The organism is Pseudomonas sp. HP_14 (genome assembly GCF_055283875.1).
The window spans coordinates 1-53882 of record NZ_JBTOQI010000021.1; the positions used below are offsets into that span (position 1 = coordinate 1).

Annotated in this window: 52 protein-coding genes; 26 read left to right on the plus strand and 26 right to left on the minus strand. The window is 56.6% G+C overall.

Translation table 11 applies throughout. From position 1 onward, the window contains the following. Window positions 1-142 precede the first annotated feature (142 nt). From ACYASS_RS14395 to ACYASS_RS14415, 5 genes are all read left to right on the plus strand, one after another. Entirely contained in the window at window positions 143-1054 is a 912-nt protein-coding gene (locus ACYASS_RS14395; RefSeq protein ID WP_243244737.1) for a LysR substrate-binding domain-containing protein, read from the plus strand. A 213-nt stretch (window positions 1055-1267) separates the two neighbouring features. Then, on the plus strand, window positions 1268-1759 hold the full coding sequence (gene purE, locus ACYASS_RS14400; protein WP_027902272.1) for a 5-(carboxyamino)imidazole ribonucleotide mutase: 492 nt from the start codon (window positions 1268-1270) through the stop codon (window positions 1757-1759). Window positions 1760-1768: 9 nt separating this feature from the next. Continuing rightward, window positions 1769-2851 (plus strand): 5-(carboxyamino)imidazole ribonucleotide synthase, encoded by a 1083-nt coding sequence (locus ACYASS_RS14405; protein ID WP_187520447.1) that lies wholly within the window; start codon window positions 1769-1771, stop codon window positions 2849-2851. 196 nt (window positions 2852-3047) lie between these two features. Next, window positions 3048-3296, plus strand: coding sequence for a GlsB/YeaQ/YmgE family stress response membrane protein (locus ACYASS_RS14410; protein ID WP_243244739.1), 249 nt, complete (start codon window positions 3048-3050; stop codon window positions 3294-3296). An 85-nt stretch (window positions 3297-3381) separates the two neighbouring features. After that, a complete protein-coding gene (locus ACYASS_RS14415; RefSeq protein ID WP_463586629.1) occupies window positions 3382-3915 on the plus strand; it encodes a DUF3299 domain-containing protein in 534 nt (177 codons plus the stop codon). A 119-nt stretch (window positions 3916-4034) separates the two neighbouring features. Here the strand turns inward: ACYASS_RS14415 and ACYASS_RS14420 are convergent, their stop codons facing one another. Both ACYASS_RS14420 and ACYASS_RS14425 read right to left on the minus strand, forming a co-directional pair. Then, the gene (locus tag ACYASS_RS14420; protein ID WP_243244741.1) at window positions 4035-4943 is read right to left on the minus strand and encodes a D-hexose-6-phosphate mutarotase; all 909 of its coding nucleotides are present in this window, start codon (window positions 4941-4943) and stop codon (window positions 4035-4037) included. A 192-nt stretch (window positions 4944-5135) separates the two neighbouring features. Next, entirely contained in the window at window positions 5136-5537 is a 402-nt protein-coding gene (locus ACYASS_RS14425) for an acyl-CoA thioesterase (RefSeq protein WP_027901946.1), read from the minus strand. A gap of 480 nt (window positions 5538-6017) precedes the next feature. On the opposite strand from ACYASS_RS14425, the gene ACYASS_RS14430 reads away from it, so the two are divergent. The 7 genes from ACYASS_RS14430 (at window position 6018) to ACYASS_RS14460 (ending at window position 15511) form a co-directional block, all read left to right on the plus strand. After that, the gene (locus ACYASS_RS14430; protein ID WP_122667127.1) at window positions 6018-7310 is read left to right on the plus strand and encodes an MFS transporter; all 1293 of its coding nucleotides are present in this window, start codon (window positions 6018-6020) and stop codon (window positions 7308-7310) included. Between the two features lie 171 nt (window positions 7311-7481). Beyond that, window positions 7482-8471, plus strand: coding sequence for a phosphate ABC transporter substrate-binding protein PstS family protein (locus ACYASS_RS14435; protein ID WP_463586630.1), 990 nt, complete (start codon window positions 7482-7484; stop codon window positions 8469-8471). Window positions 8472-8859: 388 nt separating this feature from the next. Then, window positions 8860-10893 carry an ABC transporter permease subunit gene (locus ACYASS_RS14440; protein ID WP_463586654.1) on the plus strand — a complete coding sequence of 678 codons (2034 nt, stop codon included), beginning with the start codon at window positions 8860-8862 and terminating at the stop codon, window positions 10891-10893. A gap of 69 nt (window positions 10894-10962) precedes the next feature. After that, window positions 10963-12579, plus strand: a complete 1617-nt coding sequence (pstA, locus tag ACYASS_RS14445; RefSeq protein WP_243244796.1) for a phosphate ABC transporter permease PstA — start codon at window positions 10963-10965, stop codon at window positions 12577-12579. Window positions 12580-12726: 147 nt separating this feature from the next. After that, window positions 12727-13560 carry a phosphate ABC transporter ATP-binding protein PstB gene (gene pstB / locus ACYASS_RS14450; protein WP_027901941.1) on the plus strand — a complete coding sequence of 278 codons (834 nt, stop codon included), beginning with the start codon at window positions 12727-12729 and terminating at the stop codon, window positions 13558-13560. A 67-nt stretch (window positions 13561-13627) separates the two neighbouring features. Beyond that, window positions 13628-14389 carry a phosphate signaling complex protein PhoU gene (gene phoU / locus ACYASS_RS14455; protein ID WP_463586631.1) on the plus strand — a complete coding sequence of 254 codons (762 nt, stop codon included), beginning with the start codon at window positions 13628-13630 and terminating at the stop codon, window positions 14387-14389. A gap of 207 nt (window positions 14390-14596) precedes the next feature. Next, a complete protein-coding gene (locus tag ACYASS_RS14460; protein ID WP_463586632.1) occupies window positions 14597-15511 on the plus strand; it encodes a response regulator in 915 nt (304 codons plus the stop codon). Between the two features lie 78 nt (window positions 15512-15589). On the opposite strand, the gene ACYASS_RS14465 is transcribed toward ACYASS_RS14460, so the two are convergent. Beyond that, complete coding sequence (locus ACYASS_RS14465) at window positions 15590-16768, minus strand: transporter substrate-binding domain-containing protein (protein ID WP_463586633.1); 1179 nt, start codon at window positions 16766-16768, stop codon at window positions 15590-15592. Between the two features lie 407 nt (window positions 16769-17175). On the opposite strand from ACYASS_RS14465, the gene ACYASS_RS14470 reads away from it, so the two are divergent. Then, window positions 17176-18072 (plus strand): peptidoglycan DD-metalloendopeptidase family protein, encoded by an 897-nt coding sequence (locus ACYASS_RS14470; RefSeq protein WP_463586634.1) that lies wholly within the window; start codon window positions 17176-17178, stop codon window positions 18070-18072. Window positions 18073-18227: 155 nt separating this feature from the next. On the opposite strand, the gene ACYASS_RS14475 is transcribed toward ACYASS_RS14470, so the two are convergent. The 5 genes from ACYASS_RS14475 to phoB form a co-directional block, all read right to left on the minus strand. Further along, window positions 18228-19496 (minus strand): type II toxin-antitoxin system HipA family toxin, encoded by a 1269-nt coding sequence (locus ACYASS_RS14475; protein ID WP_463586635.1) that lies wholly within the window; start codon window positions 19494-19496, stop codon window positions 18228-18230. 2 nt (window positions 19497-19498) lie between these two features. Then, complete coding sequence (locus tag ACYASS_RS14480; RefSeq protein ID WP_463586636.1) at window positions 19499-19972, minus strand: helix-turn-helix domain-containing protein; 474 nt, start codon at window positions 19970-19972, stop codon at window positions 19499-19501. A 128-nt stretch (window positions 19973-20100) separates the two neighbouring features. Further along, window positions 20101-21441 (minus strand): hemolysin family protein, encoded by a 1341-nt coding sequence (locus ACYASS_RS14485; protein ID WP_122667120.1) that lies wholly within the window; start codon window positions 21439-21441, stop codon window positions 20101-20103. A 120-nt stretch (window positions 21442-21561) separates the two neighbouring features. Then, entirely contained in the window at window positions 21562-22827 is a 1266-nt protein-coding gene (gene phoR, locus ACYASS_RS14490) for a phosphate regulon sensor histidine kinase PhoR (RefSeq protein ID WP_463586655.1), read from the minus strand. A 126-nt stretch (window positions 22828-22953) separates the two neighbouring features. Continuing rightward, window positions 22954-23643 (minus strand): phosphate regulon transcriptional regulator PhoB, encoded by a 690-nt coding sequence (gene phoB, locus ACYASS_RS14495; RefSeq protein WP_027901508.1) that lies wholly within the window; start codon window positions 23641-23643, stop codon window positions 22954-22956. 183 nt (window positions 23644-23826) lie between these two features. Here phoB and ACYASS_RS14500 point away from each other — a divergent pair, with 183 nt between their 5' ends. Then, window positions 23827-24183 carry a COG4315 family predicted lipoprotein gene (locus ACYASS_RS14500; protein WP_463586656.1) on the plus strand — a complete coding sequence of 119 codons (357 nt, stop codon included), beginning with the start codon at window positions 23827-23829 and terminating at the stop codon, window positions 24181-24183. A 97-nt stretch (window positions 24184-24280) separates the two neighbouring features. On the opposite strand, the gene ubiA is transcribed toward ACYASS_RS14500, so the two are convergent. Both ubiA and ACYASS_RS14510 read right to left on the minus strand, forming a co-directional pair. Next, the gene (gene ubiA / locus ACYASS_RS14505; protein WP_463586637.1) at window positions 24281-25171 is read right to left on the minus strand and encodes a 4-hydroxybenzoate octaprenyltransferase; all 891 of its coding nucleotides are present in this window, start codon (window positions 25169-25171) and stop codon (window positions 24281-24283) included. Next, window positions 25171-25731 carry a chorismate--pyruvate lyase family protein gene (locus ACYASS_RS14510; protein ID WP_463586657.1) on the minus strand — a complete coding sequence of 187 codons (561 nt, stop codon included), beginning with the start codon at window positions 25729-25731 and terminating at the stop codon, window positions 25171-25173. Before ACYASS_RS14510 ends, ubiA begins: the two co-directional genes overlap by 1 nt. 201 nt (window positions 25732-25932) lie before the next feature. Between ACYASS_RS14510 and ACYASS_RS14515 the strand changes: the two genes are divergently transcribed. The 3 genes from ACYASS_RS14515 to ACYASS_RS14525 all read left to right on the plus strand — a co-directional run bounded on the left by ACYASS_RS14515 (window position 25933) and on the right by ACYASS_RS14525 (window position 27747). Then, window positions 25933-26100 (plus strand): rubredoxin, encoded by a 168-nt coding sequence (locus tag ACYASS_RS14515; protein ID WP_002555879.1) that lies wholly within the window; start codon window positions 25933-25935, stop codon window positions 26098-26100. A 33-nt stretch (window positions 26101-26133) separates the two neighbouring features. Continuing rightward, window positions 26134-27282, plus strand: coding sequence for an NAD(P)/FAD-dependent oxidoreductase (locus tag ACYASS_RS14520; protein WP_243244750.1), 1149 nt, complete (start codon window positions 26134-26136; stop codon window positions 27280-27282). Between the two features lie 189 nt (window positions 27283-27471). Further along, a complete protein-coding gene (locus tag ACYASS_RS14525) occupies window positions 27472-27747 on the plus strand; it encodes an HU family DNA-binding protein (protein WP_003213368.1) in 276 nt (91 codons plus the stop codon). A 115-nt stretch (window positions 27748-27862) separates the two neighbouring features. Here ACYASS_RS14525 and ACYASS_RS14530 read toward each other — a convergent pair whose 3' ends face one another. Beyond that, complete coding sequence (locus ACYASS_RS14530) at window positions 27863-28558, minus strand: OmpW/AlkL family protein (protein WP_463586638.1); 696 nt, start codon at window positions 28556-28558, stop codon at window positions 27863-27865. Between the two features lie 233 nt (window positions 28559-28791). On the opposite strand from ACYASS_RS14530, the gene ACYASS_RS14535 reads away from it, so the two are divergent. Further along, a complete protein-coding gene (locus tag ACYASS_RS14535) occupies window positions 28792-29460 on the plus strand; it encodes a hypothetical protein (RefSeq protein ID WP_463586639.1) in 669 nt (222 codons plus the stop codon). A gap of 52 nt (window positions 29461-29512) precedes the next feature. Here ACYASS_RS14535 and ACYASS_RS14540 read toward each other — a convergent pair whose 3' ends face one another. After that, window positions 29513-31249: an ATP-dependent nuclease gene (locus tag ACYASS_RS14540; RefSeq protein ID WP_463586640.1), complete on the minus strand. Its 1737-nt coding sequence runs from the start codon at window positions 31247-31249 to the stop codon at window positions 29513-29515. A gap of 537 nt (window positions 31250-31786) precedes the next feature. Here ACYASS_RS14540 and ACYASS_RS14545 point away from each other — a divergent pair. The 3 genes from ACYASS_RS14545 to ACYASS_RS14555 all read left to right on the plus strand — a co-directional run bounded on the left by ACYASS_RS14545 (window position 31787) and on the right by ACYASS_RS14555 (window position 33905). Continuing rightward, window positions 31787-32137, plus strand: coding sequence for a DUF6124 family protein (locus ACYASS_RS14545; protein WP_463586641.1), 351 nt, complete (start codon window positions 31787-31789; stop codon window positions 32135-32137). Between the two features lie 426 nt (window positions 32138-32563). Continuing rightward, entirely contained in the window at window positions 32564-33190 is a 627-nt protein-coding gene (gene ycaC, locus ACYASS_RS14550; RefSeq protein WP_043304203.1) for an isochorismate family cysteine hydrolase YcaC, read from the plus strand. Between the two features lie 232 nt (window positions 33191-33422). Then, window positions 33423-33905: a hypothetical protein gene (locus ACYASS_RS14555; protein ID WP_463586642.1), complete on the plus strand. Its 483-nt coding sequence runs from the start codon at window positions 33423-33425 to the stop codon at window positions 33903-33905. A gap of 29 nt (window positions 33906-33934) precedes the next feature. On the opposite strand, the gene ACYASS_RS14560 is transcribed toward ACYASS_RS14555, so the two are convergent. Further along, on the minus strand, window positions 33935-35095 hold the full coding sequence (locus tag ACYASS_RS14560; protein ID WP_243249149.1) for an HPP family protein: 1161 nt from the start codon (window positions 35093-35095) through the stop codon (window positions 33935-33937). A gap of 151 nt (window positions 35096-35246) precedes the next feature. After that, window positions 35247-36350 carry an NADH:flavin oxidoreductase gene (locus ACYASS_RS14565; RefSeq protein WP_463586643.1) on the minus strand — a complete coding sequence of 368 codons (1104 nt, stop codon included), beginning with the start codon at window positions 36348-36350 and terminating at the stop codon, window positions 35247-35249. Window positions 36351-36473: 123 nt separating this feature from the next. On the opposite strand from ACYASS_RS14565, the gene ACYASS_RS14570 reads away from it, so the two are divergent. Beyond that, window positions 36474-37358, plus strand: coding sequence for a LysR family transcriptional regulator (locus ACYASS_RS14570; protein ID WP_463586644.1), 885 nt, complete (start codon window positions 36474-36476; stop codon window positions 37356-37358). 197 nt (window positions 37359-37555) lie between these two features. Here the strand turns inward: ACYASS_RS14570 and ACYASS_RS14575 are convergent, their stop codons facing one another. Continuing rightward, on the minus strand, window positions 37556-37867 hold the full coding sequence (locus ACYASS_RS14575; RefSeq protein WP_122664652.1) for a hypothetical protein: 312 nt from the start codon (window positions 37865-37867) through the stop codon (window positions 37556-37558). A gap of 390 nt (window positions 37868-38257) precedes the next feature. Between ACYASS_RS14575 and ACYASS_RS14580 the strand changes: the two genes are divergently transcribed. Further along, on the plus strand, window positions 38258-39076 hold the full coding sequence (locus tag ACYASS_RS14580) for a hypothetical protein (protein WP_463586645.1): 819 nt from the start codon (window positions 38258-38260) through the stop codon (window positions 39074-39076). Between the two features lie 337 nt (window positions 39077-39413). After that, on the plus strand, window positions 39414-39803 hold the full coding sequence (locus tag ACYASS_RS14585; protein WP_463586646.1) for an SCP2 sterol-binding domain-containing protein: 390 nt from the start codon (window positions 39414-39416) through the stop codon (window positions 39801-39803). Here ACYASS_RS14585 and ACYASS_RS14590 read toward each other — a convergent pair. From ACYASS_RS14590 to ACYASS_RS14640, 11 genes are all read right to left on the minus strand, one after another. Continuing rightward, entirely contained in the window at window positions 39800-41761 is a 1962-nt protein-coding gene (locus tag ACYASS_RS14590) for a DUF7844 domain-containing protein (RefSeq protein ID WP_463586647.1), read from the minus strand. The two genes, ACYASS_RS14585 and ACYASS_RS14590, sit on opposite strands and share 4 nt — an antisense overlap. Then, entirely contained in the window at window positions 41758-42078 is a 321-nt protein-coding gene (locus tag ACYASS_RS14595) for a DUF2388 domain-containing protein (RefSeq protein WP_095093259.1), read from the minus strand. Before ACYASS_RS14595 ends, ACYASS_RS14590 begins: the two co-directional genes overlap by 4 nt. Before the next feature lie 36 nt (window positions 42079-42114). Next, the gene (locus ACYASS_RS14600) at window positions 42115-42420 is read right to left on the minus strand and encodes a DUF2388 domain-containing protein (RefSeq protein ID WP_463586648.1); all 306 of its coding nucleotides are present in this window, start codon (window positions 42418-42420) and stop codon (window positions 42115-42117) included. Between the two features lie 105 nt (window positions 42421-42525). Further along, window positions 42526-42843, minus strand: a complete 318-nt coding sequence (locus tag ACYASS_RS14605; RefSeq protein ID WP_122664645.1) for a DUF2388 domain-containing protein — start codon at window positions 42841-42843, stop codon at window positions 42526-42528. Window positions 42844-42977: 134 nt separating this feature from the next. Beyond that, window positions 42978-44171 (minus strand): MFS transporter, encoded by a 1194-nt coding sequence (locus ACYASS_RS14610; protein WP_463586649.1) that lies wholly within the window; start codon window positions 44169-44171, stop codon window positions 42978-42980. Between the two features lie 522 nt (window positions 44172-44693). Continuing rightward, entirely contained in the window at window positions 44694-44909 is a 216-nt protein-coding gene (locus ACYASS_RS14615; protein ID WP_122664644.1) for a DUF1127 domain-containing protein, read from the minus strand. A gap of 318 nt (window positions 44910-45227) precedes the next feature. Beyond that, window positions 45228-46721, minus strand: coding sequence for an acetyl-CoA hydrolase/transferase family protein (locus ACYASS_RS14620; RefSeq protein ID WP_463586650.1), 1494 nt, complete (start codon window positions 46719-46721; stop codon window positions 45228-45230). Window positions 46722-46904: 183 nt separating this feature from the next. Beyond that, window positions 46905-48350, minus strand: coding sequence for an NAD(P)(+) transhydrogenase (Re/Si-specific) subunit beta (locus ACYASS_RS14625; protein ID WP_243249139.1), 1446 nt, complete (start codon window positions 48348-48350; stop codon window positions 46905-46907). Then, the gene (locus ACYASS_RS14630) at window positions 48350-48670 is read right to left on the minus strand and encodes an NAD(P) transhydrogenase subunit alpha part 2 (protein ID WP_122664641.1); all 321 of its coding nucleotides are present in this window, start codon (window positions 48668-48670) and stop codon (window positions 48350-48352) included. The genes ACYASS_RS14625 and ACYASS_RS14630 overlap by 1 nt, the downstream gene beginning before the upstream one ends. Window positions 48671-48680: 10 nt before the next feature. After that, entirely contained in the window at window positions 48681-49802 is a 1122-nt protein-coding gene (locus tag ACYASS_RS14635; RefSeq protein WP_243249138.1) for a Re/Si-specific NAD(P)(+) transhydrogenase subunit alpha, read from the minus strand. 421 nt (window positions 49803-50223) lie between these two features. Continuing rightward, the gene (locus tag ACYASS_RS14640) at window positions 50224-51141 is read right to left on the minus strand and encodes a LysR family transcriptional regulator (RefSeq protein WP_463586651.1); all 918 of its coding nucleotides are present in this window, start codon (window positions 51139-51141) and stop codon (window positions 50224-50226) included. Window positions 51142-51294: 153 nt separating this feature from the next. Here ACYASS_RS14640 and ACYASS_RS14645 point away from each other — a divergent pair, with 153 nt between their 5' ends. Together ACYASS_RS14645 and ACYASS_RS14650 are read left to right on the plus strand one after the other, a co-directional pair. Then, a complete protein-coding gene (locus ACYASS_RS14645; RefSeq protein WP_463586652.1) occupies window positions 51295-52476 on the plus strand; it encodes an acyl-CoA dehydrogenase in 1182 nt (393 codons plus the stop codon). Window positions 52477-52487: 11 nt separating this feature from the next. Further along, window positions 52488-53708, plus strand: a complete 1221-nt coding sequence (locus ACYASS_RS14650) for a CaiB/BaiF CoA transferase family protein (RefSeq protein ID WP_463586653.1) — start codon at window positions 52488-52490, stop codon at window positions 53706-53708. Window positions 53709-53882: the final 174 nt, after the last annotated feature.

Below are 53882 nucleotides of genomic sequence, written 5' to 3' on the forward strand. Positions count from 1 at the left end.
ATGGCGTCCTGTCTGATACATCGCCATCGCGGCCTCGCGGTGCTCGTGCGCTCCTACAGATCCAATGTCAGCTTCGCGACTGGGCAGTTCCTACAGAATTCACTCCAATTCAGATAAATAGGGTCGCAGACAAGAGGACAACATGAATCTGGAAAGCAAATGGCTGGAAGACTTCAGTGCGCTGGCCTCTACGCGTAGTTTTTCCCAGGCGGCAGAGAAGCGTTTTGTGACGCAACCGGCTTTCAGTCGGCGTATTCGCAGCCTTGAAGCGGCGCTGGGGCTGACACTGGTCAATCGTTCGCGCACGCCCATCGAACTGACGGCGGCTGGCCAGCTGTTTCTGGTCACGGCGCGAACGGTTGTCGAGCAACTGGGTGAAGTGCTGCGTCACTTGCATCATCTGGAAGGCGGGCAGGGCGAGGTCATGCAGGTTGCAGCGGCTCACTCCCTGGCACTGGGCTTCTTCCCACGCTGGATTGCCCAGTTGCGCAACGAAGGCCTGAACATCGCCACTCGGTTGGTTGCCACTAACGTTGGCGACGCGGTGCATGCATTGCGCGAAGGCGGCTGCGATCTGATGCTGGCCTTCTACGATCCCGACGCTGCGCTGCAAATGGACCCGGAAATCTTCCCGTCGCTGCATTTGGCCCACACCGAAATGCTACCGGTCTGTGCGGCTGACGAGAGCGGCCAGCCGTTGTTTAGTCTGGAGGATGGCAGCAGCGTGCCGCTTCTGGCCTACAGCGCGGGTGCCTTTCTGGGCCGTTCGGTGAACTTGTTGCTGCGCCAGCGAAACCTGCGTTTCACCACGGTCTATGAAACGGCCATGGCCGACAGCTTGAAGAGCATGGCATTGGAAGGTCTGGGCATCGCCTGGGTACCCCGGCTAAGTGTGCGTGCCGAGTTGGCCCGTGGCGAACTGGTCGAATGCGGCGGTTCACAATGGCATATCCCGCTGGAGATCCGCCTGTATCGCTGCGCGCTGGTGCGCAAGGCCAACGTGCGGTTGTTGTGGCGCAAGCTTGAGAGCGCTGCCACGCCCGATGGCGCTTGACCCGCAAGTCAGCAAATACGTGCTTCACAGCTCACAAGTAGCCTGTAAGACAGATGGTCGTGGGGGGTGCTTTAAACGCTTCTCTTTGGGGTATACTGCGCGGCCTTTGGCCGGCTCGACCGGTCATTATTCGTACAGCAAGCCACGCCGGTCCTCCCGCGTGGCTTGTTTGTTTTTTGATGCGCCTGCGGGCGCCCGATGAGAGGCACGACGATGAGCGCACTGGTTGGCGTGATCATGGGCTCCAAGTCCGATTGGTCCACCCTTAGCCACACCGCCGATATGCTGGAAAAGCTCGGCATTCCGTATGAAGTGAAAGTGGTGTCTGCGCACCGCACTCCGGATTTGCTGTTCCAGTATGCCGAACAGGCTGAAGCACGCGGTATTGAAGTGATCATCGCCGGTGCTGGCGGTGCTGCTCACTTGCCGGGCATGTGTGCGGCCAAGACCCACCTGCCGGTACTGGGCGTTCCGGTCCAGTCCTCCATGCTGTCGGGCGTCGACTCGTTGCTGTCCATCGTGCAGATGCCTGCCGGTATTCCGGTTGCGACCCTCGCCATCGGCAAGGCCGGTGCGATCAACGCAGCGCTGCTTTCGGCCAGCATCCTGGGCGCCAAGCATCCACAATTCCACGCAGTGTTGAAAAAATTCCGCACTGAGCAGACAGACAGCGTTCTGGACAATCCAGACCCGCGCGACGCCTGAGGTTTTGCAATGAAGATCGGTGTAATCGGTGGCGGCCAACTGGGCCGCATGTTGGCCCTGGCAGGAACCCCGCTGGGGATGAACTTCGCCTTTCTGGACCCCGCGCCAGACGCGTGCGCAGCCGCATTGGGCGAACATCTGCGTGCCGATTACGGCGATCAGGATCACCTGCGTCAGCTGGCTGATGAAGTGGATCTGGTGACCTTCGAGTTCGAAAGCGTGCCTGCTGAAACCGTGGCGTTCTTGTCGCAGTTCGTGCCGGTTTATCCGAGCGCCGAAGCCTTGCGCATTGCCCGTGATCGCTGGTTCGAAAAAAGCATGTTCAAGGACCTGGGCATTCCGACGCCCGAGTTCGCCGACATTCAGTCCCAGGCCGATCTGGATGCTGCAGTCGCCGCTATCGGCCTGCCTGCAGTGCTCAAGACACGTACCCTGGGTTACGACGGCAAGGGGCAGAAAGTCCTGCGCACCGCAGCTGACGTCGAAGGTACTTTCGCGGAGCTGGGCAGCGTGGCCTGTTTGCTGGAAGGCTTCGTGCCGTTTACCGGTGAGGTCTCGCTCATCGCCGTGCGTGCTCGCGACGGTGAAACCCGTTTCTACCCGTTGGTGCACAACACCCACGACAACGGCATCCTGCGTATCTCCATTGCCAGCACCGATCACCCACTGCAGGCGCTGGCTGAAGATTACGCCGGTCGTGTGCTCAAGCAACTCGACTACGTCGGCGTGCTGGCCTTCGAGTTCTTCGAAGTCGATGGTGGCCTGAAAGCCAACGAAATCGCGCCTCGCGTGCACAACTCCGGGCACTGGACCACCGAAGGTGCTGAATGCAGCCAGTTCGAAAACCACCTGCGGGCGGTTGCGGGCTTGCCGCTGGGGTCAACGGCCAAGGTCGGCGAGAGTGCAATGCTCAACTTCATCGGTGAAGTGCCAGCTGTGGATAAAGTGACCGCTATTGATGACTGCCATCTGCATCACTACGGCAAAGCGTTCAAAGCAGGCCGTAAAGTGGGCCACGCCACCGTGCGCAGCGCCGATCGCGCGACGCTGGATCGTCAGGTGAAGCTGGTTGAGGCATTGATCAAAAAATAAACAGCCGTTGGAGCGAGGCTTGCCCGCGAAGAGCGATAACCCGGTACATCTGACACGCCGCGTTGATCGATTCGCGGGCAAGCCTCGCTCCAACAAGGTTGCTGATTGAACCATTCCAATCCCGCACCTCTCTGATAGCGTGATGCCGATGCCTGACTAAGCTTCGGCATATCACTTATTTGAGAGGGAAAACGGCATGGGTATTATCGGAACCATCTTCATCGGCTTGATCGTTGGCCTGCTGGCGCGCTTCCTCAAGCCCGGCGATGACAGCATGGGTTGGATCATGACCATTCTGTTGGGCATCGGCGGTTCGCTGGCGGCTACTTATGGCGGTCAGGCGCTGGGCATCTATCAGGCAGGCGAAGGCGCCGGCTTCCTGGGTGCATTGGTTGGCGCAATCGTACTGTTGGTGATCTTTGGCCTGATCAAAAAGAAAGACTGATGTTCAACGGCCCTCTGCGTTCCGGCACGCAGAGGGCTAGAATGCCGGGCAGTTATTCAACTCCCCACTCTTGCCGAGCCTTTCGATGCGCCGTCTTTTAGTTATTCCCCTGCTTCTGATCTGCGGCCTGGCCCGCGCTGAAATTCCTGAAACCGACTGGCTGGACCTAATGCCCAAGTCCGATCAGAAAGCCCTCGAAGCCATGCCCGAAATTGATCACAACTCCCCGGAAGCCCAAGGGACGTTTGACAGCAAAGGTGGCTTGAAACAAAGCAAGGGTTTGCCCGCTGTCATGTACTCAGCCAAGACCGTACCGGCCATGAACGGCAAGGAAGTGCGTCTTGGAGGTTATCCAGTACCGCTTGAAACGGATGCCAAGGGCCACAGCACCCTGTTTTTCCTGGTGCCGTATCCGGGCGCATGTATTCACGTGCCGCCACCGCCGCCTAATCAACTGGTGTTGGTGCGTTACCCCAGAGGCCTGAAGATCGAAGACATCTACACGCCGCTATGGGTGGTCGGCAAATTGAAGGTTGAAAAGGTTAGCAACGATCTGGCTGATGCGGCTTATGCAATGGATGCAGAGAAAGCGCGGGTAGTGGTTGAGTCGGATTTGTAGCTTTCACGCTTGCTGTGGGAGCCGAGCTTGCTCGCGATAAGGCTGCACACGATCCCAAACCGAGTCCAACCTTATCGCGAGCAAGCTCGGCTTCCACAAAGCGCTCGCCTCTAGACGGGTCAGTCTTCCGACAAAGACTCAGCCCAGACACTCACATCCAGCACATGCATCTGCTCTGGCTCCAGGGTCACGATATCGTCCAGCACGTTGGCTGTTTCGACGCAGACCATGCCCTGCCACCCATCAGCGGCCATATCGTTGAAGCTTTTGGTTTTCTCGGTCCACGGGTTCCATACCACCGACGACTTGGAGCCGTTGGTGCAGATATGGATTTTGCGCTGCCATTGCGGGTCGATGATGCTCAGCATGTCCGGAGTGTTGAGGTAAATGCGGTCAGTTTCACCTGTAAATTGCAGCTCGCCGGACTGCTTGCGCTCTTCCCAGTTTTCCAGCGTCTCGATGTATTTCACGCCATCGAGGCCTTTGATGCTGATCTCGCGAACGTCGCTGACGGCGAAATAGGTGTGCAGCGCCTGACTGAAGCTCACGGTTTCAGTGCCGGAGTTGTAACTGACGAGGCTGACGTTCAACGCTTCGTCCAGACGAATGCTCAGTTTCAGGCCTACGTTATGCGGCCAGCCTGGCAGCTTGCCTTCCGTTTTGGGCTGGATGAAATCAACGATCAGCGCGTCGTCATCCTCGGCCATGCCCATCAACTCCCAGTCAATGGTACGTACTTCGCCGTGGGCGTTGGCGGGCGCATCGCTTTGACGCATGGCCTGCACGCTTTCGGGGTTGCGCTGAAGATTGCCAAACCAGGGCCAGCAAATCGGCATACCGCCGCGTATCGCCTTGCCCTTTTTGAAGGAGGCGTCCGGGTTGGACCAGATCAGCGGCTGCTGCCCGGCGAGCTTATAACTGACGATATGCGCACCTTGCTGGGCGACAACCAGTTCGGCATCGCCGTGGCTGATGCGCCAGCAGTTGAGCTCATCGATGGTGACGGATTCGACCTGGGGCGTTGGCATATAGAAACTCTCAAACAAAGACTAAGACAAAATGGACCGTGTCCAGGTCGGGGAGTTTACCTTTCTCCAGCCAGCCTTACCTTCTTTGGAGTGTGATTCACTGTAGGAGCTGCCGAAGGCTGCGAATCGCGGTGTTTCAGGAGTAGGCCTTTCGCAGCCTTCGGCAGCTCCTACAATACAAATTACACAGCCTCAGCGCCGAGCAGGCACCGACCGGGTGCGCCCGCTGCCATCTATAGCCACAAACACAAACACCGCCTCGGTCACCTTGCGCCATTCGCTGGACAGCGGGTCATCGCTCCAGACTTCAACCATCATCTGGATGGAGCTGCGGCCGATTTCCAGTGCCTGGGTATAAAAGGACAGCTGTGCGCCCACTGCCACCGGCACCAGAAACGCCATGCGATCAATAGCCACCGTGGCAACGCGCCCGCCAGCGATCTTGCTGGCCATTGCCGTACCAGCCAGGTCCATCTGGGAAACCAGCCAGCCGCCAAAGATATCGCCGAAGCCGTTGGTTTCGCGGGGTAGTGCTGTGATTTGCAAAGCGAGATCGCCTTGCGGAATTGGATCTTCTTGTTCGAACTCGATCATGCCTAGGGTGCCTCTGACCCATGACTCTTAATATTTTTGCCGCGGTTGGCAGGCGCCATTCAAAACCATTTGCGTGAACGTAAGACGTTCAGCGAAGGCGGAACACCTGAAGGGGAAACTCTGCGAAAGCGGCTGAATGGCAGCTGATTTCGCACAGCACCCCCGACTGACTGAGGCTAGTGCGCTACATTCCGACACACAACGACAGTAACCCGACGGTCTGCGAGTATATCGGTCGACGCGTCATGAAACGACCGTCGAGTACTGATTTCGCCGATATACGCATCAGGCTGTGTGCTTTTTGAAACAATTTGCTATCGTGCCGAACCCGACAAGGCGACATGACTGCCTGTGTCACGCAATTTTGGTGCCTATCCGCACAGTTGCCCCGGACAATCGCAGTTACAGGCCACCCCGCCGTAACCTGCTTTACTGTCGCTAACCCTATTCAAGAGAAGCCTTCTTAGAGAAGTATTGTTCATGTCCACTGTGCCTTCGAGTACCGCGCAGCCTTCGCGCCCGCTGACCCGCAACGACTACAAGACCTTGTCGCTGTCCGCGTTGGGCGGCGCGCTTGAGTTCTACGACTTCATCATTTTCGTGTTCTTCGCGGCGGTGGTCGGCAAACTGTTTTTCCCGGCAGATATGCCTGAATGGCTGCGCATGATGCAGACCTTCGGGATTTTCGCGGCGGGTTATCTGGCCAGACCTCTGGGCGGCATCATCATGGCGCACTTCGGCGACCTGCTGGGGCGCAAGAAAATGTTCACCCTGAGCATTTTCATGATGGCGGTGCCGACGCTGATCATGGGTCTGCTGCCAACCTACGCACAGATCGGCATGTGGGCACCGATCCTGCTGCTGCTGATGCGCGTCATTCAGGGTGCAGCTATCGGCGGTGAAGTGCCGGGCGCCTGGGTGTTTGTCTCCGAGCACGTTCCTGCGCGTCATATCGGCTATGCCTGCGGCACACTGACCTGTGGTCTGACGGCCGGCATTCTGCTCGGCTCCCTGATGGCGACCCTCATCAACAGTATCTACACCCCTATTGAAGTGTCCGACTACGCATGGCGTATCCCGTTTCTGGTAGGCGGTGTGTTCGGCCTGTTGTCGGTTTATCTGCGCCGCTGGTTGCACGAAACTCCAGTGTTCGCCGAGTTGCAGTTGCGCAAAGCGCTGGCCGAAGAAGTACCGCTCAAGTCGGTGTTGCGTGATCACCGCGGTGCAGTTGCTATCTCGATGCTGCTGACCTGGTTGCTGTCGGCGGGGATCATCGTGGTCATTCTGATGACTCCGACCATCCTGCAAGGCGCGACCTTCGGCTTCCCGGCTGCTGTGGCCCTGAAGGCCAATAGCCTGGCGATCGTTTTCCTGAGTCTGGGCTGCATCGGTTCGGGTGCACTGGCCGACCGCATTGGCGCTGGCCGTGTGTTCCTGTTTGGCAGCCTGGGTTTGCTGATCAGCTCATGGACCATGTACCACTCGCTGGCGGCCAATCCGGACTGGCTGTTCCCGCTGTACGCAGTGACTGGCCTGTTCGTTGGTGTCATCGGCGCAGTGCCGTACGTGATGGTCAAGGCATTCCCGGCAGTGGTGCGTTTCTCGGGGTTGTCGTTCTCTTACAACTTGGCTTACGCGATTTTTGGCGGCCTGACGCCGATGGTCGTGACGCTCATGCTCAAATCCAGCCCTATGGCACCCGCCTGGTATGTGGCGATTCTGTGTGTGCTGGGCATGCTGATCGGCTGCTACCTGATCGCCAAAAAGCGCTGATCATTCTGAGCTGAAGTCCTCCGCTTCACGCCGCGCTCTACTCAAGACCGCCATTCCTGAAAAGGGTGGCGGTCTTTCATTTAATTGTCACAATTAAGTCATAGAGTCGTCACGCGTCCGGCCGATACTCGGGCCAACGGACCTATTTCTTCACCTCGCTCGGAGCAAGGTATGACTTTAAAGCGTTTGATCACCGCACTGACCTTCGTTGCCGCTGGCGTTGCGACTGCCCATGCGGTCGCTGTCGTTGATCCGGCGATCAAGCCATACGTCAAGACATCGGGTGTGTCTGGCAACCTGTCCAGTGTGGGCTCCGATACCTTGGCGAATCTTATGACGCTGTGGGCCGAGGCGTATAAGAAAGAATATCCGAGCGTGAACATTCAGATTCAGGCTGCTGGCTCATCTACTGCACCCCCGGCATTGACTGAAGGCACCGCGAACCTGGGGCCAATGAGCCGCAAGATGAAAGACGGCGAGTTGTCGGCGTTCGAGCAGAAATACGGCTACAAGCCCACGGCCATTCCAGTTGCAGTCGACGCCTTGGCGGTGTTTGTGCACAAGGACAACCCGATCAAGGGGCTGACCATGGCGCAAGTGGATGCGATCTTCTCGGTTACCCGTCTGTGCGGCGCCAAAGCAGACGCCAAGACCTGGGGCGATGTCGGCATTACCGGCGATCTGGCAAATAAGCCGATTCAGCTGTTTGGTCGTAATTCGGTGTCCGGCACTTACGGCTACTTCAAGGAAGAAGCACTGTGCAAAGGCGACTTCAAGGCTAACGTGAATGAACAGCCGGGCTCGGCTTCGGTTGTCAGCTCGATCAGCAGCTCGCTCAACGGCATTGGTTATTCGGGCATTGGTTACAAAACGTCCAGCGTCCGCACCGTGCCGCTGGCGAAGAAAGAGGGTGGCGAGTTTGTTGAAGACAATGAAGCCAACGCGTTGAACGGCACTTATCCGCTGTCACGCTTCCTCTATGTCTACGTCAACAAGGCTCCGAACAAACCACTGGCGCCTCTTGAGGCTGAGTTTATCAAGTTGGTCCTGTCGAAGCAGGGTCAGGAAGTGGTCATGAAAGACGGTTACATTCCGCTGCCGCCAAGAGTTGTGACCAAGGCGCTGACGGATTTGGGCCTGCTGGAAGCAACCGCAAAATAATCCGGGTTGCGGTGGGATCTGTTCTAATCAGGCCCACCGTTAACTGAACAGTTCGCTGCCATGATCGTAGGTGGCGGGCTTTTTTGCGTCACCCCGCTGTAATGTTTTTGTCATACAGGGCGGCTAGGGTGTGCGCATGAATGATCTGGCCAATTCATCGATGAATCAGAATTCACCTGCCAAGCGCATTGATTTCAATACGCCTGAGCTGCAACGCAGGCGCCGCATACGCGCTTTCAAGGACCGCCTGACCCGTTGGTATGTCGCCATTGGCGGCCTTGCCGTGCTTGCGGCTATCACCTTGATCTTCTTTTACCTGGCCTATGTCGTTGCGCCTTTGTTCCAAGGCGCGAGCCTGACCACGCAAGACGCGCTGAAACCTGCCTGGCTGAATGATGCTGGCAAGCCGCTGATGCTGTCTGTTGAAGAGCAGAACCAGGTGGGCATGCGTATTTCCGACAAGGGTGAGGCTGTGTTTTTCAGCATCGCAGACGGCGCAGAGCTCAAGCGGGTTGGCCTGCCATTGCCCGCAGGCGTGAGCGTAGCGTCAATCGGTCAGGACCAGCCCGGCACGCCGCTCATTGCGCTTGGCTTGTCCAATGGTCAGGTGCTGGCGTTCAGACACGGCTACCTGATCACTTACCCGAACAACCAGAAGACCATCACGCCGACCATTACCTGGCCCTACGGCGAAGCGCCGCTGGTGCTGGATGAAGAAGGGCGGGCGGTTGAGCATGTCAGCATCAATGCCAACGGCGAGAAGCTGTTGGTTGCGGGCACGACCGGCACACAGCTGCACGTTTTGTCGCTGGCGAAAGAAGAAAACATGATGACCGGCGAGGTCACCAGCGAGCAAAGTCGCATCGAGTTGCCGCAGATGTCCGAGGCTGTGAAAGCCATTTATATCGATCCACGTCAGCAATGGCTGTATGTGATCAACGGTCGTGCGCAGGCCGACGTGTTCAGCCTGCGTGATCGCACGCTCAATGGCCGTTACAAACTGCTTGAAGACGGTAACGCGGAGATCACTGCCAGCACGCAATTGGTCGGTGGTATTTCGCTGATCATCGGTAACTCAAAGGGCGGCATGGCGCAGTGGTTCATGGCCCGTGATGTCGATGGCGAACAGCGCTTCATGCACATTCGCGACTTCAAGATGGGCAATGCGCCCATTGCACAAATCACCGCTGAACAACGCCGTAAGGGTTTTATCGCTTTGGACGCTTCGGGTCAGCTCGGCGTTTTCCATAGCACTGCGCATCGCACGTTGTTGGTCGAAAAAGTCGCTGACGGTTCGGGCATTTTTGCCCTGTCACCGCGTGCTGATCAGATCATGGTGGAGCAGGGCGGCGTGCTGCGGCCGATGAGCCTGAAGAATCCGCACCCGGAGGTTTCGTGGAGTGCATTGTGGGGCAAGGTCTGGTACGAGAATTACGACGCGCCCAAGTATGTCTGGCAGTCCACTGCGTCCAACAGTGACTTCGAGCCCAAGCTGAGCCTGGCACCGCTGACTTACGGCACGCTAAAAGCTGCGTTCTACGCCATGTTGCTGGCGGCACCGCTGGCGGTCGCGGCTGCGATCTACACGGCTTACTTTATGGCACCCGGTATGCGCCGCAAGGTCAAACCGGTCATCGAGCTGATGGAAGCCATGCCGACGGTGATCCTCGGCTTCTTCGCAGGGCTGTTTCTGGCACCGTATCTGGAAGGGCATCTGCCGGGTGTGTTCAGCCTGATGCTGCTGACGCCAATCGGCATTCTGCTCGCCGGTTTCACCTGGAGTCGTTTGCCTGACTCGATTCGCTTGCGGGTTCCCGATGGCTGGGAAAGCGCGATCCTGTTGCCTGTGGTCCTGCTGGTTGGGTGGTTCTCGCTGAGCATGAGCCCGCATCTGGAAAACTGGTTCTTCGGCGGTGACATGCGCATGTGGATCTCCCACGATCTGGGCATCACCTACGATCAGCGCAATGCGTTGGTGGTCGGCATTGCCATGGGTTTTGCCGTTATCCCGAATATTTACTCGATTGCCGAAGATGCGGTGTTCAGTGTGCCTCGCGGCCTGACGCTGGGCTCGCTGGCGTTGGGCGCAACGCCTTGGCAGACCCTGACCCGCGTCGTGATTCTGACCGCGAGCCCCGGAATTTTCTCTGCACTGATGATCGGCATGGGCCGTGCGGTGGGCGAAACAATGATCGTGCTCATGGCCACCGGCAATACGCCGATCATGGACATGAACCTGTTTGAGGGGATGCGCACGCTGGCGGCCAACGTGGCCGTTGAGATGCCTGAGTCGGAAGTGGGTGGTAGTCACTATCGGGTGTTGTTCCTCGCAGCACTGGTGCTGCTGATGTTCACCTTTGTGATGAACACCCTCGCAGAGCTGATCCGTCAGCGCCTGCGCAAGAAATACTCGTCTCTCTAAGGAAGGTAGAAGTTCGTGAAACAGAACTCCCTCAAGAGTTGGTTCAAAACAGGCGCTCCCGGCGTCTGGATGAGTGCGGGTGCGGTATCGATTGCGGTCATCATGACCCTGGGCCTGTTGTCAGTGATCGCCGTGCGCGGCCTTGGCCATTTCTGGCCGGCTGATCTGATGTATGCGCAGTACGACGTACCCAATCAGGAGAAACATGTTCTGATCGGCGAAGTGGTCGAGCAAGAGCAAGTCCCTCGCGCCCGCCTCAAGGGCGCAGGTTTGCCCGTGCCGGAAGATGGCCCGGAGTTCATGACCCGTGAGCTGGTCAAAGTGGGCAATCGTGACGTCAACCCAAGTGATTTCACTTGGGTTGTGGGCGAGTGGATAACCAACCAGAGCCTGCCGCCCGAACTGATGACGATTGAGCGCCGCGAGTGGGGCAACTTCTATGGTTACCTGGTCAACGTCAAAGAAGGCGGCAAGGTCGTTGCTGAAGGCGAAGCCGCCTGGCCGACGCTGCAAGAGCGCATCAAGCGTGTCGAAGGTCTGGCCCGTGAGCTCTATCAACTGGAAAAGAAAGATGTCGGTGCAATCAACCACGGCATCGAGCGTCTGCGCTTGCAGGCCCGCAAGCTGGAGCTGGATGGCAGGCTTGATGCGCAGGCCCAGGCTGACATGGCCAGCGAACGCGCGGAGCTGGACAGCCGCTACAAGGTTATCGAAGAGCGTCTGACCTCATTGCACGAAGCGTTCGATCGCGACAGCCTGACGGCGCGCGACGCCAACGGCAAAGAAGTCGAAATCAGCCTGGGCAAAGTCGTCCACGCTTACCAGCCCAACGGCATGGGCACGATCACCAAAGTCGGTTTCTATTTCAAGAAACTCTGGGAATTCCTCAGCGAAGACCCGCGGGAAGCCAACACCGAAGGCGGGATTTTCCCGGCGATTTTCGGCACGGTGATGATGACCCTGATCATGGCCGTCATCGTCACGCCGTTTGGCGTGCTGGCAGCGGTTTATCTGCGCGAGTACGCCAGGCAAGGTCCGGTGACCCGCTTGATCCGCATTGCAGTCAACAACCTCGCGGGCGTCCCTGCCATCGTGTATGGCGTGTTCGGGTTGGGATTCTTCGTTTATGTGCTGGGCGGATCCCTTGATCAGCTGTTCTTCCCCGAAGCCTTGCCCGCGCCGACTTTTGGTACGCCGGGTCTGCTCTGGGCGTCGCTGACCCTGGCATTGCTGGCGGTGCCGGTGGTGATCGTCGCGACTGAAGAAGGGCTGGCGCGTATCCCGCGCACCATTCGCGAAGGCTCGCTGGCGCTGGGTGCGACCAAGGCCGAAACGCTGTGGAAGATCGTTCTGCCCATGGCCAGCCCGGCCATGATGACCGGCCTCATTCTGGCGGTGGCGCGTGCAGCCGGTGAGGTTGCGCCGCTGATGTTGGTGGGCGTGGTCAAACTGGCTCCGTCGCTGCCGGTGAATGGCAATTACCCTTACCTGCATCTGGATCAGAAGATCATGCACCTGGGGTTCCATATTTACGATGTGGGCTTTCAGAGCCCTAACGTTGAAGCTGCACGCCCCCTGGTGTACGCCACGGCGCTGTTGCTGGTGCTAGTGATTGCCTTGCTCAACCTGTCGGCGGTGGCTATTCGTAACCACCTGCGCGAGAAATACAAAGCGCTGGACAGTTGATGGTCTGTGGCCGTGCTGTCGTGCGGCAAACCAGGAGCTGGTAGGAGCGAACTTGCTCGCGAGGCGGTGTGTCAGGTTAGACGCCTCGCGAACAAGTTCGCTCCTACCGACGTTCAAATGAATTTGGTTAGCGTAGGGAGCAATTCCATGCAGCATGAAAACCCGGCACGAGGCATCAATATGTCGGCCTTGGGGCGCAACAAGTCCGGCCTGCACCTGGCCGACGAAACCGTGGCCATCGAAGTGCCGGGTCTGAACCTGTTTTATGGTGACAAACAGGCCTTGTTCGATGTCAGCCTGAACATTCCGAAACAGCGCGTGACGGCCTTCATCGGCCCGTCCGGCTGCGGCAAGTCGACGTTATTGCGTACGTTCAACCGTATGAACGATCTGGTCGACGGCTGCAGCGTTAAGGGCGCAATCAATCTGTATGGACACGACATCTACACCAAAGGTGAGGACGTCGCCGAGTTGCGCCGTCGTGTGGGCATGGTGTTCCAGAAGCCCAACCCGTTCCCCAAGACCATCTACGAAAACGTGGTGTATGGCTTGCGGATCCAGGGCATCAACAAAAAGCGCGTACTCGATGAAGCTGTCGAGTGGGCACTCAAGGCTGCAGCGCTGTGGGACGAAGTCAAAGATCGTCTGCATGAGTCAGCGCTAGGCCTTTCCGGCGGTCAGCAGCAACGTCTGGTGATCGCCCGGACCATCGCCGTGGAGCCGGAAGTCCTGCTGCTCGACGAACCCTGTTCAGCGCTCGACCCTATTTCGACGTTGAAAGTTGAAGAGCTGATCTACGAACTGAAATCCAAATACACCATTGTGATCGTTACCCACAACATGCAGCAGGCGGCACGGGTTTCGGATTACACCGCGTTTATGTACATGGGCAAACTGGTCGAGTTCGGTGACACGGACACGATGTTCACCAACCCGGCTAAAAAACAGACTGAAGATTACATCACCGGTCGTTACGGCTAGGTCCTGCTCAAACCCTGAAGCACCGCTGCGTTTTCGCACTTAACCGGACGTTCCAAGGACACCAAGCATGATTCATAAAGACAGCCTCACGCATCACATCTCGCAACAGTTCAACGCTGAGCTTGAAGAAGTACGCAGCCATCTGCTCGAAATGGGCGGTTTGGTCGAGAAGCAGGTCAACGATGCTGTGACTGCCTTGATCGAAGCGGATTCCGGTCTGGCCCAACGCGTTCGTGAAGTCGACGATCGCATTAATCAGATGGAACGCAACATCGATGAAGAATGCCTGCGCATCCTGGCGCGTCGCCAGCCGGCGGCTTCAGACCTGCGTCTGATCATCAGCATTTCCAAGTCGGTAATCGATCTGGAGCGCATCGGTGATGAGTCGACCAAGATTGCTCGTCGCGCCATCCAGTTGTGCGAAGAAGGCGAGTCGCCTCGTGGTTACGTCGAAGTTCGCCACATTGGCGATCAGGTACGCAACATGGTGCGCGATGCTCTGGATTCGTTTGCTCGCTTCGACGCCGAGCTGGCGCTTTCCGTGGCTCAGTACGACAAAGTCATCGACCGCGAATACAAGACCGCCCTGCGTGAGCTGGCGACCTACATGATGGAAGATCCGCGCTCGATCTCCCGTGTGCTCAACGTGATTTGGGTACTGCGTTCGCTGGAGCGTATTGGTGATCACGCCCGTAACATTTCCGAGCTGGTCATTTATCTGGTGCGCGGAACCGACGTACGGCACATGGGCCTCAAACGCATGAAAGAAGAGGTCCAGGGTATATCAAGCGAAAGCGCTAATGTTCCGGGCAAAGCTGACGATAAGTAAGATTGCCTGCGAAAAAAACGCCCAGCTCGCAGCTGGGCGTTTTTGTTCTCGGGCGTGAGAATTCCAGCCGCCCGCGAATTAAATGTCCTGGCGCCGTCAAACAGGTTGGCCTTTGGCCATCAGCCAGCGCTATGCTTGCCGAAATATAGGGTGTGTTCAGCATCAACGCGGTTCGCCAGCAATGGCGACACACCCGCAGGAGCGTCGATGAGTAAGATCAGTGTTTTGATTGTGGATGACGCGACGTTCATTCGCGATTTGGTTAAGAAAGGTCTGCGCAATTATTTTCCCGGTATTCACACCGAGGACGCCGTCAACGGTCGCAAAGCTCAGGTCACCCTGAACCGCGAGCAGTTCGACTTGATCCTGTGCGACTGGGAAATGCCGGAAATGTCTGGCTTGGAGCTGCTGACCTGGTGCCGTGAGCAGGACAATTACCTGAAAACCGTTCCCTTCATCATGGTGACCAGCCGTGGCGACAAGGAGAACGTGGTACAGGCGATTCAGGCTGGCGTGACTGATTTTGTCGGCAAGCCGTTCACCAACGAACAACTGCTGACCAAGGTCAAGAAAGCCCTGGCCAAAGTCGGCAAGCTCGATGCCGTGATGTCCACGGCTCCGTCGCGCATGAACTCGCCGCTCAATGACTCGCTGAGTGCGCTGACCGGTGGCAAGGCTGAGGTGGTTCGTCCGACGGCCAGCCCTGTGGTTACTGCTGCTCCGGGTTTTGGCGGCATTGCCGCTGCTCCGCCGGTACCGGCGAAGACAGCAGCGAAAGAACCTGCAGGTCGTGGTCAGGGCCAACTGCGCCTGCCTAGCGGCACTCAGAGCTGTGTGATCAAGGCGCTGACCCTCAAGGAAGCGCTGTTGGTCGTGCGCCGCAGCGATACTCTGCCGCAGATTCTTGAGCAGGCCGTGCTTGATCTGGAGCAGGGTGAGAGTAATGAAGTGGCGCGCCTCAACGGCTACTTGCACGCTATCGTTGCCTTCGAACAGAAGCCTGACAGCGAGTGGCTGCAAGTGACCTTCCGCTTCACCGATCAAGACGCTCAGAAAATGGATTACATTTCCCGACTGATCGCCCGTGGCACGGTACAGAAGCACTTCTCACCGGGCGCTTGATTGCCTGGGACAAGATGACATATGGGGCAAGTTTGTTCGCGATTGCCCCATAAGCTTCATGCCGCCATGCACAGTTCTTTACGCTTTCCCCTGCTTTAAGGGGGAGTAAGCCATGCACTCTATTTCCACCTTTGCGTTCGCCACCAGCCTGGCGGCTTCAAAAGTCGTGCGTGCGGGGAACCGTTCAGCGGCGAAGTAGCTAGCGTAAACCTTGTTCATGTCAGCAAAGTCTTTGATATTGGCCAAGATGACTGTGCACTTCACAACATTGTCCAGGGACGATCCGTTGTCCTTCAGGATTGCGCGCATGCTGTCCATGATCGCGGCGGTCTGGGCAGATGTACCGGTCGGGAATTTGCCATCGGCATCATCCCCAAGCAAGCCTGATAGATACAGAAAGTCACCGGCCTGTACTGCTTGCGAAAACGGTCTGCCCGGACCCGCAGCGATGAATTGCAGCGACGAGGAAGGCTGTGTGCCTGCAGTTTTTTCCGGAAGGTAACGTGCAACGATGGCCTGTTGCGTGCCATCTGCTTTGAGCGCGCCAAGTGCTTCATTGAGTGTGTGTTTGAGCGCTTGATCATCTTTACGCACTGCCATGGCAACACCGCTGCCCAGCATCGGATCGACTATTGGCGGCCCGGCAAAAACGAATTGGCTTCCTGCGGGTTTGCTCAGCAGGGCTTCTGAAATTTCGATGGAGTCTTGTAACGTCGCGTCGAGGTTGCCGACCAGAAGCTGCTGGATCAGCTCGGTGTTCAGGTTAAAACTTATGACATTGACCCCTGCGCTTGCCCATACAGCCTGAGCGAAGGCCTCCCGGCTGGTGCCCTTGAGCACACCGACGCGCTTGCCTTTCAGGCTGGCTGCAGTGGGCTCCAGTCGCGACTCCTTGGGAGCGACCAACTGGCTGGATAGGGGGTACATCACGTCGGTGAAGTCGACGTGCTGTCTGCGTATTTCCGTCGGTGTCATGGGCATGATTACATCGAATTTGTCTGCTTGCAGTGCGGCGATATTGGTGGCGTAGGGCTGTTCAACCCAGACGCAACGCACTCCTATCCGCTTGCAAAGCGCGTTTCCCAAATCAATATTCAGACCAACAAGTTTGCCATTTGCATTGCGGCTTTCAAAGGGAGGGACGTCAGCTTCAACCCCGATCCTGAGTTCAGTAAAGGCTAGGGCGGGTAATGAAAATAATGCAGAGACAGCTAACAAGACAAGCGAGTGTCCACGTTTTGTTTTGAAGATAGACAAGAGTTAATACCTTTATGAGTGGTAGGCGTTTTAGTTGTAATTTCCTGTTGCGTACTGCGCGGCGGGGATGTGCTAATGATTAGAGAGTTGGCGAGTATTGAGTGGAGGTTAGAAATAACAGGCGCGGCGCACAAGTTTTCCAGCTGGGCGATGTATATGTTTTTATGTCATTTTTATTTTTAAAAGATGGGTGTTTGTATGAAAGATTACTTCGCCATGTGGGAAGTTTGCCCGCAGTTGTTGTTTTAGTTGATGTTTCTAATATGCCATGTGGAATATGACCAGAATCAGACATCTGGCGCGGTTTCCTTGACGCCCGGTCTGTCGGCTATTGATACAGCCAAATCCTCATTCGCTCCAATCACTGTTAGGCTTGCCTCATCTTTTTTACAACGCTGACCAATCCCATGCTTGAGCGCTTACTGATCCTGTGTGCTCTGTTGCTGGCTGCGCAAACAGCCGGGGCGGTGACGATCTACAAATTCACTGATGCCAACGGCGTGGTCTCGTTTACCGATCGCCCGACGCCGGGTGCTGCAGTGGTGGTGTTCAAGGATCGGATGGTTGAGCACATCGAGCGTCAGGTGCACCTGAGCACCAGGCGGGATAAAGGCGTGGACAGCTTGTACGTGCGCAACGACCTGTATGCGCCTGTCGAGGTTGAGCTGAAAATCTCTGCCGGGAAGAACGTGCTTGGCGTCGCTGACCAGACCATTCGTCGCACGATACCGGCGCGTGGCAATGAGCGAGTCACGGTCCTGAGCCCCAAAGTCGTCGGCAAGCCCATGAGCTACAAAACCAGCCTGCGTTCCATTGTGGGTGATCCGCAGCGCACGAGTCTGGCGTATCGGTATCCCTTGCCATGGGTAGGCGGGCCGTTTCGTTTGAGTCAGGGGCCTAACGGTAAATACAGCCATTACGGCCCCAAAGGCCGCTACGCCATGGACATCGCCATGCCCGAAGGCACGCCAATCATCGCTGCGCGTGGTGGTGTAGTGGTGAAGATCGAAAACGACCAGACCGGCAAAGGCTCAAACCCTTCCGGCAACTTCGTGCGAATCCTGCACGACGACGGCACCATGGGCGTTTATCTGCACCTGATGCGCGGCTCGGTCAGCGTCAAGGAAGGACAGCATGTCATCGTAGGCAGCGCCCTGGCGCGCTCCGGCAATACCGGCAACAGCAGCGGCCCGCACTTGCACTTCGTGGTCCAGCGCAACGTGGGCCTTGCGCTGGAGTCCATACCCTACGAGTTTGCACAGCCGGTGCAGAGCCTGCCTAATTTTGCGGTGGGGGGGAATTGAGAGTACTACGCGTAGGGCCGGCTTTAGCCGGGAGGGGGCCTTCACATTCACCGCATATCTACGTCGCGGATAATGCTCTCCCGGCTGAAGCCGGTCCTGCGAGAGTCTCGGTTCATCAATCAATCTTGACCTTGCCAAAACGATTTTCAGACCTTTCACGTCCTCGGGAAAGCCGGTGCCATATAGTCCTGATCGCGCTTTGAAAGCCCCAAGGCTTGAGCAACAGTTCTCCAATGGCTTACTGCGTAGATGCAAGTTTCGATGATTTCTTCAGCCCGGCTCCGGCCAACACGAAAATAACCAGCCACTTCTCGGGCGAGTTCAAGATCCAGCGCATTATCGTGCTGGGTAATATTGAGCTTCAGGCCGTCGCCATGTGGCACCGGGTTCAAGTCGTAAGCATCGGAAAGACTCCAGCCATTACCGGGCTCAAGGATAAATCCGTGGTTGCGAAGGTGATCGTCAGTGTTTGATACCAGAATATTGAACACTATGCGCGTCCACAGCTCTTCCAGATCCCGGTCTGGATTGCTGCCGTGACGCATCAAAACTTCGCCCAACTCCATGTAGCTGACACCACTTCCAGCGTCGTCACCGTCAACGTGACCGGTCAGTGTCATGGCGGATGCAAAATGGAGGCGGCCATTGTTGGCTGTACGGTCGAAGCGCTTGACCATGAAGCAGTGGTCCTTGCTCGCATAGCGCTTAGCCGACGCTACGGCAACTCTCAGCCCGCAGGCTTTCGCAAGTGCATTGGTCACCAGCTCCCAGCCGCCCACATCGTAGGTGTCGCGAGTGGAGGGGAATTTGGCAATCCATAAGTGCCCATCATTGTCGGCAACGCTGGCTTTTGGCCGAGCACCACCGAGTGAGCCGCCAGGTGCGATCAGCATACGGAGCCATTCACGGCCGTCTGCTGCAAGGTTGTCTGGGTCGTTCTCGAGTTCACGGCTGGCGCGTTCGAGTGCTCGCAGCTCAACAAAGGGCGGAGCTGCTACATCATTCTGATCGTCGAGGAAATTGCCTTCGTCATTGAGCCGGTATCGAAGAGCTCCGACCCGGTAAAGGTCGTGCACACCCAATAAGTAACCTGATTCGTCAAGACGTTCCTCAGGTGACGCAAAGCCTTCACGTTTATCGCGCTCCAGACGACGCTTCATAAGCATTCGCCCCCAGCGATCAGGGCTAGAGTCGCCGAATGCTCCAAACATGTCTCGACCATTGGCTGGGTATTGTGCACCCATAAAGGGGCCAATCTCGGGATCGATCCAGACGTTGCTCAAGGCGCGATCTTTCAACGCTGCAGGGTCGTTTTCGTACTCGAACTTTTCGCTTTGCCGTGTCTTTCGAACATGCAGCCAGCCAAGGCGTTTGGGCCCAGATAAGCCCACCCAGTCGGCATAAATCCCAATTATTGTGCTCATTTTTAATCAGCCCTTCGCCGAGGCGGTATAAGGGCTGCAAGTGAATCACTACTGATTGATCCATCGTCGTTCTGGTCTGCAACTGGATATGACGTCGGCGTTTCGGCTGCTTTGGGATTGGGAACCCCGGTGCGCTTGATCGACACTTGCGCTCCGTTTTTCTTTACCCGCGACGTCTTCTTTTGGGATGGAAGAAGATCTGAGTCCTGCAAATGCCGCCCAAGCTCATCCTCGGCAGCCAGTTTGCTGAAGTCCTTTTCAAGCCCCAGGATCTGCATGACTGCGAGGTAGGCGCCGATAGTGCTGCCGGAGGATCCGCGTTCGAGAGCCCGTAGCGTCATCTGCGACATACCGGCTCTTTCTGCTGCCTGTTTAGAGGTGATTTTGCGTCGCAAGCGGGCTAGTTTGAGCCGTTCGCCGAGGTCGGCAAGCAGCCGTTCGGTTGCGGGGAAAAGTGGAGAGGTCTTCATTGCCATGCAAGTATTCCTTCACTTCGTCGAAGCTAATGAAAGAATACTAGCACTTTTTGAGTTTTTTACGGATGGGTGCAAGTATTTTGGCTGTTTAAGTTCGGTTGCACCGAGCGCACCACGTTGGTGACGCCTCAATCAATCTTAACCACCTTGGCCAACACAATTTTCGGACCTTTCATCTTTTTGATGATGATCCGCAGCCCTTCGAACTCCATGACTTCTTCGACCTCCGGCACCCGTTTGAGGGTTTCGTAGATCAGGCCTGCCAGGGTTTCGGCTTCCACGTGGTCCAGATCAATGCCCAGCAAGCGTTCGACCTTGAACAGCGGTGTGTCGCCACGCACCAGCAGTTTGCCGGGCTGGTAGGCGAGGATGCCGCGCTCGACCTTGCGGTGTTCGTCCTGAATGTCGCCGACCAGCACTTCCAGCACGTCTTCCATGGTCAGGTAGCCGATGATCTTGCCGTCGGCTTCTTCCACGAGCGCAAAGTGCGCGCCGCCCTGACGGAACTGCTCAAGCAGGCGCGACAGAGGCATGTGCTTGGACACTCGCTCAAGCGGACGCGTCAGCTCGGCCAGGTTGAAGGATTCGGGGATGTGATCCAGTGCCGCCAGTTCCAGCAGCAGGTCCTTGATGTGCAGCAGGCCGACAAACTCGCCACGATCGGCGTCGTATACCGGGTAACGGCTGAACTTGTGGCGGCGGAACAGGGCGAGGATTTCTTTGAGCGGCGCATTGAAGTCCAGCGTCACAAGGTCTTCGCGGGAGTTGGCCCAGTCGACCACTTCCAGTTCGCCCATTTCAACGGCGGATGCCAGCACCCGCATACCCTGATCGCTAGGATCCTGGCCACGGCTGGAGTGCAGAATCAGCTTCAGTTCTTCGCGGCTGTAGCTGTGCTCATGATGCGGACCAGGCTCACCTTGGCCTGCAATGCGCAGAATCGCGTTGGCGCTGGCATTGAGCAGGTAAATGGCTGGGTACATCGCCCAGTAAAACAGGTACAGCGGCACCGCCGTCCATAGCGACAGCAGCTCCGGCTTGCGGATAGCCCAGGACTTGGGGGCCAGTTCGCCGATCACGATGTGCAGGTAGGAGATGATGAAGAAGGCCGTGAAGAACGAAACGCCCTTGATCACTTCCGGTGTGTCTACACCCAAGGCGGCCAGCAAAGGCTCCAGCAAGTGCGCGAACGCAGGCTCACCGACCCAGCCCAAGCCCAGCGACGCCAGGGTAATACCCAGCTGGCAGGCCGAGAGATAGGCATCAAGCTGGCTGTGAACGGTGCGCAGGATATGCCCGCGCCAGCCGTTTTTTTCCGCAATAGCTTCAACTTTGGTCGAGCGCAGCTTGACCATGGCGAACTCTGCCGCAACGAAAAAGCCGTTGAGCAGGACCAGAAGCATTGCGAAGAGAATCATGCCGAAGTCGGCGAACAGTGACGCGAGGTTAAAACCAGGGGAAGGGTCCATGATGGAGTTTTACGGGTTCCGTTTTAGCGAGAGAAGTTATTGCCTTACCGAAATCGGGGGCATAAGTGCCGCAATGTAGCGGCTCAATGCCCGCTTGCCTAGTGGCCCAGGTGTCGCGCCTCAGGCTTGTGCCAGCTGGATAGGCGGAAAATGGCAGGTAAACACGCTGCCCTTGCCCGGTACGCTGTTGATTTCCAGCGTTCCGCGGTGGCGCAACAGCACGTGTTTGACGATGGCCAGGCCGAGCCCCGTCCCGCCGGTATTGGAGGCGCGGCTGGAGTCCACGCGATAGAAGCGCTCAGTCAGACGCGGCAAATGCTTGGTTTCGATACCGATCCCCGAATCCTGCACGCTCAGGTGAGCACCACGATCATCGGCCCACCAACGAATCTGGATTTTTCCTTCGGCGGGGGTGTACTTCACAGCGTTGAAAATCAGGTTGGAAAACGCGCTGCGCAGTTCGGTATCGCTGCCCTTGAGCAGCGTATCGGTTTCGATATTCAGGTCTATCTGCTGATGCTTGTTGCCAGACAACGCCTGCGCATCACTGGTGATGGTCTTGAGCAACGTGCTGACAACAATCGGATGATTATCTGACGGATAGTCTGTGGCTTCGAGCTTGGCCAGCAACAACAGGTCGTTAAGCAGCGTTTGCATACGCCCGCCTTGCTGATGCATCTGCTGCAACGCGCGAACCCAGCGCGGGTTCACTTCTTCGACGTTATCCAGCAGGGTTTCCAGATAACCGAAAATCACGGTCAACGGTGTGCGCAGTTCGTGAGAAACGTTGGCGACGAAATCCTTGCGCATCTGCTCCAGTTGATGAATGCGAGTGACATCGCGCACCAGCATCAGATGTTCGTTGTTGCCGTAGCGGGTGATCAGCATCTGGATGCGCACCCGGTCATTGGTGGGCGACGGGATTTCCAGCGGCTCGGCAAAACTGTCTTGCTCGAAGTATTCCTTGAAGCGCGGGTGACGAACCAGGTTGGTGACCGGCTGGCCGCTGTCTTGCGGAGTCTTGAGGCCCATCAGGGTTTCCGCAGCACGGTTCCACCATTCCAGGTTGCCTTCGCTGTCGAGCATGATCACCGCGTCCTTGAGGGCGGCTGTGGATTCCTGCACGCGGTCGATCACCGCTTGCAGACGACCACGCACACGCTGATCGCGGCGTTGCAGATGGTAAATGCTGTCGAAGACTTCGCCCCACAAGCCGTAGCCATCAGGCGGCGGTTCGTCGGTCTGGTGGTTGCTAAGCCACTCGTGCAGGCGCAAGAGCTGTTTGAGGGTCCAGGCCAGATATAGCCCCAGACCGATGGCCAGGCTCCAGCCATATTCACCGCTGATCAGCCCGACCACGAGACAGGCCGTCACCAACAGCAGCATGTGGCGGATCAGGGTGCCATGCCAATTTTGATTCAATTAAACGTACATCCATGTCGAGCGCATACCGGGCGGTTGCGCTGCCTGTTTGCGGCTATCTGTTCAAGCTGTCGGTTTACGAACAGGTCATCAGCTCTTTGTAGAAAAGCGATAGCCTGTGCCGCGCACGGTTTGTACCAGATTTTCATAAGCGTCGCCGAGGGCTTTGCGCAGGCGCCGGATGTGAACATCAACGGTACGTTCTTCGACATAGACATTGCCTCCCCAGACTTGATCCAGCAATTGACCGCGGGTGTAGGCGCGCTCTTGGTGGGTCATGAAGAATTGCAGCAAACGGTATTCGGTTGGGCCCATCTCTGCCGGCTTGCCATCGATGGTTACGCGATGGCTGATCGGGTCTAGCAGCAGACCGCCGACTTCAATAGGCGCCTCGCCATCGGTTGGGCCTGCGCGGCGCAATACAGCCTTGAGGCGTGCGACCAGTTCGCGAGGGGAAAACGGCTTGGTGATGTAATCGTCAGCGCCGACTTCCAGCCCCTGAATCTTGTTGTCCTCTTCGCCCTTGGCAGTGAGCATGATGATCGGAATGTCACCGGTCAGCTCATCGCGTTTCAGCCGCCGGGCCAGTTCGATACCGGATGTGCCGGGCAGCATCCAGTCGAGCAGGATCAGGTCCGGTTTACGGTCTACGATGATTGCATGGGCTTGCTGAGAGTTCTCTGCTTCCATGCAGTCATAGCCGGCCATTTCCAATGCAACGGCGATCATTTCGCGAATAGGCGCTTCGTCGTCAACGATCAGAATGCTCCTGCCAACCATGCTTGAACCTCTTGTCATTTAACTGTCTTGGGGCGCATTAGATAACGGAATTATTGCAGTCGTGTGACAGTTGGGGTAGGGGCTAGCATGCCACGTTCCTAAAGGACTAGTGTGTTGACTTGCCCACGACCATTTCCATAAGAAGAAGAGGATCTACCTATGTACAAGATTTCATCAACATTCATGGGGCTGGTAGCTGCTGCGGCCCTGGCGTCTTCCAGCCTGGTGATGGCTGCTGAACCCGGTATGACCGGCAGCACAGGCCTGCTCACTGACCACAGCGGTAAAACGCTGTACACCTTCGATAAGGACAGCACGGGCAAGTCTGCTTGTAACGATACCTGCGCAATCAACTGGCCGCCCCTGACCGCTGAAGCCAATACCAAAGCGTCTGGCAAGTGGACTCAGGTCAAGCGCGATGATGGCACGTTGCAATGGGCTTACGACGGCAAGCCGTTGTACTTCTACAAGGATGACAAGAAAGCCGGCGATGTAACGGGCGAAGGCAAAGGCGGCGTTTGGCACACCGTCAAACCTTAACCTGACGGCATCTTCTGTAGGAGCTGCCGAAGGCTGCGAACTGCGGGGTTATTGAAACATTGCTTCGCAGCCTCCGGCAGCTCCTACAGGCCTGGCGTTAATTCAGCGCGTAATCCGCGACAATCCCGACAAAGATCGCCAACCCTGCCCAGTGGTTATGCAAGAACGCCTTGAAGCAGGCATCGCGGTCGCGATTGCGGGTTGACCAGAACTCCCAGACGAAACATCCCGCCGCCACTAACAGGCCCAGATAGAAATACCCGCCCAGTTCAAAACGCGCACCGGCCAACAGCAGACAGCCCAACGCCAGGCCTTGCAGCGTCAGGATGATGATCCGGTCAGCATCGCCAAACAGCACGGCGGTGGATTTCACGCCAATCTTCAGATCGTCTTCACGATCCACCATCGCGTAATAAGTGTCGTACGCCACCGTCCATAACAGATTGGCGATATACAGCAGCCAGGCAGCGGCCGGCAGGTTGCCCGTTTCCGCGGTGAACGCCATTGGCATTCCCCATGAAAACGCTGCACCCAGTACCACCTGCGGGTAATAGGTATAACGCTTCATGAATGGATAACACGCAGCCAGCGCCAGACCGCCGAAAGACAGCCAGATGGTCGTCGGATTTGTCAGCAGCACCAGCAGGAAACTAACCAGCACTAGCGCGGCGAACAAGACCAGGGCTTCTTTACTGCTGACTTTGCCACTCACCAGTGGACGCTGTTCAGTGCGTTTGACGTGGCCATCGACCTTGCGGTCGGCGAAGTCATTAATCACGCAACCCGCCGCACGCATCAAAAATACGCCAACCACAAAAATCCCAATATTGAGCAGTGATGGCGAACCTTTACCGGCAATCCATAATGCCCAGAGCGTCGGCCACAAGAGCAGGTAAATACCAATCGGCTTATCGACCCGCATCAGTTGGATGAAATCCCAGATGCGAGGATTCAGGCGATTGAGGGATTTGAGTAGCGTCAGGTACATCAGTCATGCTCCACGGTGCGAATCGCCTGCCACAGCGGAGGCAGGAAGACTTCGGCTACCAGTATTTTCAGAGGGCCGCGGCTAAAGCATGAGCGGCGTCCCCACAAATCATCAGCGGCGTCTGTTGCGGGCAGCCAAGCCGCGGGATAACGACAGACTTGCAGCGTACCCCTGTCGAACGCCGGATCACAAAACAGCAACTCGCCCAGCGACCGCGTGCCGAGCGCCTCCATGTGCAAACCGCTTTCCTGCAGGGTGCTGCGGGCAGCGACACTGCGGGCGAACACCCATTTGTCGCCGTGACCGCGTAAATAGACCTCCCGCACCCAGCCAATGTTTTGCTCAGGCAAGCCAAGCGCCGCGCACTCATCGTCGCGCAGCGCTTGCCAGCCCTCGAACAGCGGCGTGACACTGAACTGGTCAGAAGACAAAGCAGTCAGGCGGCGGGTCAAGGAGTCCTGATGAAACAGCCAGTCCAGAACCAAGGGTTCGGCGACGTCGGCGAGTAGCCCGCGTTCAAGCCAGTGCACAGGGAGGGAAGGGGGATTTTGCTCAGTCACGGTAAGCATTTATTGAGGCTGATCGAGGGCGCGAGCTTAGCATGATTGCCTCTGCCAGCCGACGACCGGCAACGGCTTGTGGTGATCACCGGGCTTGCATGTCGGCGCCGTGATCAGTACAAAACGCGCTGAGTTCGGCACAAGCGTGGCACCTGACGACCGCGTACCGCCCAAATAGCCTGAAAACATGAGAGATAAACGATGAAAAAGTGGCAATGCATTGTCTGTGGCCTGATTTACAACGAAGCCGACGGCTGGCCCGATGACGGTATTGCGCCGGGTACCCTCTGGCAGGATGTTCCCGAAGACTGGCTATGCCCGGACTGCGGCGTAGGCAAAATGGATTTCGAAATGATCGAAATCGGCTGATACAGCTTTTTACCCTCTGGTTTGGAAGTAAGTATGAACGCACCTGTTGTGATTGTTGGCACCGGCCTGGCGGGCTACAACCTGGCCCGGGAATTTCGCAAGCTCGATGGCGAAACGCCGCTGCTGCTGATCACTGCCGATGACGGGCGTTCATACTCCAAACCGATGCTCTCCACCGGCTTTGGCAAAAACAAGGAAGCCGACGGCCTGAGCATGGCTGAGCCGGGTGCAATGGCCGACCAGCTCAAGGCAGAAGTGCGTACTCACACCCGCATCAGTGGCATCGATCCTGGGCATAAGCGCCTATGGATTGGTGAAGAAGCGGTGTACTACCGTGATCTGATCCTCGCTTGGGGAGCAGAAACCATCCGCGTACCCGTCGAGGGCGACGCCAGCGATGCCATTTTCCCGATCAATGATCTGGAGGATTACGCCCGTTTCCGTGCTGCGGCAGCGGGCAAGCGGCGGGTGTTGATCCTGGGTGTCGGCCTGATCGGCTGCGAGTTCGCCAATGATCTTATTCTCGGTGGTTATGAAGTCGACCTGGTCGCGCCTTGTGAACAAGTGATGCCGACATTGTTGCCTCCCGCTGCGGCAACTGCCGTGCGGGCCGGGCTGGAAAGCCTGGGCGCGCGCTTTCACCTGGGTCCGCTGATGACTCGCTTGCAGCGCACCGCCGATGGCCTTGAAGCCCACTTGTCCGATGGTCAGGTCATTCAGTGCGATGTGGTGGTCTCGGCCATTGGCCTGCGCCCCCGGGTTGATCTGGCGGCCGCAGCGGGTCTGCAAGTCGGTCGCGGCATCATCGTTGATCGTGAACTCAAAACCACCCACGCCAACATTTACGCACTGGGCGACTGCGCTGAAGTCGACGGCTTGAACCTGCTCTATGTCATGCCGCTGATGAGCTGTGCCCGCGCCTTGGCACAGACCCTCGCGGGCACGCCGACAGCCGTCAAATACGGGCCTATGCCCATTACCGTAAAAACTCCGGTTTGCCCGCTCGTGGTATCGCCTCCGCCACGTGGCAGTGCAGGGACCTGGAGTGTCGAAGGGCAGGGCGCTGACATAAAAGCGCTGTGCCACGACCCGGCCGGAAACCTGTTGGGTTATGCCCTGACCGGAGCGGCTGTCATGGAAAAACTCGCCCTGAATAAGACACTTCCCGCGCTGTTGGCATAAATACTGGCCGTTCTGTCGGATAAGCCACATTTTTGGCTGCATAAACGTCGATGGTCCACTGGCGCCGACCAGAACAGCATGCCATCCTCATTCCCGTCTGCCGCAACGTAGAGCCGTTGCGGCGCCTGACTGCCGTTCTGCTTGAGCGGCGCGGGACATAAAAACAAAAATCCGTATAAGAGGCTTCATATGCGTAAACCAGAACTAGCGGCCGCCATTGCTGAAAAGGCGGACCTGACCAAAGAACAAGCCAATCGCGTCCTCAATGCCGTCCTCGAAGAAATCACCGGTGCATTGCACCGCAAGGACAGCGTCACCCTGGTCGGCTTCGGCACCTTCCTGCAACGCCATCGCGGCGCACGCACTGGTAAAAACCCACAAACTGGTGAGCCAGTGAAGATCAAGGCCAGCAACACCGTCGCCTTCAAGCCAGGTAAATCCCTGAAAGACAGCGTTAACCCCTAGTTACCGGCTGTACGCCTCGGCGGGAGGCGAGCAGTGAAAAAACGGGCACACCAACCAATGTTGGGTGCCCGTTTTTTGTTGCGTCGTCATTGAGGACACGCCGCTGCGTGCGTCCTCAGAACTTATAGCCAAGCCCCACCATGTACACGAACGGATCCACGTCGACATTCACCTTCGCCCGGACCCCAAGGTTGGTGTTGCTGACATACGCGTCGGTTTCAATATCGATGTAACGCATCTGCGCATTGATCATCAGGCGGTCAGTGAGCATATAGTCCGCGCCCACCTGCGCTGCCCAACCCCATGAGTTGCTGGCGTGAAAGTTATCGAACCCGGCAGCACTCGCGCTGCTGCCTACGCTCTCGTCGTAGATCCAGGTGTAGTTGATCCCGGCGCCCACATAGGGTTGAAAGGCTGACTTATTGTCCAGCGGGTAGTAAATCAGGCTCAACGTCGGCGGCAGATGCTTGAGTGAGCCAAGCTTGCCGTCCGCAATGCCGCCGGAAGTGCCTTTGATAGTCACGTCATGTTCAAATGGCGTAGCCGCCAGCAGTTCGATACCCAAATGATTGGTGATCATATAAGCGAAGTTCAGACCCAGCTGGGTATCGCTGTTCATGCCTGCCTTGCCACCCAGATCCGTACCCGCCAGCCCGCCGCGATCAACTCGCACACTGGAGCTGCTTTCTCGTGGGTCAACAGTAACGGCACCAGCCCGAACAATAATATCCCCGGCCTCATAGGCCTGGGCCGTAGACGCTGCCATGGTCAACATCAGCACCGGGATGCCGAGAAGGGTCAATCTACGCATAACTCACTCCACTATTCGAACGACGACCAGCCACGCATGGGCTGCGTCAAGGAGGTCCGAGTATCGGGAAGTGACTCAGTGTGAACGTCTGCCGGATGGCATAGCGCGTTTGCGATACAGGCGATTAATACGTTACGAGGTTTGTCGCCTGAAGCGCCTAGGCTGCGAACTTCCGGCAAAAAAACGGGTCATAGCGTTGTGCCACATCGGCACTTCATATGGAAAACCTAGTGATGACTAGTAAGTCCGCTTTCCTGAGTTCCAAAATCCGATTCGCAGCATTTTTGATGGGCAGCCTTGCGCTGTCACAGGCCCAGGCCGCAGTCGATTTAAGCTCCTACGACGCCACTTCCCAAGACAGCATCGTTGCCAGCCATTACGAGCCAACGGGCGTTTACTCGATCCGTAAAACCGACGTCACCCTGGGCGGCTTGCAGCAATTGCAGAAAGAGTCCCGCCAGAACGCCAGTGAGCTGGCCGCCCTCAAAGAAACCGTCAAAGCCCAGACCCGTTTGATCGAAGAACTCAAACGCAACAACGGCACCACCGCCCAAACCAGCAACGCCGATGTGTCTGGCCTCAAAAGCAAGATGGACGAGCAAAGCCGCACCATCAGCAAACTGGAAAGCCAGCTCAACGACCTCAAGCGCAGCGCTGGCTCAAGCTCAAGCAGCAACTCAAGCTCCAGTGACGTATCGAGCTTGAAGAGCAAAATCGAAGACCAGAATCGCAGCATCAGCAAACTGGAGAGCAAACTGAGTGACGTCCAGCGCAGCTCAGGCTCGAACAACAACTCTAGCTCCAGCGACATCAGCAGCCTGCGGCAGGACATCAGCAATCTGCGCAGTAGCGTGGGGCGGCTGGAGAGTCAGGTGAGCAGTTTGAGTAGTAAGGTTAAGTGATGGTGGTAGCAAACGGGGCAGGGCCCCGCTTGCTCTATTACACAATAGACTATTAATTTAAGTCTTCGATTTTATTCCACTCAATGCAATTTTCTGGTTTTGGATTCGTTGCATCAAGTAGGAAGTCTAGAAGCGCTTTGACCTTTGAGGCTGACTCAGCGTCATTTTGAATTTTGATAAATGCTCTATATGGTTTTTCGTCTTTCTCCTCCTTTCCAAATAAAGCCGTTTCAAAACATGTTTTACATGCCACCAGTCGAATTTTTCCTTGAGCATCTGGCAAGTCGAAAACCGATTGAATAGTTTTATTCATGCCCCACGCTGGATTCGCTGTACCTTTTAAGGTTTGGGGCGAGTCTGTGTCGTGTAGTATCGTAAAATTCTTGGAGAACTGAAGTAACACCTTGGCTACTGAGGGAATTATTCCTTTGCCTCGTGCCCTAATTATTTGTACGTCTTTGTATTCGTCGATGAACATATCTCTGATGATTGAAAAAGCGGTGTACTCGGTATCTCCCTCAACTATTATCTGCCGTCCTCCGAAGAAAAATTCATTCAAGTACGGGTCGCAGATGTTGAGCATTTTCAAGTTCTTCTTGTCGTCATCATCAAGTCTCGCCCGCTCTGGGCGATATAAGGTTGTACTTTCTACGCTGTTAGCACCGCTCCGGTAAACGCGAATTATCGTGGTGTTGTCTCTAGATAGGTCGATGAAGATAGGGGAGTGCGAGGTTATCATTACCTGCCAATTACCACCCTGTGGTAGGTCGTAAAGGACTGCCCGTGCTTCCCTTATTGCAGACGGATGTAGGCATATTTCTGGCTCGTCCATGAGCAATACATGAGGGCGAGTACCTTCGCCATCATTCACTTCTGAAAGGTATTTCAATGCCGCCCAAAGTAATGTACGTCTAGCACCGCTCCCTTGGTTAGCAATTCCCGAAAGATATCCATCTCTCGGCCCCATGAGTAGGTCCGCAGTGGTTTTAAAAGGAGTATAAGCTTTTTCTATGTCCATCTCAGGCTTTGCATCAAACTTGACGTGATGGTTAGGGAAAAGCTTATCTAGATAGCGCGATATTTCAGCTTCAATTGTTTTTACTTCTTTGTCCGTTGCGACTACTGCTTTTGTCTGTAAATCTTTTATTTTTTCTATTACCAATTGATAGTCAGATTTTTCTTGGTTTGGATCAGTTTTTATTTGAGTGAGTTTGTCTTTGAGTAAAGCTGTAATCAGTTTCGATATTTCAGTGGCCTGCTCGTCAGGCGAAGCAAATGCGTCAATTCTATGAGGTCGAGGTCGTTTAGAGTTCGCTATATTGGGTGCTCCCCAAGGCACTTGTTTGTCCCAGTCACCTTTTTGGACATCCCATCCCTGCCTTATAGGATCTTTTCCAGGGTTTTCCCAAGTCCATTGTTCTCTTACTAAAAACTCATTGTTTGGCAGAGCTTCCAGCCAACGATCTCCGGGAGCTTTGTCGTACACAACCGTTTGCAGCTCGATATTCGGTAGTTGACCAATTACTACTTGTCCGTTGGGGAAGTCATGGATAGTTAGCTTCCCCTCGTTAGATCCATGTGACATAACTGTTTCGTATGCACGTAGGATGCTACTCTTTCCAGCATTATTTGCTCCCACGAGTACGACGATGTCATCAAGTTCAATCTCAACAGGGAGTGAACCGATAGATCGGAAATTTTTGATTATAAGTTTATGCAAGCGAGGTCTTGGGGAGTGTTCATTCGCTAAGAATGCCGCTTCCACCGGAATTGCTTTCTGCTTCGCCATAATGCATCCCTGACATTATTTTTACGATCCAAGGCCACGTCTTCGCTCCCTGTAGATCGAGGTTGATACTGATCTTAGGCTTATTGGATGTCAATTTGACATCGTTGGAGCGTTTCTCTGACGGTGAGGCTTGAGATTAATTTCGGAAATCGCTAGCTCACCAGCTTTCTAAATTATTTCATTCGTAGATCTCAAAAAACTTTGATCATCGAAATCATCAGAGAAATCTGTAGGATACGTCTCGATTTCTCGCATTAACCGTACCTGACCTTGTCTTGGGTTGATCCCGTCTAGTCACGGAGCTAACCTCCGTGGGTCGCTGAAAAACAGCGAACGGGTTTAGCAGCCCACAATACGTTAGGTGCATTGCGCCTCTATAAACCGGGTTTTTTCTCCGGGACTTTATGGTGGCCGTGTTCAGGGCATCTTCGGATGCGCCGGTTTCCTAACGTACCGGTCTGCTAACCTGCTCATGGCCGCCACCTTCCGTTTAGCAGCGGCTCCTGGCGGTTTCACTAAACGTTAGGAATTTTAATCATGGTCAAAATTACACCGGATCCACCGCCTCCGCATGCTTTGCATCCTGAGAGAATCAGCGACGAAGCTGCCGCTCATTTCGCGCAAGAGTACTGGGGTGCCAACGCCCCTGATGGGCAGAAACCAATCGTAGATTTGCCGCAAAGCCTATTTACTGTAAGCCCCGATTTATCTGCGGAGGAAGCGCTAACGACTGCCTGCGAGTTACTCCAAAGCGTGATCGCCACCAGCTATGAAACTGCAGAAAATCTGAACGGTTCACGCAGAAAGCTTGCTCTCGCTGCTGTGCACCTTGCTGAAATGGCACATACGCTGGTTGACTCAGTACTTGAGAAGAAGTGCAGCGTATGAGGTGTTTCTAGTTTCACATTTCTGACTTGATCCCCAGCATTCGCTGATACGTATTCTTCTGATGCCCCCCGCGTAAAAACGCCGCCTTTCAAGGGCGGCTTTTTACGTGTCATTCACCGTCATTTTGATTTGCACATCTTCCGCTGTCGGCTCATTTTTGCCGCTGTGTCGGGCGCGCAGTTAATGGCGCGTAGTCGCTGATCGATGCTCTCATCGAAAGCCATAAGTCAGCGGGGCTATTGCCCGCGTAAGCAATCCCTCCTGGACCGCTGCTTCATTGAACGCTTAGGCATCGGGCAATTGTCTCGTTTGAGTTGACAGTAAAACGCTTTTCAGCCGATTTATCCTTTATTCGAAGACCTTTAATCTGGCCTCAAGTTGAACGACGCCACTTACTACTTACCTACTTCGATAAAGGATTCCACCATGACTAACGCCACTTACAACCGCCTGAACAAAGACGACGCCGTAGTTCTGCTGGTCGACCACCAGACTGGTTTGATCTCGCTGGTGCAGGACTTCACCCCGAACGAGTTCAAGAACAACGTGCTGGCGCTGGCTGATGTGGCCAAGTTCTTCGAACTGCCAACCATCCTGACCACCAGCTTCGAACAAGGTCCTAACGGCCCGTTGGTACCAGAGCTGAAAGAAATGTTCCCGGACGCGCCGTACATCGCTCGCCCTGGTCAGATCAACGCTTGGGACAACGAAGATTTCGTCAAAGCGATCAAGGCCACTGGCCGCAAGCAACTGATCATTGCCGGTGTGGTGACGGATGTGTGCGTGGCCTTCCCGACGTTGTCGGCACTGGCTGAAGGGTTTGATGTGTTCGTGGTGACTGACTCGTCCGGCACCTTCAACACTGCGGTGCAGCAAGCTGCCTGGAACCGTATGACCCAAGCGGGCGCGCAGATGATGAACTGGTTCTCGGTGGCCTGTGAGCTGCAACGCGACTGGCGCAACGATATCGAAGGCTTGGGCAACCTGTTGTCCCAGCGTATCCCGAACTACCGCAACTTGATGAACAGCTATTCGGCGCTGACAGCTCGTTGATTAAGTTGTAGTGAGCTAAAAACAAAGCCCGCTTTTAGAGCGGGCTTTTTTGTGGCTGTTTTTCCGAATCGCAAAGCTGATTGTCTGTAGGCGCCAACACGTTGGCTTCTACAGCAGGTGCGCCCTGCTTGCTCACCTAAAGTATTAGTTCGAGCGGCCGATTGTGTATGCATTGATACATTCCGGAAGATACCGGCACAGTCTGTAAACCTGTGCATTTCAAGAGGCGAGTATGTTGAACATCTCTGCGCAGATCTCCAGTTTTAGCACTTCATCTACTGCCGTCGCTGGGCCGACTAAACTCGCTGATGAATCACCCGAGTCAGCGGCTACCTTGCCTGTTGCAGTGCCTGTTGAGGGCGTGAAGGTTTCATTGTCTGGTGCTGGTATTCAGAAAGCTGCCGATGACAAGAAATCCAATTCAAATGCCGATATCGAAGCAAGCGGCCTGCCGGATCAGACGCAGAAAACTCTCAAGATGATCCGCGAGCTAAAGCAGCAGATTGAAGAAAAACAACAGGAGATGCAGGCGCTTATTGCCGATCAGAGTATGGATCCTGAAACCAGGCAAGCCAGGGTCGGCGCGCTGCAAACAGCTATTTCTACCCTTACCGCGAGCTTGGCGACGGCCAACAATGCCTTGGTAAAACAAGGTCAAAGCGGCAAGCTGTCAGACACTCAGATGCAGCAAGCCAGCGCGCTTGCCATGAAGTGATATTGGCCAGTCCAGTAACGCGCACTGAGCTAAGCACGCACCGCCGCATACAGCGCTTTGATCAAATCCGACTGGGTGATGATACCGACCAGGTGCCGGTCAGCGTCGATGATCGGAATGTGCCGATGGCCGTTTTCAGAGAACACGGGCACGAGATCGATCAGCAGTCGATCGCTGCTGGCGACGCGCACGGTGCGGGTCATGATCTGCCCGACGATATTGGCGGGCTGATCTTTGCGGGCGTGACGCAGCAATGCGCGCAAGTGCCAGCCGACGCCTTCGTGGGCGTCGAGGTCGATCTGCTGCATGAAGTCCGCGACGGTCACGATGCCCATCAGATGCCGCTGTCGGTCGATCACCGGCAGCGCCTTGATCTTGTGTTTGCGCATCAACGCCCAGGCTTCGCGCAGGGGCATCTCCTGGCGGGCAGCGATGGGTTGCGTACTCATCACATCGGCGCAGCGCAGTTCGCCCATCTTGCGTTGGTAGGCTGCGGCTTCGGCCTGTTCGAGCAAGGCTTGCAGGTCGTCACGGCTGACATCCAGCACCTGGTTGTAGTGGGCGAGGGCGGCATCAAGGTCTGCGTTACTGAACCGGCTCGCAGTGTTTGTGGCGGCGGGTTTTTGCACGTGCGGCCACGGTCTTCTGGTCAGGTTGTTGTAGATCAGACCTGCGACCACCAGCATGGCGGAGTCAATGAGCACCGGGCTTAGAGCGAACTCGAATCGATCACAGCCAGTCAGCACCATCAACAAGGCCGCCGCCCCGCCGGGTGGGTGAAGGCAGCGCAGCGCAAACATGACGGCGATGGCCAGGCTGACCGCAAGCGCGGCCGCGAGCGTCGCATCGGGTACCCACTTCACGCAGGCGATGCCTACCAGAGCCGAAAGCGTATTGCCGCCCAACACTGACCACGGTTGGGCCAGCGGGCTGGATGGCAGCGCAAAGACCAACACCGCGCTGGCACCCAGCGGAGCAACCAATGCCAGAGCAAGCATGTTGTATTGGCTCGCCGGTGCACCCTCCAGCCAGAACGCCGCCGCCACGGCGACCAGCAGAATGCCGAGGGCCGCGCCGCAACAGGCGCGCCATTTTTCCCTCGCATCGACGGCGTGGGGCGCAGGCCAGAGCGCACGAAGGTGCGATGTGAATGTTGAGCGTGGCGGTGGAGAGGGCAGTTGCGCGGTCATGATCGAATTGATGCCGGGTTGAATAACAATGCGCTGCGACTGTGTCGTCGCTTGGGCGTGGTGGGGAACGTTAAACCCTATGGCGCACTCATTCAATTCGTCTGAAGTAACTGATGCCGCCCAAAAGCCAGGCGCCTGCGGCTAAATAGGCTCAGGCGGTTGTGAGTTCACTGTCCTTGATATTCGCAATCGGGCCAAGGATCGATGGCTCGAAATCTGCCAGGGGCTGACCGTCTGCCAGGCGTAAAGGCAGGTCAGGATTAGCCAGCGCGGCTTTGCCGATGGCGAGGATGTCGGCACCGTCTTCAAGCGCGATGTTTGCGTGTGCAATGTTGTGCAGGCCGCCGTTAGCGATGATCGGCACAGCCGCTGCGAAGCGGCGCGCCAGTTTCACCAGGCTCGCCTCATTGTTGGCAAATGCGGGCTGCGCTGCGTCGAATTCAGTCACATGAATGAAGTCCACGTTAGCGTCGGCCAACGTGCCGAAGATGACCTCCGCGTCCGCTTCGCCGTCGGGCCATTTGTGATCGAAATCGTTCACCTTACTCTGCGAGATCCGCACACCTACGGGATGCCCACCGGCAACCTGCCTGACCGCCTTAATGACTCCCAGCGTCAACTCCAGGCGGGCACGCACATTTGCGCCCCAGCGATCGGTGCGCGCGTTGGTGTAGTCGGTTAAAAACTGATCAAGCAGGTAGCCGTTCGCGCCATGGATTTCGATACCGTCAAAGCCCGCGGTACCTACGGTTCGCGCGGCTGCCTGAGCAAACCCTTCAATGGCGTCGGCGATGTCTTCATCAGTCATCGCATTGGGCACCGGGTATTGGCCCTCGCCGTAGTAAAAGGCCATCTGCGTGCCCTTGGGCCTGATGGCTGAAGGGGCGACGGGGCGACCGGTAAAACGATTCCCCTGACTCAAGGCACCCGCGTGCATCAACTGGGCGAACACCGTTGCGCCGTGCTCGTGTATTGGGCGAGTCACTGCGCGCCAAGCCTGTGCTTGTTCTTCATCGCTGATGCCGGGCTGGCAAGGGTAGCCTTGCGAGAATCTCTGGTCGGTGTAGATCCCTTCGGTAATAACCAGACCGAAGCCACCTTTGGCGAAGCGTTCGTAGTAACGCGCCATAGTGGCTGTCGCATTACCGTTCTCGGTAGCACTGACCCGGGTCATGGGAGCTACCGCGAACCTGTTCTTCAATTTGATTTGTTTAATATCGGTTGGCGATAGAATCCGGCTGTCATATATCGTCATGTTCAGGTCCTGGTTCAGGTGAATTTGGCTAGATGCCTTGCTTGAATACAGGATAGGTCGGGTGCCGACAGTTCAGTAGTGCTCTCGATCGATAAGCCGGTTTAACGGAATGAGATATAAAACATGCAGCTCCCAGAGATAGAAGTGTTTTCTGCCATCGCGGCCAGCGGCAGTCTTTCGGGCGCCGCCCGGCGTTTAAGTGTGTCGCCGATGACCGTTTCCAGAAGACTGGCGTCTCTGGAACGCGAGCTTGATGCCCGGCTGGTTCAGCGCACCACCCGCTCTACTTCTCTCACTCCTGAAGGCGAAGCATTCCTGCCCTTTGCGAACAAGATGCTTGAGGCGCAGGAGGGTGCTCGGGCGGCTTTACTCAGCCAGTGCACGACAGCCAGTGGCCTGCTGAAAATCACTGCGCCCACGGTTTTTGGCCAGACGGTAATCATGCCGCTGTTGCCAGAGTTACTGGCGGAGAATCCCGCTCTTCAGGTTGACCTCACCCTCTCGGACAGCATTGTGGACATTGTCGGCCTGGGCATTGATGTTGCCATTCGCATTGCGACATTGCGTGACTCAACGCTTGTAGCCCGGACCTTGGCAAGCAATCCACGAGTGGTTTGCGCCAGTCCGGGTTATCTGGCAATTCGTGGTACCCCCAAGACATTGGACGAGTTGAAACTTCACTCATGCATCGCTTTGCACGGCATGCCTTATTGGCCATTCACGAAGGCGGGTTCAAGTGTCTCGATTCGAGCGGAGGGGCCGTTTTCAGCGAACAGCGTTGAAGCCGTTCGGACCGCGAGCAGGAGCGGTTTGGGATTGGCAATGTTGACTTATTGGGACGTCAGAAGTGAACTCGACGACGGTAGCCTTGTTCTGGTCGAACTGTCGGATGTCTTGCCCGAGCAGTTGTCTGTTACAGCAGTATTGCCGACCCGCCACCATGTGCCGCACCGGGTTGAAGCCTTCCTGAAAAAGCTTGAGCATTACCTGATTCAAGGCGATGAGTAAGGGCCGTGTCGGCCATCTGGTCCAATTTCTGGGCAATTGCTGACGACGTTGGCTTTGATCATTGGGCATGTCGATTTGAACGTCCAGAAACAAGAATCACAGCGAAACCTCACCGTGCGAGCCGAACCCGGACATCAACGCCATCGCGCAGCGGTTGGCGAGTGTGCTGCGGATTAACAGGGTAGGGCGCATGGCGGTTATTTGATCAGGGCACTGAGCTCTGTTTCGCTGCCTCGCCAGAGGCGCTTTTCAATCACACGGCTCACATCACAGGCCTCCAGCATCAGCAAATGCGCGGTGCTGGCCAGGGTGGTGATGTCGGACTCGTCGGTGTTGGTCGGGTTCATGTTGGCGAGGGTGTCGAGGAAGCGGGTGGCGAGGCTGATACGGGTTTCGGCGAAGGCGTGCAGGTCTTTGAGCGAAGCGTGGCTGTCGAGTAACAGCACGGCGTTTTCCAGCCCGGGGTGGGTGAGGGGGATGTAGCGGGCGTGTTCGGTATCGTGGTTCATGTGCTGAAAAACTCCTGACCGATGATGTTGCCACGGCTGACTAGAGGGGTGGCGGCTGTGCGCGGGTTGACGAACCGTAGGCACATAAACCCGGCAGACCCGAAGGTCTCCCGCGCACAGCGGCCATAACATGGCCTCTGCTGATTATGTGCATGGCGGATCGTCAAATCCGGTCGTTGATTTGGCAACGACGGCGCGCAGGTTAGAGGTTCAGCTGGAGGCCATGGCGGTATATATAGCTATTGTTTTACACAGGTGAAGCCGGGATGTTTTACAGGGCATTCCGCAACATTTGTTCGCGGAATCAGGGCGCGTTGCCAGCATGGACGGATCCACAGTGTGCGGGTATGGTTTCGCGCTTTTCCAAGGCTGTCATTCAAGGACGATCATATGTTTTCTCCCCACACCCCAATCTCTGCGCTCAAATATGTTGGCGCTTTGATTTTTGTGCTCCTCGCCGGGTCTATGACCGGATGCCAGGTTAAATCTGCAGCGCCTGCCCCGGCTACAAAACCGGTAGCGCCCACGTTTACCCCCGAAGAGATGGAGGCTTATCGGCTGCAGCGTTTCGTGGAGGGGATGCAAGGGGTTTTGCGAGACAGCATTCTCGACGCTAACCGTCAGCAATTGACTGGGGAGGTCAAGCTGGCGCTGGTCATCAACCTCAAAAACGAGTTGATCAGTTGTGACGTAGTTGGCACGCCGCAATCGACGGATGCCAAGGCAGTCTCTGCGTTGGGCGCGCTGGCGAAGGACGCCTGCTGGAATTCAGTGTTCCCTGTGGTGCCTGCGCAGTACTTCAACGAAGACGGCATTGCGGAAATTCGCGCGCCACTTATCCTCCCCATCCTGGCCGATTATCACCTGCCGGGTCTTGAGAGAAGGCAACAAAGCTTTGCCCAAAGCCAGTTTTTCTGGGAGCGCACTATGGCAAACCAGCCTCCGGAAAACATTGGTATTGCCTCCTTTGACTATCGGGCGAATGCTCAGGGCGAAGTCCAGAAGTGCCGCGTCAGTCTCGCGGCCACTCGCTGGCGTTCGAATAGCTTCAAAAAACGCGACCGACATTTACTGCGCCAATTGACTCAGCAGTGCGAGGAGCTAAACCTCAGTACCATGCCGGGCTTTAAGGTTGACGAAAAAGGCTTAGCCATGGGGCGTGTCAGCGTCGAGTACATGCCATGGCGGGGCGGGCCGAAGAAGCACTGATTTTCCTGTAGTACTTGCGGGCGATTGAGCCGCTGCGGTGCGCGATCCTGTAGGACCGGCTTTAGCCGGGAGGGCGTCGGGATGTTCGCTAAATTTTTTTGGCAAAACACCGCCCTCCCGGCTAAAGCCGGTCCTACAAGATCAAGCTTGCAGGCACACATAGAATCTCCCACAGCTTTAGCGTGAGCTTCAGGTCGCGAGCTTTCAGTGATCAGTTTGCAGTCAGATAAATGTGACCAATAAGTCACGAAATGTCTTATATCTTCTGCGAATTTGCTGCTGAACAGCGTCTGACAAGCAGCTACACTCGCGGCCCGATCTTCCTTCGAGCACGCCCATGAAATTTCGTTTTCTACTCTGGATGCTGGGCCTGTTAATGGCACGGGCCAGTCGCAATAACCCGGCGTTTCAGCAGCAGTTGGCAGGCAAGGAGCTGACGTTTGTATTGCAGACCGCTGACGGCAAAGTGGCTCGGCATTTCGTGATAAGCGGGCAGCGAGTCAGCAGTGCTTCGGGTGTCATTGCGGAGCCAGGATTTGCGATTATCTTCAAGGACGCCGCCTACGGCTTCGCCACCCTGCAAGCCAAAAACAAGCAGTTGGCGTTCATGCAGGGCATTCAGGACAAAGATATTCAGATCAAGGGCAATGCCGGTCTGGTGATGTGGTTCCAGGGCTTGATGAAGTACCTGAAACCACGCAAGAAGAAGCAGCCGGTGAAAGCTTAAGGCAGCTCCAGGCCACCACCCGCTTTGTGCAGTGCCCGCAAGTGTTCACTGAGCTGTTTGAGGTTGGCCTCGTTAGCGGCGATTTCCTTGGCGCGTTCGGGTTCGAGCAGGGCGCGTACCTCTTTGTCCAGGTCGCCGGTCAAACGCTGCAGTTGTTTCTGGCGCTGACTGCTTTCGTCTTCCAGGCGCTTCCACTCCGCGGTCTGCGGCAAGCCGTAGCCGCCGCTGTCGAGCAGTTCGGCCGGGCGACTAAGGAAGCCACTGCTGGCGAGGATTTCCTGCAGCGTACCCGTTGCCTTGGAGACGCTGCCGTCTTTCTGCTCACGGGCGCTGAGGTAGCGCTGTTTGACCTCATCCTGTGCCAGCAGCAACTGCCGACGCAGGCTGGCCTGTTCGAGCAGTAGCATGGCAGCGCTGGTGCGCAGGTCCGCTTGTGGTAACCACGGCTTACGCTCTTCGGCAGACAGCGACATCCATTCTTCGACGGTGGTCTGCTTGATCGGCAAGTGCTTCCTCAGCACGTCGAACATCGCCTGATAACGGTCGCGATAGGAGTCGAAACGGTAGCCTCTACGAAGCGCTTCCTTCGGGTCGTCCAGCACACTGGTATCGGCCAGGCCACGTCCCTTCAGCACCTCAAGCAAGCCGTTGGGCAGGATGCTGTCCAGATCGACCAGTTTTGGATTGTTGGTACCGCTGCGTAACAGTTTCAGGTTTTCTACTGCGCAGTTATTGGACAGGAAGAAGTAATTGCCGTCGTAGCTCCAATGCATTTCAGCGGCATGCTGCACTAACCCTTCGATTTCCGGGCGGGACAGTTTCAGTGGCACCGAGGCCAGGCTGCGCAGCTCCGTCTTGGTGTATTCATCGATGACCTGAGCCAGTGGCAGCACGAACAGGCGCGACGGGTAGGCGCCCATCAAACCATCCCAGCTGGACAACTGAACGTCGCCGACAAAGGCGCGATAAGACAGCACCAGATGTTGGTCCAGATCGAGTCGGCAGTCCGGGCCACGAGGGCGACCGGGTTTGCAGATGACCAGCCGCAACATGCTGTGGCCCCAGCGGCTCATCATGTTCTGGTTGGCTTCTGCCAGCAGGTAATCCACTTCGTACACGCGCTCGGGGTCTAGCTTGCCCAGCGGCTCGCGACCGAAGTCGTTGCCCGCGTTCAGGTACGGATAGAACGAAGGGCACTGGTCCTTGGCAGCCGGTGCCCAGCCAAACTGCTCTTTGTAATACGCATAGAGCGCAGGACGACGGCAAGCGTAGGCCGGGTCGAGCAGGAAGTACTCCATGTTGACCGCGACGAATTCCAGCGGGCTGGTGGTTTCGTAAATGTCGGGGCTGCGGGCAACCTGGCCGTTGTGTTCTTCACGATCACCGCGGCGGCCCACATATTGTGGCCAGCCTGCCAGGTCCAGCAGGCGCGGGTCGTCGCTCAACGTGAAGCGGCGGTCAGTCTGGCCACGGCAGTAATCAGGCAGGCCGACCTTGCCCAACGAGCTGCTGCGCCGTCCGCACTGGAAGATCACCGAGCGTTGAGCGGGTGACCACAGGCGGGCGCGGTCATAAATATGAGTCAGCTCGTGCAGTACCGTGGCGAGCATTTCTCTGCGCACGGTGCCATGGGGGCGATTGGTGTTTTTAGTCGCGGCGCTGCCGTCGGTCAGTCCCGCCAATAGATTGGTATTGAGATCGAGACGGTATGGGCCGGACGCCTGGCCATAGGCATTGGCAGGCATGTCGGCGGACCAGCGCACGTCAACGCGTCGGTCCAGATCTTTGACGAAGCTCGGCGGCAGGGCAATGAGCGCTTCGTCCAGTAGCGTCTGTGTGGCTTTTTGCTGTGCAGGACTGAGGCCGCTGGTATCCAGCGACAGGCTCAGATCAGCGAAGGCAGACGTGCCAAGCAGAGACAATGCGCCTGCCAGCAGCCAGACGCAAAGGCGCCTCACAGAGCGAGAATGGCTTCGGCGAGAACCTGATCACTGGCACCGCGGGCTTCTGGCAGGCGCGTGCGCAGCATGTCGAATGCGGCGTCAAGTTGCGCGCCGTGGATATCGCCACCGCTGGCCACGTAGCTGGCCGCATCGTCTTTGGCCTGAACCACGATTTTGGAATCGCGGATCGAAGTGGTGGTATCGGAGGTGAAGTCGATGGTGCGACCGAAAGCGCGGACGATGATGTTACTGGTCTGCACGACGGTTTGCGCCTGAGCAACGTCAGCCAGCAAGAACAGGCCAAGGGTGGCGGCAATCAGGGGGGTACGCATGGAACATCTCCAGGTAATACAGAAGAGGTGAAGTGGCTATTGGACGAGGATTGCTTGCGCGAGTTCGAGGTCGCTGGCATTAAGTTTTGGCTCTGCCTGGCGCAGGGCCATTAGCGCCGACTCCAGTCGTGCGCCTCGCAGCTGGCCGTCACTGGCGACAAATGCCGCAGCGTCATCCTGTGCTGCAACGATCAACTTTCTATCGAAAGGTGCCGTAGTCACTTTGCTGGTGACATAGCCCGTCATAACCAGGGTTTGCGTGGTGGTATCCAGCGCCTGGGCCGGTGCGGTCCAGAGCAGGCACGTTATCGGGGTGATGAATAGCAGCGGCAGTAAACGCATGGCTCTCTAACACTTGCAAAAACGAGCCGCAAGGCTAGCGCAATGGCCGGGCTAGAGCTAGCCCGGGAGCCTGGCAAGGCAACCCGGGCTGGTACGCCGCTGTGATCAGATGGCCAGAATTGCCTGGGCCAGTTGAGCGTCGGAGGCTTGCAGTTGTGGCGCCAACTGACGAATGTGCTGGAAGGCGTTTTCCAGTCGAGCGCCACGAATCTCGCCTGCGCTGCCGACGAAAGTGGCGGCGTCATCACGCGCTTCACGAACGATTTTGTCGTCCCTGAACGAGGAGCTGACATCGGAAGTAGCATTGGTTGTTGAATCAACGGTGCGCACCATGGCATCTGTTGTTACAACAAAGCTGGTGGCGTGAGCGCCGGTTGCAGCTGTCAGCAGGACGGCGGCACCTAGCAGGCGAAGACGGGACATGGTCGGACTCCAGTGGAACGCAAAGCAATAGAAAAGAAACGCGGGCTGGCCCGGCTGTTTCGTGAAGGCCGTGACAGAACTGATAGTACGGAACTGTCACAAGCCTAGCATGGCGTGGCTGTAGACGGCGCTTCCTAAGCTCTGCGGGCATTCGCCAGCAACGCGTCGTTTAGCCATCTGCCGAGGCTGATCACCCAGACCAGCAGGGCAATCAATCCCGTGCTGAACAGCATCCCATTGACCCCGCCGTGGACAATGAGTTTGCCTGCAATGAAAGGAAAGCCGAACACGCCCAGAAAGTACGCCAGGCTGAATAGCAGTAATGACTGCGCGGTAAGCCCGCAAGGGGCTTCATTGGCAGCAAGGCCATTGATAACGGAGTAATTGAGGCCGTAACCGATACCCAGTAAAGCCGCCGCCAGCCCATAGCTGAATAGGTCATGCACCCATTGGCCAAAGCTTAGGACTGCAACCAGCATGATGGCACTCAGTACGCAGGACGCCGCGAACGGATTGCGTTTGACCACCCAGCTCGCGATCAACAAGCGACAGCAGATGGCAGCCCCCATGAAGCAGATGAAGAACACCGAGTAATCAAGTCCCAGGCTGGAGGCGTAGCTGGTCTGGAAGCTGCCTAGCCCGCCGAAGATCGCCCCGCCAAGCCCGACCATTAGAATGGAGAAGGCGGCTTTTGAGGTTAAAACCTTGATCGCAGAGGTGAGGCCGATCTGGGCGCGATCATTGGGTGAAGCGTTTGTGTGGAAATGCTGCCCTGTTCGCCAGAAATACACTCCGCCTCCCACCGCCATGATCGCCGCGCAGAAAAAAGCAGTCTGAATCGGCAGGTCAAAGTAGCTGGCAAGTTTTCCCGTCAGTGGACCGGTACCGATACCGGTCAGCATGCTGCCCGAGAGCAGCGCAAAGCTATGGCTGCGACGATTGGGTTCAACCATGCCTGCCACCATGATGGGCCCCAGGGTGTAGAAGACTCCCCAGCCGAGACCGAGCATCAGTGCGCAGACCATAAGCCAGGGGCCTAGGCTGTCTGCAATGGCGAACCCTGATGATGCCGCCGCCAGGAAGCCCGCACCCAATGCGATGCATCGCGCAGGCCCCCATTTATCTGCCAGATGTCCTGAACCCACTACGGCAGCGATGGTGCTGATCATCGCAACTGAAATCACTTGGCCTGCATCACGTTCGTCTCCACCAAAAGAGGTGATCAACAGCGTCAGGAGGAAGGTCGATCCGTAGGAGACTGAAAGCATGAGACTGGCGATGCAGAACGCGCCGAAGCTTGAAGGCTGGTTGGTTGGAGAATGGGTCATGCGCGTATCCATGCGTGGCGGTTCTGGCTTTTTAGCACTGACGCGCATGGAGTTGGTTGATTAAGTGGTGGAGTGAAGATCAGGGGATTTATAACAAACTGTACTTGATGATTTTATGAATTATTGAACTGTATTGTTCTGATGCCGGAGCTTTGATCTCGGTCAGTGAGCGCTCACCTCAATCCATTGTCTCGAGTTGGATCGCAGTTCTCGTCACCAGAATGCAACCACCTGATTTGGAATTCTTCCTGTAGGAGTGACCGGGGTGGCGCTCCACCTTGCTCGCGATAGCGTCAGTCCAAGCGATGCATTCGTCGACCACTAGACAGAATCGCGAGCAAGCTCACTCCTACAGTCCAGTGCGAATTGCCATGCGCATTGATGGGGTTCGTAAGATGCGCGCTCAGAATTTCGAATTCCAGAAATGACAAAACCCGTCGCAGTTACCCGCGACGGGTCTTGTATGAAGCAATTCGGGTTGCTGGTGAGTGACCTTGGAAGGTCAGGACCAGCGTGCGCCAGTTAGCGCCAGAACGGCTTGCTCAGCTCTTCGTAACGCTGCGATTCGCTGATACCTGCGTCAGCCAGCAGACGTGCATCCAGGCGGGCCAATTGGTGGCGGCTGGACAGGCGACGTTGCCAAAGCATCAGGTTAGCGAAAGCGCGAAGAGGCCATGCAGCTTTTGCGGTTGTAGCGGTGTTTTCGTTGAAAAGGTCGGAACTGAGTGTACGTTCCATGGTGTGCATCCTTCCGCTTGTGGCGGGCTAGAGAGTGATTTAACTGGTGCCCATCTTCCTCCGAGTTGGCCAGTCTCTCTAGACACAGTTCAACTGTATTGTGCGAGTTCAGTTAACTGTTTAAAGGCACTGTTTTGTTCCTATTTGGGGCAACTGTATCGGTCTGCACGTTTTCAGTGCATTTTGTGCGCCGATTTGGTGAAAAGGCTATTTTTACCCCTCCAAATGACCAGTACAGCAGTACAGTTTTTTCGAGTTTGTCTTTTAAGCTGAGATTGCGAGGTAGAAAACTGTATTGCTACCTCGCAACTGTTCACGTCAGACGGGCAGCATGCTGCCTGTTTCATCCAGGCGAGAGTGCCAACTTAGTGCTTCGCGCAGTACATGCGGGGTGTGTCCTCCTTTAAGGCAGGCTGCGGCGAAATAAGCATTGAGCGCATCCCGGTAAGCCGGATGCACACAGTTGTCGATAATGACCCGGGCACGTTCACGTGGCGCCAGGCCCCGCAGATCCGCCAGGCCTTGCTCGGTCACGAGGATGTCCACGTCATGCTCGGTATGGTCTACATGGCTGACCATGGGCACAACACTGGAAATCGCGCCGCCCTTGGCGATGGATTTGGTCACGAAGATCGCCAAGTGGGCATTGCGGGCGAAATCTCCCGACCCGCCAATACCATTCATCATGCGTGTGCCGCAGACGTGGGTAGAGTTGACGTTGCCGTACAGGTCAAACTCCAGCGCGGTATTGATGCCGATGATCCCCAGGCGACGGATGATTTCGGGGTGATTGGAGATCTCTTGCGGACGCAGCACCAGGCGCGACTTGTAGCGTCCGAAGTCGGCGAACACTTCAGCGTGCTTGCTGGCCGACAGCGTCATCGAGCTCCCTGACGCGAAACTCAGTTTGCCAGCGTCGAACAGTTCGAAGGTTGAATCCTGCAGCACCTCGGAATACATGGTCATGTCGTGGAAGGGCGAATCCACCAGGCCATGCATGACGGCATTGGCGATGGTGCCAATCCCGGCCTGCAGCGGCATCAGTTTGTTGGTCAGCCGGTCTTCGCGAACTTCTTTTTTGAAAAACTCCACCAGATGGCTGGCGATGGCTTGGGTGTCCACATCCGGCGGCAGCACAGTTGAAGGCGAGTCAGGCTGATTGCTGATAACGATGCCAACGATTTTGGCCGGATCTATCTGTACCGCCGGGTTGCCGATGCGCGTGTCAGCTTGCAGCACTGGGATTGGCAGTCGGGTAGGGCGATAACTGGGGATATAGATGTCGTGCAGCCCCTCCAGCTCCAACGGCTGGGCGAGATTGATTTCGACGATGACTTCCTTGGCCAGGATCGCAAAGCTGGCAGAGTTACCCACCGACGTGCTCAGTACCAGATGGCCATCTTCGGTGATGGCGACACATTCGATGACGGCCAGATCCACGGCCTTGATCTGCCGGTTGCGCAATTGCTCGACAGTATCGGAAAGGTGACTGTCGATGAACATCACCGAACCGTCATTGATAGCCTTGCGCAGGGTGCTGTCGACCTGAAACGGCGAGCGACGCGACAGCACGCCAGCTTCGGTCAGTTGTTTGTCCAGGTCGTTGCCCAGGCTTGCGCCGGTCATCAGGCTGATCTTGAGCGGCGACAGTTTTGCGCGTTCGGCCAGTGCATGAGGTACAGCCTTGGCTTCGCCGGCGCGGGTGAAGCCGCTCATGCCAACGGTCATGCCGTCCTGAATCAAAGCGGCAGCGTCAGCCGCGCTCATGACCTTGTTCATGAGCGAAGGCAAGCGGATACGATCACGGTACATGGGATTCTTTTCTCGGGGGTGGAAGCGAAACCCAAGTCTAGAGAGTTGGGCGGTGTTCGTCCCGCTACCAAGGTCGCATTTGGAGGCTCTAATTAGCGGGTTTCAAAGCAAAACACTGTTACGCAGAATGTAAAAAGCCCCGGCGTTTTTCGCGCCGGGGCCCGGTTTTAACGCATCAGGAGCCTACGCGTTGTCGACCGCCTTAACCATGTCCTCGATCACCTTTTTGGCGTCTCCGAAAACCATCATGGTTTTGTCCAGATAGAACAGTTCGTTATCCAGACCGGCATAACCGCTGGCCATCGAGCGCTTGTTGACGATGATGGTTTTGGCTTTGAAGGCCTCCAGAATCGGCATACCCGCAATCGGCGATTTAGGATCGTTCTTGGCTGCGGGGTTGACCACGTCGTTGGCGCCCAGCACCAATACCACGTCGGCCTGGCCGAACTCGGAGTTGATGTCTTCCATCTCGAACACCTGGTCGTAAGGCACTTCTGCCTCGGCGAGCAATACGTTCATGTGGCCAGGCATGCGCCCGGCAACCGGGTGGATCGCATACTTCACGGTGACGCCGTGGTGAGTCAGCTTCTCGGTCAGCTCTTTAAGCGCGTGCTGCGCCCGCGCAACGGCCAGGCCATAGCCCGGAACGATGATCACGGTGTCGGCGTTGGTCAGCAGGAAGGTCGCGTCGTCGGCTGAGCCGGACTTCACCGGGCGGGCCTCTTTGGCACCCGCCGGGCCTGCGTCGTCGGTTACGCCGCCGAAGCCGCCGCCGATCACGTTGAAGAACGAGCGGTTCATCGCTTTGCACATGATGTAAGACAGAATCGCGCCGGAAGAACCCACCAGGGAGCCAGCGATGATCAACATCGAGTTGTTCAGCGAGAAACCGATACCGGCCGCTGCCCAGCCCGAATAGCTGTTGAGCATCGATACGACGACAGGCATGTCTGCCCCGCCAATCGGGATGATCAGCAGTACGCCGATCACGAAGGCCAGAGCCAGCATGATGGCGAACGCGGCGAGGTTGCCGGTGAACATGAAGAACAGGCCGAAGGCCAGGGTCGCCAGGCCTAGCACCAGATTCAGCTTGTGCTGACCGGCGAACTGTACCGGTGCGCCTTGAAACAGGCGGAACTTGTACTTACCCGAGAGCTTGCCGAAGGCGATAACAGAGCCCGAGAAGGTGATAGCGCCAATGGCCGCACCCAGGAACAGCTCCAGGCGGTTGCCTGCCGGGATCGCGTCTCCGAGGTTCTTCACAATGTTCAGCGATTGCGGCTCAACCACTGCTGCAATAGCGATGAATACTGCTGCGAGGCCGATCATGCTGTGCATGAAAGCAACCAGTTCAGGCATCTTGGTCATTTCAACGCGCTTGGCCATGACCGAGCCAGCGGTACCGCCGACCAGCAAGCCAATCACGATGTAGCCAATGCCAGCAGTGGTGTCGGACAGCGCTGCCAGTTTGTAAACCAGCCCAACAGTAGTAACCACCGCCAACGCCATGCCGAGCATGCCGAACAGGTTGCCACGTCGTGAGGTCGTTGGATGCGAAAGACCTTTGAGGGCCTGAATGAAGCAGACTGCTGAAACGAGGTACAGCAAGGTAACCAGATTCATGCTCATTACTTGCGCACCTCTTCTTTCACTTTAGGTGCCTTTTTCTTGAACATCTCCAGCATGCGCCGGGTGACAAGGAAACCACCGAACACGTTGACGGCTGCCAGAGCGACCGCAAGGGTGCCCATGGTTTTGCCCAGTGGTGTCACGGTCAGCGCGGCAGCAAGCATGGCGCCGACGATGACGATCGCCGAAATGGCATTGGTCACGGCCATCAACGGCGTGTGCAATGCTGGCGTTACGTTCCAGACCACGTGATAACCGACGTAGATCGCCAGTACGAAAATGATCAGGTTGTAGATACCTGGGGAGATCAGCTCTTCCATTGTTTTATCCTCAGCCGTTCTTGCGGATGACTTGGCCGTCGCGGCACATCAGGCACGCGGCAACAATGTCGTCTTCCAGGTTGATGTGCAGCTGACCGTCCTTGTCGAACAGCAGCTTCATGAAGTCCAGCAGGTTGCGGGCGTAGAGCGCCGAGGCGTCAGCAGCGACCAGCGCGGGCAGGTTGGTGTAACCCACGAGAGTCACGCCGTGCTCGACGACGACCTGATCGGCTACGGTCAGCGGGCAGTTGCCGCCTTGTGCTGCAGCCAGGTCGATCACCACTGAGCCAGGCTTCATCTCGGCCACGGTTTCTGCGCTAAGCAATACCGGCGCTTTGCGCCCCGGGATCAGTGCGGTGGTGATGACGATATCCGACTGCTTGGCGCGCTCGTGGACTGCAACCGCCTGACGCTGCATCCAGCTTGCAGGCATCGGGCGGGCATAGCCGCCAACGCCGACTGCGCATTCGCGCTCTTCATCGGTCTCGTAAGGCACGTCAATGAACTTCGCACCCAGAGATTCGATTTGCTCCTTGACGGCAGGACGCACATCGGAGGCTTCAACCACGGCGCCCAGACGCTTGGCGGTGGCGATGGCCTGCAAGCCCGCGACTCCCGCGCCGAGCACCAGAACGCGTGCGGCTTTGACCGTACCTGCTGCCGTCATCAGCATCGGCATGAAACGAGGATAGTGGTGAGCGCCCAGCAGGACTGCCTTGTAACCCGCAATGTTGGCTTGGGAAGACAGCACGTCCAGACTCTGCGCGCGGGAGGTCCGTGGCGCAGCTTCCAGAGCAAAGGCGGTGATGCCTTGCTCAGCCATCTTGCCGATGGTTTCGCTGTTGAAGGGGTTGAGCATCCCGACAACGACCGTGCCGCGCTTGATCTGTGCCAGTTCGCTGTCGTTCGGTGCGCAGACCTTGAGCAGTAGCTCGGCAGCCAGCGCTTCAGCGGCAGCGCCAATCGTGGCTCCTGCTGCTTCGTAAGCACTGTCCGGGACGCTGGCCGTAATGCCTGCTCCGCTTTGCACCGTGACCCGATGGCCTTGGGCGATCAGCTTCTTGATGGTTTCAGGGGTTGCAGCAACCCGCTTTTCACCCGACTGGGTCTCGAGAGGAACGCCAATGTGCACGTGTAATCTCCTGCGTGATCTTCTTGTTTTCTTCAATTAGGCCAGCGCACTTCAGCAAGTACGACTGGGGCTGCCGATCAGCATGATCCCGCTATTTACGGGCGGGGCGCGGCATTTTGCAGGCGAAGTTTGGTGCCTTCAATTCATTTTGTAACGAGACGATAAATTAACTACAAGTCATCCCGTGACCAAATGTCGCAGCGCTCCGCCTCAAGCCCTTGTTTACTGGGCCTTAGAGGGAAAGTAGTCGAAATGTCAGAAAACCATGAATTCAATTCCTGAATCATGGATGTAACGAACGAATAGGGCTGCGCCTCAGGCATTTAGCGGCTTAGAGGCCTTATTTTTCGTGCGGGGATGAGAGGAGCTATATGCGACAAAAACGTATATCTGTAGGTTTTATTGGAATATGACTACACGGTTACTCAGGGCTTTTTATAGCGCTCTCGTGCTCGTAAGTCTTGGCTTGCCCGGCGAGCCAGTCTCGGAATGCCCGTAGTGATGCCGATTCAACTTTACGCACCGGGATTATCAGGTAGTAGGCCTTGGGGCTTGCAAGTGCGTGCGGGTTGGCGACCACTAGCCGCTGTTCTTTCAGCTCGCGCTGTATAAGGAAGGGCGGGATCAGAGCTATGCCCATTTCGTGGCTGGCAGCTTGAGCGAGCATCGAAAACAGCTCGTAACGTGGGCCTGTCATGTCCCGGGCAACGTTCATCTCCAGCCCGCTGAACCATTGTCGCCAGGCGTAGGGGCGGGTGGTTTGTTGTAGCAGCGGTAGAGTCGCGATTTCTCCCGGGGCAAGCTGGCTCCGTCCACCTAACAGTGCGGGGCTGCAGACCGGGACGGGGTTCTCACCCATCAGCCGGTAGGACTCAGTGCCTGGCCATTCGGCATCCCCAAAGTAGATAGCGGCGTCGAAGTCAGTATCGGCAAACAGGAACGGTCGCGTGCGGTTAGTGAGGTTCACCGTGACTTCAGGCTGGCTCCGCTGGAAATCCTTCAGGCGGGGCAATAGCCATTGCGTGCCGAATGTCGGCACAACGGCTAGCTCAATCGAGCTGGCGCCTTGGTTACCCATCACCGACAAGGTATCGCGCTCCACCGCGTCTAGCTGTGTGGCGATGCGCCTGCTGTAGGACAAGCCCGCTTCGGTCAGCTTCACTCCCCGGCGAGAGCGTCGGAACAGTTCGGTGCCAAGAAACGATTCAAGGCTACCGATCTGTCGGCAGATGGCGCTTTGAGTCAGTGAAAGTTCGTCGGCGGCTTTGGTAAAGCTTTCATGGCGAGCGGCGGCTTCGAAGCTGACCAGGGCGGCGGTACTCGGGATTTTACGGCGCATGTACGCGACCCTCACTAATCACAGCCAATATCGTTGTTGTCATGAATCTCGGAGTGAGAAATTAGCACAATAGAGTGCGTATTCATCGTTTGTGAGGTCTTGTTACCCGGTCTAGGATCAACTCATAACTATTTCAATGATTGAGGATGGCTCATGGCTGGCAAGGCAAGCTTCAACTGGATCGACCCGCTGCTGTTGGATCAACAGCTCACGGAGGAGGAGCGTATGGTGCGCGAAAGCGCGGCGCAATTCGCCCAGGACAAGCTGGCGCCCAGAGTGCTGGAAGCCTTTCGTCATGAGCAGACCGATCCTGCGATCTTTCGTGAGATGGGTGATGTCGGCCTGCTCGGCGCAACGATCCCGGAAGAGTACGGCGGCAGCGGGCTTAATTACGTCTGCTATGGGCTGATTGCGCGGGAAGTTGAGCGTATCGACTCTGGCTACCGCTCGATGATGAGCGTGCAGTCTTCTCTGGTGATGGTGCCGATCAACGAGTTCGGTACTGAAGCGCAAAAGCAGAAGTACCTGCCAAAGCTCGCTTCCGGCGAATGGATTGGCTGCTTTGGTCTGACAGAGCCTAATCACGGTTCTGACCCTGGTGCGATGATTACTCGGGCAAAGAAAGTCGACGGCGGCTACAGGCTTTCAGGCAGCAAGATGTGGATCACTAACAGTCCGATCGCTGATGTGTTCGTGGTTTGGGGCAAGGACGACGAAGGCGACATTCGCGGCTTTGTGCTTGAGAGGGGTTGGGCCGGGCTGAGCGCTCCGGCAATTCATGGCAAGGTCGGTTTGCGCGCCTCCATTACCGGCGAAATCGTCATGGATAACGTCTTTGTGCCTGACGAAAATATCTTCCCTGATGTGCGAGGTCTTAAAGGCCCTTTTACCTGCCTTAACTCGGCCCGTTATGGCATCTCGTGGGGCGCTTTGGGGGCGGCTGAGTTTTGCTGGCATACGGCGCGGCAATACACCCTGGATCGGCAGCAGTTCGGGCGTCCATTGGCGGCTAATCAGTTGATCCAGAAAAAGCTGGCGGACATGCAGACCGACATCACCTTGGCGCTACAGGGTTGTCTGCGGCTGGGGCGGATGAAAGATGAAGGCACGGCAGCGGTTGAAATCACTTCAATCATGAAGCGCAACTCCTGCGGCAAGTCCCTGGACATCGCTCGCATGGCCCGTGACATGTTGGGCGGTAACGGTATCTCCGATGAGTTCGGCATTGCCCGGCACCTGGTCAACCTTGAGGTGGTGAACACCTATGAGGGAACTCATGACGTGCATGCGCTGATTCTCGGGCGGGCGCAGACCGGCATTCAGGCCTTCTGTTAAGGAGGCGTGTCATGGGTGCGCTTTCGCATATCCGCGTATTGGATTTATCCCGGGTGCTGGCTGGGCCGTGGGCAGGGCAGATCCTTGCTGACCTAGGGGCCGAAGTCATCAAGGTTGAGCGGCCGGGCAATGGCGATGACACCCGGGCATGGGGGCCTCCCTTTCTGAAGGACACTAAAGGCGAGAACACCAGTGAGGCTGCCTATTATCTGTCTGCCAACCGGAATAAGCAGTCAGTGACTATCGACTTTACCTTGCCTGAGGGGCAGGCGCTGGTCAGGGAGCTTGCTGCCAGGTCCGATATCCTGATTGAAAACTTCAAGGTCGGGGGTCTTGCTGCTTATGGCCTGGATTACGCGTCGCTTAAAGCGATCAATCCGAAGTTGATCTACTGCTCGATTACCGGGTTTGGGCAAACTGGTCCTTATGCAAGGCGCGCCGGGTACGACTTCATGATTCAGGGGTTGGGCGGGTTGATGAGCCTGACCGGGCGTGCGGATGATCAGGAGGGGGCTGGGCCGGTGAAGGTTGGGGTGGCGTTGACTGACGTCATGACGGGGGTCTATTCGACTACCGCGACATTGGCAGCCTTGGCGCACCGCGATCAGAGCGGGCTTGGGCAGCACATTGATATGGCTTTGCTGGATGTGCAGGTGGCCTGCCTGGCGAATCAGGCGCTGAATTACCTGACGACAGGCGTAGCTCCTGCACGCTTGGGTAATGCGCATCCGAATATCGTCCCCTATCAGGACTTCCCTACCGCTGACGGCGATTTCATTCTGACGGTGGGTAACGATAGCCAGTTCAGGAAGTTTGCGGAGGTGGCCGGGCAGGCTCAATGGGCGGATGACCCTCGGTTTCTGACTAATAAGCTTCGTGTGGCTCATCGAGCAGAGCTGATTCCGCTTATTCGTCAGGCGACTGTATTCAAGGCGACTGCGCAATGGGTAAGTGAGCTGGAGTTGGCAGGCGTGCCTTGTGGGCCTATCAACGACTTGGCGCAGGTGTTCAACGATCCACAGGTGAAGGCGCGAGGGCTTGCGATGACATTGCCTCATGCGCTGAGCGGGAGTGTGCCGCAGGTGGCCAGCCCTATTCGTCTGTCTGATACACCGGTTGAGTATCGGCATGCCCCTCCTTTATTGGGGGAGCACACCGATGAAGTGCTTGAACGGGTGTTGGGCTTACAGGCTACTGAGGTTGACGCGTTGCGTCGGGCTGGTGTGGTCTAAGCCTTTCTATATATAGAAGAAAGCGTGTTTTTAAGGTTTTTCATGAAAAGCACAAATTAGCTATTGACGGCCTCTCGAATCTCTCTATAATTCGCACCTCTTCTGGCGCAGACGGAACGAAAAACTCCTTGGTAATCAATGAGTTGGACAGTTTAGTTGGCTCGGAAGGGGTTT

What these genes read in the sequence shown, in the direction of transcription:
- ACYASS_RS14395 (WP_243244737.1), top strand. Translation starts at nt 143, where the DNA reads ATGAATCTGGAAAGCAAATGGCTGGAAGACTTCAGTGCGCTGGCCTCT.
- purE (WP_027902272.1), top strand. Translation starts at nt 1,268, where the DNA reads ATGAGCGCACTGGTTGGCGTGATCATGGGCTCCAAGTCCGATTGGTCC.
- ACYASS_RS14405 (WP_187520447.1), top strand. Translation starts at nt 1,769, where the DNA reads ATGAAGATCGGTGTAATCGGTGGCGGCCAACTGGGCCGCATGTTGGCC.
- ACYASS_RS14410 (WP_243244739.1), top strand. Translation starts at nt 3,048, where the DNA reads ATGGGTATTATCGGAACCATCTTCATCGGCTTGATCGTTGGCCTGCTG.
- ACYASS_RS14415 (WP_463586629.1), top strand. Translation starts at nt 3,382, where the DNA reads ATGCGCCGTCTTTTAGTTATTCCCCTGCTTCTGATCTGCGGCCTGGCC.
- ACYASS_RS14420 (WP_243244741.1), bottom strand. Translation starts at nt 4,943, where the DNA reads ATGCCAACGCCCCAGGTCGAATCCGTCACCATCGATGAGCTCAACTGC.
- ACYASS_RS14425 (WP_027901946.1), bottom strand. Translation starts at nt 5,537, where the DNA reads ATGATCGAGTTCGAACAAGAAGATCCAATTCCGCAAGGCGATCTCGCT.
- ACYASS_RS14430 (WP_122667127.1), top strand. Translation starts at nt 6,018, where the DNA reads ATGTCCACTGTGCCTTCGAGTACCGCGCAGCCTTCGCGCCCGCTGACC.
- ACYASS_RS14435 (WP_463586630.1), top strand. Translation starts at nt 7,482, where the DNA reads ATGACTTTAAAGCGTTTGATCACCGCACTGACCTTCGTTGCCGCTGGC.
- pstA (WP_243244796.1), top strand. Translation starts at nt 10,963, where the DNA reads ATGAGTGCGGGTGCGGTATCGATTGCGGTCATCATGACCCTGGGCCTG.
- pstB (WP_027901941.1), top strand. Translation starts at nt 12,727, where the DNA reads ATGCAGCATGAAAACCCGGCACGAGGCATCAATATGTCGGCCTTGGGG.
- phoU (WP_463586631.1), top strand. Translation starts at nt 13,628, where the DNA reads ATGATTCATAAAGACAGCCTCACGCATCACATCTCGCAACAGTTCAAC.
- ACYASS_RS14460 (WP_463586632.1), top strand. Translation starts at nt 14,597, where the DNA reads ATGAGTAAGATCAGTGTTTTGATTGTGGATGACGCGACGTTCATTCGC.
- ACYASS_RS14470 (WP_463586634.1), top strand. Translation starts at nt 17,176, where the DNA reads ATGCTTGAGCGCTTACTGATCCTGTGTGCTCTGTTGCTGGCTGCGCAA.
- ACYASS_RS14475 (WP_463586635.1), bottom strand. Translation starts at nt 19,496, where the DNA reads ATGAGCACAATAATTGGGATTTATGCCGACTGGGTGGGCTTATCTGGG.
- ACYASS_RS14480 (WP_463586636.1), bottom strand. Translation starts at nt 19,972, where the DNA reads ATGGCAATGAAGACCTCTCCACTTTTCCCCGCAACCGAACGGCTGCTT.
- ACYASS_RS14485 (WP_122667120.1), bottom strand. Translation starts at nt 21,441, where the DNA reads ATGGACCCTTCCCCTGGTTTTAACCTCGCGTCACTGTTCGCCGACTTC.
- phoR (WP_463586655.1), bottom strand. Translation starts at nt 22,827, where the DNA reads ATGCTGCTGTTGGTGACGGCCTGTCTCGTGGTCGGGCTGATCAGCGGT.
- phoB (WP_027901508.1), bottom strand. Translation starts at nt 23,643, where the DNA reads ATGGTTGGCAGGAGCATTCTGATCGTTGACGACGAAGCGCCTATTCGC.
- ACYASS_RS14500 (WP_463586656.1), top strand. Translation starts at nt 23,827, where the DNA reads ATGGGGCTGGTAGCTGCTGCGGCCCTGGCGTCTTCCAGCCTGGTGATG.
- ubiA (WP_463586637.1), bottom strand. Translation starts at nt 25,171, where the DNA reads ATGTACCTGACGCTACTCAAATCCCTCAATCGCCTGAATCCTCGCATC.
- ACYASS_RS14515 (WP_002555879.1), top strand. Translation starts at nt 25,933, where the DNA reads ATGAAAAAGTGGCAATGCATTGTCTGTGGCCTGATTTACAACGAAGCC.
- ACYASS_RS14520 (WP_243244750.1), top strand. Translation starts at nt 26,134, where the DNA reads ATGAACGCACCTGTTGTGATTGTTGGCACCGGCCTGGCGGGCTACAAC.
- ACYASS_RS14525 (WP_003213368.1), top strand. Translation starts at nt 27,472, where the DNA reads ATGCGTAAACCAGAACTAGCGGCCGCCATTGCTGAAAAGGCGGACCTG.
- ACYASS_RS14530 (WP_463586638.1), bottom strand. Translation starts at nt 28,558, where the DNA reads ATGCGTAGATTGACCCTTCTCGGCATCCCGGTGCTGATGTTGACCATG.
- ACYASS_RS14535 (WP_463586639.1), top strand. Translation starts at nt 28,792, where the DNA reads ATGACTAGTAAGTCCGCTTTCCTGAGTTCCAAAATCCGATTCGCAGCA.
- ACYASS_RS14540 (WP_463586640.1), bottom strand. Translation starts at nt 31,249, where the DNA reads ATGGCGAAGCAGAAAGCAATTCCGGTGGAAGCGGCATTCTTAGCGAAT.
- ACYASS_RS14545 (WP_463586641.1), top strand. Translation starts at nt 31,787, where the DNA reads ATGGTCAAAATTACACCGGATCCACCGCCTCCGCATGCTTTGCATCCT.
- ycaC (WP_043304203.1), top strand. Translation starts at nt 32,564, where the DNA reads ATGACTAACGCCACTTACAACCGCCTGAACAAAGACGACGCCGTAGTT.
- ACYASS_RS14555 (WP_463586642.1), top strand. Translation starts at nt 33,423, where the DNA reads ATGTTGAACATCTCTGCGCAGATCTCCAGTTTTAGCACTTCATCTACT.
- ACYASS_RS14560 (WP_243249149.1), bottom strand. Translation starts at nt 35,095, where the DNA reads ATGACCGCGCAACTGCCCTCTCCACCGCCACGCTCAACATTCACATCG.
- ACYASS_RS14565 (WP_463586643.1), bottom strand. Translation starts at nt 36,350, where the DNA reads ATGACGATATATGACAGCCGGATTCTATCGCCAACCGATATTAAACAA.
- ACYASS_RS14570 (WP_463586644.1), top strand. Translation starts at nt 36,474, where the DNA reads ATGCAGCTCCCAGAGATAGAAGTGTTTTCTGCCATCGCGGCCAGCGGC.
- ACYASS_RS14575 (WP_122664652.1), bottom strand. Translation starts at nt 37,867, where the DNA reads ATGAACCACGATACCGAACACGCCCGCTACATCCCCCTCACCCACCCC.
- ACYASS_RS14580 (WP_463586645.1), top strand. Translation starts at nt 38,258, where the DNA reads ATGTTTTCTCCCCACACCCCAATCTCTGCGCTCAAATATGTTGGCGCT.
- ACYASS_RS14585 (WP_463586646.1), top strand. Translation starts at nt 39,414, where the DNA reads ATGAAATTTCGTTTTCTACTCTGGATGCTGGGCCTGTTAATGGCACGG.
- ACYASS_RS14595 (WP_095093259.1), bottom strand. Translation starts at nt 42,078, where the DNA reads ATGCGTACCCCCCTGATTGCCGCCACCCTTGGCCTGTTCTTGCTGGCT.
- ACYASS_RS14600 (WP_463586648.1), bottom strand. Translation starts at nt 42,420, where the DNA reads ATGCGTTTACTGCCGCTGCTATTCATCACCCCGATAACGTGCCTGCTC.
- ACYASS_RS14605 (WP_122664645.1), bottom strand. Translation starts at nt 42,843, where the DNA reads ATGTCCCGTCTTCGCCTGCTAGGTGCCGCCGTCCTGCTGACAGCTGCA.
- ACYASS_RS14610 (WP_463586649.1), bottom strand. Translation starts at nt 44,171, where the DNA reads ATGACCCATTCTCCAACCAACCAGCCTTCAAGCTTCGGCGCGTTCTGC.
- ACYASS_RS14615 (WP_122664644.1), bottom strand. Translation starts at nt 44,909, where the DNA reads ATGGAACGTACACTCAGTTCCGACCTTTTCAACGAAAACACCGCTACA.
- ACYASS_RS14620 (WP_463586650.1), bottom strand. Translation starts at nt 46,721, where the DNA reads ATGTACCGTGATCGTATCCGCTTGCCTTCGCTCATGAACAAGGTCATG.
- ACYASS_RS14625 (WP_243249139.1), bottom strand. Translation starts at nt 48,350, where the DNA reads ATGAGCATGAATCTGGTTACCTTGCTGTACCTCGTTTCAGCAGTCTGC.
- ACYASS_RS14630 (WP_122664641.1), bottom strand. Translation starts at nt 48,670, where the DNA reads ATGGAAGAGCTGATCTCCCCAGGTATCTACAACCTGATCATTTTCGTA.
- ACYASS_RS14640 (WP_463586651.1), bottom strand. Translation starts at nt 51,141, where the DNA reads ATGCGCCGTAAAATCCCGAGTACCGCCGCCCTGGTCAGCTTCGAAGCC.
- ACYASS_RS14645 (WP_463586652.1), top strand. Translation starts at nt 51,295, where the DNA reads ATGGCTGGCAAGGCAAGCTTCAACTGGATCGACCCGCTGCTGTTGGAT.
- ACYASS_RS14650 (WP_463586653.1), top strand. Translation starts at nt 52,488, where the DNA reads ATGGGTGCGCTTTCGCATATCCGCGTATTGGATTTATCCCGGGTGCTG.